General features: G+C 64.8%; 58 protein-coding genes (2 of these 58 cut by a window edge). 34 read left to right on the top strand and 24 right to left on the bottom strand.

All coding sequences use genetic code 11. The features are described 5' to 3' along the window. Positions 1-503, bottom strand: the 5' portion of a protein-coding gene (locus BKY27_RS05095) for a tetratricopeptide repeat protein (protein ID WP_146636176.1). 58 nt of this gene lie to the left of the window's left edge; 503 of the gene's 561 nt are visible here — the first part of the coding sequence; the start codon lies at positions 501-503; its stop codon lies off the left edge, out of view. 98 nt (positions 504-601) lie between these two features. Here BKY27_RS05095 and BKY27_RS05100 point away from each other — a divergent pair, with 98 nt between their 5' ends. Beyond that, on the top strand, positions 602-1,519 hold the full coding sequence (locus tag BKY27_RS05100) for a PHP domain-containing protein (protein WP_071673363.1): 918 nt from the start codon (positions 602-604) through the stop codon (positions 1,517-1,519). 68 nt (positions 1,520-1,587) lie between these two features. Here the strand turns inward: BKY27_RS05100 and BKY27_RS05105 are convergent, their stop codons facing one another. The 3 genes from BKY27_RS05105 to BKY27_RS05115 form a co-directional block, all read right to left on the bottom strand. After that, positions 1,588-2,085 carry a MarR family winged helix-turn-helix transcriptional regulator gene (locus BKY27_RS05105; protein ID WP_071673364.1) on the bottom strand — a complete coding sequence of 166 codons (498 nt, stop codon included), beginning with the start codon at positions 2,083-2,085 and terminating at the stop codon, positions 1,588-1,590. A 90-nt stretch (positions 2,086-2,175) separates the two neighbouring features. Continuing rightward, positions 2,176-2,448 carry a succinate dehydrogenase assembly factor 2 gene (locus BKY27_RS05110; RefSeq protein WP_071673365.1) on the bottom strand — a complete coding sequence of 91 codons (273 nt, stop codon included), beginning with the start codon at positions 2,446-2,448 and terminating at the stop codon, positions 2,176-2,178. Next, positions 2,445-2,870 (bottom strand): helix-turn-helix domain-containing protein, encoded by a 426-nt coding sequence (locus BKY27_RS05115; RefSeq protein WP_071673465.1) that lies wholly within the window; start codon positions 2,868-2,870, stop codon positions 2,445-2,447. The genes BKY27_RS05110 and BKY27_RS05115 overlap by 4 nt, the downstream gene beginning before the upstream one ends. Positions 2,871-2,988: 118 nt before the next feature. Here BKY27_RS05115 and BKY27_RS05120 point away from each other — a divergent pair, with 118 nt between their 5' ends. Then, entirely contained in the window at positions 2,989-4,191 is a 1,203-nt protein-coding gene (locus BKY27_RS05120) for a pyridoxal phosphate-dependent aminotransferase (RefSeq protein WP_071673366.1), read from the top strand. A 166-nt stretch (positions 4,192-4,357) separates the two neighbouring features. On the opposite strand, the gene BKY27_RS05125 is transcribed toward BKY27_RS05120, so the two are convergent. After that, positions 4,358-5,731: a divergent polysaccharide deacetylase family protein gene (locus BKY27_RS05125; protein WP_071673367.1), complete on the bottom strand. Its 1,374-nt coding sequence runs from the start codon at positions 5,729-5,731 to the stop codon at positions 4,358-4,360. Positions 5,732-5,911: 180 nt separating this feature from the next. On the opposite strand from BKY27_RS05125, the gene BKY27_RS05130 reads away from it, so the two are divergent. The 9 genes from BKY27_RS05130 (at position 5,912) to lexA (ending at position 12,980) form a co-directional block, all read left to right on the top strand. After that, complete coding sequence (locus tag BKY27_RS05130) at positions 5,912-6,508, top strand: aminodeoxychorismate/anthranilate synthase component II (RefSeq protein WP_071673368.1); 597 nt, start codon at positions 5,912-5,914, stop codon at positions 6,506-6,508. Next, positions 6,505-7,527, top strand: coding sequence for an anthranilate phosphoribosyltransferase (trpD, locus tag BKY27_RS05135; protein WP_071673369.1), 1,023 nt, complete (start codon positions 6,505-6,507; stop codon positions 7,525-7,527). Before BKY27_RS05130 ends, trpD begins: the two co-directional genes overlap by 4 nt. Beyond that, positions 7,524-8,039 carry a hypothetical protein gene (locus BKY27_RS05140; protein ID WP_071673370.1) on the top strand — a complete coding sequence of 172 codons (516 nt, stop codon included), beginning with the start codon at positions 7,524-7,526 and terminating at the stop codon, positions 8,037-8,039. The genes trpD and BKY27_RS05140 overlap by 4 nt, the downstream gene beginning before the upstream one ends. A gap of 156 nt (positions 8,040-8,195) precedes the next feature. After that, positions 8,196-8,861, top strand: coding sequence for a uracil-DNA glycosylase (locus BKY27_RS05145; RefSeq protein ID WP_233491777.1), 666 nt, complete (start codon positions 8,196-8,198; stop codon positions 8,859-8,861). After that, a complete protein-coding gene (gene trpC, locus BKY27_RS05150) occupies positions 8,858-9,667 on the top strand; it encodes an indole-3-glycerol phosphate synthase TrpC (protein WP_071673371.1) in 810 nt (269 codons plus the stop codon). The genes BKY27_RS05145 and trpC overlap by 4 nt, the downstream gene beginning before the upstream one ends. Continuing rightward, positions 9,667-10,140 carry a cyclic pyranopterin monophosphate synthase MoaC gene (gene moaC, locus BKY27_RS05155; protein ID WP_071673372.1) on the top strand — a complete coding sequence of 158 codons (474 nt, stop codon included), beginning with the start codon at positions 9,667-9,669 and terminating at the stop codon, positions 10,138-10,140. The genes trpC and moaC overlap by 1 nt, the downstream gene beginning before the upstream one ends. Next, positions 10,137-11,033 carry a GIY-YIG nuclease family protein gene (locus tag BKY27_RS05160; protein WP_071673373.1) on the top strand — a complete coding sequence of 299 codons (897 nt, stop codon included), beginning with the start codon at positions 10,137-10,139 and terminating at the stop codon, positions 11,031-11,033. Before moaC ends, BKY27_RS05160 begins: the two co-directional genes overlap by 4 nt. Next, the gene (locus BKY27_RS05165) at positions 11,030-12,214 is read left to right on the top strand and encodes a molybdopterin molybdotransferase MoeA (RefSeq protein ID WP_071673374.1); all 1,185 of its coding nucleotides are present in this window, start codon (positions 11,030-11,032) and stop codon (positions 12,212-12,214) included. Before BKY27_RS05160 ends, BKY27_RS05165 begins: the two co-directional genes overlap by 4 nt. A 79-nt stretch (positions 12,215-12,293) precedes the next feature. After that, positions 12,294-12,980, top strand: coding sequence for a transcriptional repressor LexA (gene lexA / locus BKY27_RS05170; RefSeq protein ID WP_071673375.1), 687 nt, complete (start codon positions 12,294-12,296; stop codon positions 12,978-12,980). 2 nt (positions 12,981-12,982) lie between these two features. Here the strand turns inward: lexA and BKY27_RS05175 are convergent, their stop codons facing one another. Beyond that, complete coding sequence (locus BKY27_RS05175) at positions 12,983-15,085, bottom strand: ComEC/Rec2 family competence protein (RefSeq protein ID WP_071673376.1); 2,103 nt, start codon at positions 15,083-15,085, stop codon at positions 12,983-12,985. Positions 15,086-15,204: 119 nt separating this feature from the next. Here BKY27_RS05175 and gltX point away from each other — a divergent pair, with 119 nt between their 5' ends. The 4 genes from gltX (at position 15,205) to BKY27_RS05195 (ending at position 20,643) form a co-directional block, all read left to right on the top strand. Beyond that, complete coding sequence (gene gltX / locus BKY27_RS05180) at positions 15,205-16,608, top strand: glutamate--tRNA ligase (RefSeq protein WP_071673377.1); 1,404 nt, start codon at positions 15,205-15,207, stop codon at positions 16,606-16,608. Positions 16,609-16,713: 105 nt separating this feature from the next. Then, entirely contained in the window at positions 16,714-18,006 is a 1,293-nt protein-coding gene (gene gltA / locus BKY27_RS05185; RefSeq protein ID WP_071673378.1) for a citrate synthase, read from the top strand. Positions 18,007-18,193: 187 nt separating this feature from the next. Then, positions 18,194-19,132, top strand: coding sequence for a nucleoside hydrolase (locus BKY27_RS05190; RefSeq protein ID WP_071673379.1), 939 nt, complete (start codon positions 18,194-18,196; stop codon positions 19,130-19,132). 68 nt (positions 19,133-19,200) lie between these two features. Beyond that, positions 19,201-20,643 carry a protein adenylyltransferase SelO gene (locus BKY27_RS05195; protein ID WP_071673380.1) on the top strand — a complete coding sequence of 481 codons (1,443 nt, stop codon included), beginning with the start codon at positions 19,201-19,203 and terminating at the stop codon, positions 20,641-20,643. Here the strand turns inward: BKY27_RS05195 and BKY27_RS05200 are convergent, their stop codons facing one another. Then, positions 20,644-21,291, bottom strand: coding sequence for a hypothetical protein (locus BKY27_RS05200; RefSeq protein WP_071673381.1), 648 nt, complete (start codon positions 21,289-21,291; stop codon positions 20,644-20,646). A 99-nt stretch (positions 21,292-21,390) separates the two neighbouring features. On the opposite strand from BKY27_RS05200, the gene BKY27_RS05205 reads away from it, so the two are divergent. After that, positions 21,391-22,113, top strand: a complete 723-nt coding sequence (locus BKY27_RS05205) for an endonuclease/exonuclease/phosphatase family protein (protein WP_071673382.1) — start codon at positions 21,391-21,393, stop codon at positions 22,111-22,113. Here BKY27_RS05205 and BKY27_RS05210 read toward each other — a convergent pair. Further along, entirely contained in the window at positions 22,082-22,978 is an 897-nt protein-coding gene (locus BKY27_RS05210; protein ID WP_071673383.1) for a DMT family transporter, read from the bottom strand. The genes BKY27_RS05205 and BKY27_RS05210 overlap by 32 nt on opposite strands. 110 nt (positions 22,979-23,088) lie before the next feature. On the opposite strand from BKY27_RS05210, the gene BKY27_RS05215 reads away from it, so the two are divergent. The 6 genes from BKY27_RS05215 (at position 23,089) to BKY27_RS05240 (ending at position 29,417) form a co-directional block, all read left to right on the top strand. Then, the gene (locus BKY27_RS05215; RefSeq protein ID WP_071673384.1) at positions 23,089-24,357 is read left to right on the top strand and encodes a cation:proton antiporter; all 1,269 of its coding nucleotides are present in this window, start codon (positions 23,089-23,091) and stop codon (positions 24,355-24,357) included. Between the two features lie 38 nt (positions 24,358-24,395). After that, a complete protein-coding gene (locus BKY27_RS05220; RefSeq protein WP_071673385.1) occupies positions 24,396-25,256 on the top strand; it encodes a DMT family transporter in 861 nt (286 codons plus the stop codon). A gap of 126 nt (positions 25,257-25,382) precedes the next feature. Further along, positions 25,383-26,267, top strand: a complete 885-nt coding sequence (locus BKY27_RS05225) for a DMT family transporter (protein WP_071673386.1) — start codon at positions 25,383-25,385, stop codon at positions 26,265-26,267. A gap of 155 nt (positions 26,268-26,422) precedes the next feature. Further along, positions 26,423-27,697, top strand: coding sequence for a phosphopyruvate hydratase (eno, locus tag BKY27_RS05230; protein WP_071673387.1), 1,275 nt, complete (start codon positions 26,423-26,425; stop codon positions 27,695-27,697). Positions 27,698-28,101: 404 nt separating this feature from the next. Further along, entirely contained in the window at positions 28,102-28,494 is a 393-nt protein-coding gene (locus BKY27_RS05235; RefSeq protein ID WP_071673388.1) for a hypothetical protein, read from the top strand. Continuing rightward, positions 28,491-29,417, top strand: coding sequence for a sterol desaturase family protein (locus tag BKY27_RS05240; RefSeq protein ID WP_071673389.1), 927 nt, complete (start codon positions 28,491-28,493; stop codon positions 29,415-29,417). The genes BKY27_RS05235 and BKY27_RS05240 overlap by 4 nt, the downstream gene beginning before the upstream one ends. A gap of 33 nt (positions 29,418-29,450) precedes the next feature. Here BKY27_RS05240 and BKY27_RS05245 read toward each other — a convergent pair whose 3' ends face one another. Then, positions 29,451-30,524, bottom strand: coding sequence for an NAD(P)/FAD-dependent oxidoreductase (locus BKY27_RS05245; RefSeq protein ID WP_071673390.1), 1,074 nt, complete (start codon positions 30,522-30,524; stop codon positions 29,451-29,453). Positions 30,525-30,588: 64 nt separating this feature from the next. On the opposite strand from BKY27_RS05245, the gene BKY27_RS05250 reads away from it, so the two are divergent. Next, entirely contained in the window at positions 30,589-31,008 is a 420-nt protein-coding gene (locus BKY27_RS05250) for a cupin domain-containing protein (RefSeq protein ID WP_071673391.1), read from the top strand. Between the two features lies 1 nt (position 31,009). Beyond that, positions 31,010-31,900, top strand: coding sequence for a fatty acid desaturase (locus tag BKY27_RS05255; protein WP_071673392.1), 891 nt, complete (start codon positions 31,010-31,012; stop codon positions 31,898-31,900). A 47-nt stretch (positions 31,901-31,947) separates the two neighbouring features. Here BKY27_RS05255 and BKY27_RS05260 read toward each other — a convergent pair whose 3' ends face one another. Next, the gene (locus BKY27_RS05260) at positions 31,948-33,042 is read right to left on the bottom strand and encodes an anhydro-N-acetylmuramic acid kinase (RefSeq protein WP_071673393.1); all 1,095 of its coding nucleotides are present in this window, start codon (positions 33,040-33,042) and stop codon (positions 31,948-31,950) included. A 53-nt stretch (positions 33,043-33,095) separates the two neighbouring features. Here BKY27_RS05260 and tyrS point away from each other — a divergent pair, with 53 nt between their 5' ends. Continuing rightward, complete coding sequence (gene tyrS / locus BKY27_RS05265) at positions 33,096-34,349, top strand: tyrosine--tRNA ligase (protein ID WP_071673394.1); 1,254 nt, start codon at positions 33,096-33,098, stop codon at positions 34,347-34,349. 139 nt (positions 34,350-34,488) lie between these two features. On the opposite strand, the gene BKY27_RS05270 is transcribed toward tyrS, so the two are convergent. Continuing rightward, positions 34,489-34,752 carry a DUF2312 domain-containing protein gene (locus BKY27_RS05270; RefSeq protein WP_071673395.1) on the bottom strand — a complete coding sequence of 88 codons (264 nt, stop codon included), beginning with the start codon at positions 34,750-34,752 and terminating at the stop codon, positions 34,489-34,491. 132 nt (positions 34,753-34,884) lie between these two features. Here BKY27_RS05270 and BKY27_RS05275 point away from each other — a divergent pair, with 132 nt between their 5' ends. Next, positions 34,885-35,100 carry a hypothetical protein gene (locus tag BKY27_RS05275; protein ID WP_071673396.1) on the top strand — a complete coding sequence of 72 codons (216 nt, stop codon included), beginning with the start codon at positions 34,885-34,887 and terminating at the stop codon, positions 35,098-35,100. Positions 35,101-35,117: 17 nt separating this feature from the next. Here the strand turns inward: BKY27_RS05275 and BKY27_RS05280 are convergent, their stop codons facing one another. The 5 genes from BKY27_RS05280 to acnA all read right to left on the bottom strand — a co-directional run bounded on the left by BKY27_RS05280 (position 35,118) and on the right by acnA (position 40,400). Further along, positions 35,118-35,825 (bottom strand): DUF1223 domain-containing protein, encoded by a 708-nt coding sequence (locus BKY27_RS05280; RefSeq protein ID WP_071673397.1) that lies wholly within the window; start codon positions 35,823-35,825, stop codon positions 35,118-35,120. 83 nt (positions 35,826-35,908) lie between these two features. Further along, positions 35,909-36,358 carry a methyltransferase family protein gene (locus BKY27_RS05285; RefSeq protein WP_071673398.1) on the bottom strand — a complete coding sequence of 150 codons (450 nt, stop codon included), beginning with the start codon at positions 36,356-36,358 and terminating at the stop codon, positions 35,909-35,911. Between the two features lie 6 nt (positions 36,359-36,364). Then, entirely contained in the window at positions 36,365-36,721 is a 357-nt protein-coding gene (locus tag BKY27_RS05290; protein WP_071673399.1) for a DOPA 4,5-dioxygenase family protein, read from the bottom strand. Positions 36,722-36,938: 217 nt separating this feature from the next. Further along, positions 36,939-37,403, bottom strand: coding sequence for a DUF2231 domain-containing protein (locus BKY27_RS05295; protein ID WP_146636177.1), 465 nt, complete (start codon positions 37,401-37,403; stop codon positions 36,939-36,941). Between the two features lie 252 nt (positions 37,404-37,655). Then, complete coding sequence (acnA, locus tag BKY27_RS05300; RefSeq protein WP_071673401.1) at positions 37,656-40,400, bottom strand: aconitate hydratase AcnA; 2,745 nt, start codon at positions 40,398-40,400, stop codon at positions 37,656-37,658. Between the two features lie 228 nt (positions 40,401-40,628). Here acnA and ccmA point away from each other — a divergent pair, with 228 nt between their 5' ends. The 6 genes from ccmA (at position 40,629) to BKY27_RS05330 (ending at position 44,942) form a co-directional block, all read left to right on the top strand. After that, complete coding sequence (ccmA, locus tag BKY27_RS05305) at positions 40,629-41,264, top strand: heme ABC exporter ATP-binding protein CcmA (RefSeq protein WP_071673402.1); 636 nt, start codon at positions 40,629-40,631, stop codon at positions 41,262-41,264. Next, a complete protein-coding gene (ccmB, locus tag BKY27_RS05310) occupies positions 41,261-41,917 on the top strand; it encodes a heme exporter protein CcmB (protein WP_071673403.1) in 657 nt (218 codons plus the stop codon). Before ccmA ends, ccmB begins: the two co-directional genes overlap by 4 nt. A 55-nt stretch (positions 41,918-41,972) precedes the next feature. Further along, positions 41,973-42,701 (top strand): heme ABC transporter permease, encoded by a 729-nt coding sequence (locus BKY27_RS05315; protein ID WP_071673404.1) that lies wholly within the window; start codon positions 41,973-41,975, stop codon positions 42,699-42,701. After that, entirely contained in the window at positions 42,701-42,856 is a 156-nt protein-coding gene (gene ccmD, locus BKY27_RS05320) for a heme exporter protein CcmD (RefSeq protein WP_071673405.1), read from the top strand. Before BKY27_RS05315 ends, ccmD begins: the two co-directional genes overlap by 1 nt. Continuing rightward, positions 42,853-43,443, top strand: coding sequence for a DsbE family thiol:disulfide interchange protein (locus BKY27_RS05325; RefSeq protein ID WP_084667858.1), 591 nt, complete (start codon positions 42,853-42,855; stop codon positions 43,441-43,443). The genes ccmD and BKY27_RS05325 overlap by 4 nt, the downstream gene beginning before the upstream one ends. 206 nt (positions 43,444-43,649) lie before the next feature. Next, a complete protein-coding gene (locus tag BKY27_RS05330) occupies positions 43,650-44,942 on the top strand; it encodes an O-acetylhomoserine aminocarboxypropyltransferase/cysteine synthase family protein (RefSeq protein ID WP_071673406.1) in 1,293 nt (430 codons plus the stop codon). A gap of 70 nt (positions 44,943-45,012) precedes the next feature. Here the strand turns inward: BKY27_RS05330 and BKY27_RS05335 are convergent, their stop codons facing one another. The 6 genes from BKY27_RS05335 to BKY27_RS05360 all read right to left on the bottom strand — a co-directional run bounded on the left by BKY27_RS05335 (position 45,013) and on the right by BKY27_RS05360 (position 50,967). Beyond that, positions 45,013-45,435, bottom strand: a complete 423-nt coding sequence (locus BKY27_RS05335; RefSeq protein WP_071673407.1) for a GlcG/HbpS family heme-binding protein — start codon at positions 45,433-45,435, stop codon at positions 45,013-45,015. A 110-nt stretch (positions 45,436-45,545) separates the two neighbouring features. Beyond that, positions 45,546-47,639 (bottom strand): malate synthase G, encoded by a 2,094-nt coding sequence (locus tag BKY27_RS05340; protein ID WP_071673408.1) that lies wholly within the window; start codon positions 47,637-47,639, stop codon positions 45,546-45,548. A gap of 91 nt (positions 47,640-47,730) precedes the next feature. Then, positions 47,731-49,218 carry an FAD-binding domain-containing protein gene (locus BKY27_RS05345; protein ID WP_071673409.1) on the bottom strand — a complete coding sequence of 496 codons (1,488 nt, stop codon included), beginning with the start codon at positions 49,216-49,218 and terminating at the stop codon, positions 47,731-47,733. Between the two features lie 39 nt (positions 49,219-49,257). Further along, positions 49,258-49,950 (bottom strand): helix-turn-helix transcriptional regulator, encoded by a 693-nt coding sequence (locus tag BKY27_RS05350; RefSeq protein WP_071673410.1) that lies wholly within the window; start codon positions 49,948-49,950, stop codon positions 49,258-49,260. A gap of 3 nt (positions 49,951-49,953) precedes the next feature. Continuing rightward, positions 49,954-50,331 (bottom strand): VOC family protein, encoded by a 378-nt coding sequence (locus BKY27_RS05355; RefSeq protein WP_071673411.1) that lies wholly within the window; start codon positions 50,329-50,331, stop codon positions 49,954-49,956. Positions 50,332-50,418: 87 nt separating this feature from the next. After that, positions 50,419-50,967, bottom strand: coding sequence for a hypothetical protein (locus BKY27_RS05360; protein WP_071673412.1), 549 nt, complete (start codon positions 50,965-50,967; stop codon positions 50,419-50,421). A 155-nt stretch (positions 50,968-51,122) separates the two neighbouring features. Here BKY27_RS05360 and pepN point away from each other — a divergent pair, with 155 nt between their 5' ends. Both pepN and BKY27_RS05370 read left to right on the top strand, forming a co-directional pair. Then, positions 51,123-53,705, top strand: a complete 2,583-nt coding sequence (gene pepN / locus BKY27_RS05365) for an aminopeptidase N (protein ID WP_071673413.1) — start codon at positions 51,123-51,125, stop codon at positions 53,703-53,705. A gap of 115 nt (positions 53,706-53,820) precedes the next feature. Then, positions 53,821-54,219, top strand: coding sequence for a hypothetical protein (locus BKY27_RS05370; RefSeq protein WP_146636178.1), 399 nt, complete (start codon positions 53,821-53,823; stop codon positions 54,217-54,219). 4 nt (positions 54,220-54,223) lie between these two features. Here the strand turns inward: BKY27_RS05370 and BKY27_RS19725 are convergent, their stop codons facing one another. Further along, positions 54,224-54,889 carry a transglycosylase SLT domain-containing protein gene (locus tag BKY27_RS19725; RefSeq protein ID WP_071673415.1) on the bottom strand — a complete coding sequence of 222 codons (666 nt, stop codon included), beginning with the start codon at positions 54,887-54,889 and terminating at the stop codon, positions 54,224-54,226. 57 nt (positions 54,890-54,946) lie between these two features. Continuing rightward, a protein-coding gene (locus tag BKY27_RS05380) for a transglycosylase SLT domain-containing protein (RefSeq protein WP_071673416.1) crosses the window boundary here: on the bottom strand, positions 54,947-55,510 show its 3' portion. It continues 18 nt past the right edge of the window; the window shows 564 of its 582 coding nt (coding positions 19-582); its start codon lies beyond the right edge, outside the window — the gene reads right to left on this strand; its stop codon occupies positions 54,947-54,949.

The following is a 55,510-nucleotide window of genomic DNA, read 5'->3' on the forward strand; positions in this document are numbered from 1 at the left end:
TTGAGCGCTGCGGGTCGCAGGGTCGGGTCGGCCAGCATCCGGGCGCGCAGTTCCTTGGCATCCTCGCCGCGTTCGCAAGCCACGCGATAGGACATCGGCAGGGTCTCGCGATCCTCTGGCAGATGGGCCAGCGCCGCGGCGCAACCCCGCCAATCCGCCATGCGCAGACGCAGGCGCGCAAGGTTGCGCCACGCATCGGCATCGTCGGCACCGAGGGCCACCACTTTGGCAAAAGCGGCCTCCGCGCCGGGCAGATCCTCGACCACATCCATGCGCAGCCGCCCCAGTTCGAACCACGCATTGACGTGGCGCGGATCGGCGGCCACCGCCTTTTCCAGCCATGGGGCCATCTCGCGCCCCTTGCCCTGCATTTCCAACACTTTGGCAAGGTTGTAGAAGACCGGCGCCGACGCGCCTTTGACAGCGGCCTTGCGCAACAGGGCCTCGGCCCCTGTCCAATCCTGACGGGCCAAAAGACGGGGAAGCTGGGCGAGCATGGTCATCCCGCAGCTCATAACGCAGCTTTGTGACAGGCGCACGTCATGAAACTGTGAAATTCCCGTGCCATGAGGGCACGATAACCCCTTCGGAGTCCCCGTCCATGACCGACCTCTTCTCGGCCCCCGGCCGTTTTTATCGCGGCAACCTGCACACCCATTCCAACCGCTCCGACGGGGCGTTGACGCCGGAAGAGGTCTGCCGCCGCTACAAGGCGGAGGGCTATGATTTCATCGCGCTCACCGACCATTTCATCGGGGCCTATGACTACCCCATCGTGGACACAGCCGGATTTCGGGACGCGACGTTCACCACCATTCTCGGGGCCGAGGTCCATTCCGGCGCGATGCGCAACGGCGAGCTGTGGCACATCCTTGCCGTTGGGCTGCCCGCCGATTTCGAGCCCCCCCACGCGCCGGGCTTTCGTCCCGTCGACGGGCAGGAAACCGGGCCGGAACTGGCCGCGCGCTGCCGCGAGGCCGGGGCCTTTGTTGCCGTGGCGCATCCGCAATGGTCGGGCCTGACGCTGGACGACGCGCGCAGCATCGAAGCCGCCCATGCGGTCGAGGTCTACAACCACGGCTGCGCCACCGGCTGTGACCGGCCCGATGGCTGGCACACCGCCGACCTGCTGTTGTCCGAAGGCCGCCGCCTGACCGCGATCGCCACCGATGACGCCCATTTCACCGAGCCGGACCATTTCGGCGGATGGGTCATGGTGAAAGCCGAGGAAAACGACCCCGAGGCGCTGCTGGAGGCCTTGAAGGCGGGGCGGTTCTATTCCTCGCAAGGGCCGGACATCCGCTCGGTCGCTGTCGAAAACGACAAGGTGGTGGTGGAATGCACCAGCGCCGCAGCCGTAATCGTGCAGGGCCATGGTTCGGCTGCGACGGCGACCCATGGACGCTCCATGACGCGGGCCGAGGTGCCGATGGCACGGCTCGCAGGCTCGCCCTGGCTGCGGGTGACGGTGGTGGACGCCGCCGGAAAACGCGGCTGGACCAACCCGATCTGGCGTTAGACGTCCCCGGCCCCGGCCTCGCCCCGCTGGCGGGGCCATCCCTTTCGCGGGACACGGGCAGAAAGCGCTCAGTAGATATACCGGATCTGGTCGGACCAGAAGCGTTCCATCCGCTTGAGGGAATGGGTCACCTGATCGATTCCGTCCGGACCAAGCACGCCGCGGTCCTCGATTCCTTCGGCGTGGCGCGCGAAAAGGTCGGTCACGACCTGCCGCACCTCGCGGCCCTTGTCCGTCAGCCGCACCCGCACCGAGCGGCGGTCAATCTCGCAGCGTTGATGGTGCATGTAGCCCATCTCGACCAGCTTCTTGAGATTGTAGGACACGTTCGACCCTTGGTAATAGCCGCGCGATTTCAATTCGCCCGCCGTCACCTCATGGTCGCCGATATTGAACAGCAGCAGCGCCTGCACGGCATTGATGTCCAGCGTGCCAACCCGCTCGAATTCATCCTTGATGACATCCAGCAAGAGCCTGTGCAGCCGTTCCACCAGTGCCAGCGTTTCAAGATAGCCCGGCAGGACACCATGCCGGGACGATTCCGCTAGGGGGCTGTGCACACTCATCTTGGTCTCCGCAACTCTGCTTGCCGGGCAGAGTTGCCGATAAGTCCAAAGAATGCGTTAAGCGCCGCGCGGTTTTTCCCGGTGCGCGCCCTAGCCGATCAGTTTCGCAGCCGCGCCATCGGCCAGATCGCGGGCGAAGGCCGCCATGTAGGCAGGGGCTGGTTGCTGCCCGCTGACCCATTGATAGAGATCCTGATCCTCTTCGTTCAGAACCCGCTCGAAAAGGTCCAGCGCCGCATCATCGGCGCCGTCCAGATGGGCGTCGGCCCACCCCCCCAACAGCAGGTCCATTTCCTTGGTGCCCCGATGCCACGCGCGCATCCGCAGGCGCTTGATCCGAATCTCTCGGGTCTCGCCACTCATGGGCGATCCTCTTCCTTTTTCAGGGTCAGGCGCAGCCGCTTTTCCAGACGGCCCATGCGTTCGCCCATGCGGGCATGTTCTTGCCGCATCTGGCGCAGATCCAGCAGCACCTGCTTCAGGTCGCCTTCCACATCGGTAAAGTCGGCCTCGTCCGGGCCAGTGCCCTCGCCGGTCAGCAGCCAGCGGATCGAGACGTTGAGCAGCCCCGCCACCATTTGCAGCTTGTTGGCGCGCGGCTCGCTCCAGTCGTTTTCCCACGCCACGATGGTCTTGAGCTTGACACCGAGACGGCGGGCCATGTCCTCTTGGGTCAGCCCAAGCGCATCGCGCGCGCCAGCCAGACGATCGCCGAAAGTGGCGGTGTCATCGGAGAACCAGTCGTGGCTGCCCGGGTCGCCGGTTTCTTGCGTGGTATCCGTCATCATCGCTCCTCTTCCGGGACGTCTAGCCCCTTGATCGTCAGGCGAGGCGACCCTAAGCATGGGTTCGCCCGATGTAAACCGGACGATCTGTCCGGCCTGAAACTCTGGAGAACAGAAAATGAGCTTCCTGTCCGATACGCTGGCCCGTGTGAAACCGTCTCCGACCATCGCGGTCTCGACCCTCGCAGCCGAGCTGAAGGCGGCAGGCAAGGACGTGATCGGCCTCGGGGCTGGCGAGCCTGATTTCAACACCCCCGAGAACATCTGCGCCGCTGCGAAAGCGGCCATTGATGCGGGAAAAACGAAATACACCGCGCCCGATGGTATTGCCGAGCTGAAACAGGCGATCTGCGACAAGCTCAAGCGCGACAACGGGCTGGATTATACCCCAAAGCAGGTTTCGGTCGGGACCGGCGGCAAGCAGATTCTCTACAACGCCCTGATGGCCACGCTGAACCCCGGCGACGAGGTGGTGATCCCCGCCCCCTATTGGGTCAGCTACCCCGACATGGTGCTGCTGGCGGGCGGCGAGCCGGTGATTGCCGAAGCGTCGGCCGACAATGCCTACAAGCTGACCGCCGACCAGCTGGAGGCCGCGATCACGCCGAACACCAAGTGGTTCATCTTCAACTCGCCGTCGAACCCGACCGGCGCGGGCTATACCCATGATGAACTGAAGGCGCTGACCGACGTGCTGATGCGTCACCCCCATGTCTGGGTGATGACCGACGACATGTATGAATATCTGGTCTACGACGATTTCGAATTCGTGACGCCGGCCCAGGTGGAACCGGGGCTTTACGACCGCACGCTGACCGTCAACGGCGTGTCCAAGGCCTATGCGATGACCGGCTGGCGCATCGGTTATGCCGCGGGGCCTGAACAACTCATCGGCGCGATGCGCAAGATCCAGTCGCAGTCCACGTCCAACCCCTGTTCGATCAGCCAGTGGGCCGCGGTCGAGGCCCTCAACGGCCCGCAGGACTACATCGCCATGAATAACGAGATCTTCAAACGCCGCCGCGACATGGTGGTCGATATGCTGAACGCGGCCAAGGGCATCACCTGCCCGACGCCCGAAGGCGCGTTCTACGTCTACCCCTCGATCGCGGGCTGCATGGGCAAGACCACGCCGGGCGGCAAACTGATTGAAACCGACGAGGATTTCGCCACGGCGCTGTTGGAAGAAAACGGGGTGGCCGTGGTCTTCGGCGGGGCCTTTGGCCTTAGCCCCAATTTTCGGGTGTCCTACGCGACGTCGGACGAGAACCTGAAAACCGCCTGCGAGCGCATTCAGGCGTTCTGCGCGGCGCTGACCTGACCAAGAAACGCTCCGGCCCTGCGGCCGGGGCGTTTCTTCTTGGCCCCCTGGCTCTTCTTCTTGGCAAAAATACTCCCGCCGGAGGCCCTGCGCCGAGGAAGGCTCCAGCGGAGCCTGACGAGGCGCATCCCCGGTCGACGTGCCCGACCGGGCGCGGCGATCCTGCCTACCGCGTCAGCACCGCCGACAGGGGCGCCAGCGCCACCTCGCTCGACCGGGTGCCCAAGGCCCAGGAAAACAACGCCGTGACGGTGTCGGAATAGGTGTGACCGACCACGATGGCCGTCCCCTCCTGCGCGGCTGCGAACGCCGCCCGGTCAAGGTAACGTGTAATAACGGTTGCCCGCTCGCGGTCGCCGTCGATCTCGCGAAAGAGGGTCGCCGCCGGAACACCGGCGCGCCCGGCGGCCTGTTCGGCCATGTTCAGCCCGCGCGGATAAGCCACCAGCCCGTGGCCGCTGCTGGCCAGATCCTCGACGACCGTTTCAAGCACGTCGCGCCGACCCTGGATCGCCTGCGCGGGCGTGTCCAGAACCGCCACGGCCTCCGGCACCATGTCAAAGCCGCCATGCAGCAAATCCGGCACCTCGTCGGGCGTGGTTTCTTCAAGCAGCACATCCGCCATCATCACCACCTCGAACCCCGCGGCGCGATAGGCCTGTGCGGCTTCGGCTGCGTCGGGGCGGCGTGGGTCGATGGCGAAGGTGACCGGAAAATCGAACCGGGTCAGCACATCGCGGCCAAGCGGAAAGCTCTCGTCGTCGATCAGGATCACCGCCATCAGGGGCCGGGTTTCCGCCGCATCGAAGGGCGCGGCGTAAAGGTCGATGGCGCGCGCCGGGCCTTCTGGATCGGCTTCGGTCAGGGGATCGGTGATCGGTTGCAAGGGCCGTCCCTGCGGGGCCGAGGCTGTTTCGGCGGCGGGGTCGGCCTCGATCTGCGGCAGGCCGAGAGGCGTGGGTTGGTCTTCCGCCAGCGGCGGCAGCGGGGCGGAGTTGCCCGGCCCCGTCACGGTGTCGTCGGTCTCGGGGGATGGCATCGCCTGTGGCGCCTCGACCGCGGCCGTCGCCGTCGGTTGCGGGGCTGACGAGGTGTTGGGCATCGGGGACGCAACCGGCGAGGGCACCTGTGTCACCACCTGCGGAGGCGCGGCCGGGGCCGTGTCGATACCGGGCAGCGCGGGGTCGCGCTCTTCCGGCGGACGATTGAATTCAGAGCCTGCGGGCAGCGGTATTTCCGAGGCCGGACCGGTCGCGGTGCGTTCGGGTTCGGACGGCGTGCTGGCACCCTGCGCAGTCTCGGTGGGGGATGCGGCCTCGGTGGGGGGGGGGGCCTGCGTCACCGCACCGGTTGCCCCGGTCATGCTGCCGTCATCGGTGTTTGCCGACGGGGGCGGCGGCGCTGTTTCGGGGGCGGCGGTGACCACGGGCGTCGCTGGCGACGGGCGGTCGGGCAACGGGGCGCCAAGCGACAACAGCGCGACCGCCACGATGGCCAGCAAAGCACCCCAGATGAGACCGGAAATCAGACCTCTGCCCATGATCTTTCTCTCTTTCTGCCCCTGCCGCGCCCCGCGTGGCGCGACCATTCGTCCAAGTTCGCCCTTTTCCGGGCAGGCCGTTCTCTTGTCGCATGGCTTGACCATGCCGGGCGGCCCTGTGCATGTATAGCGCGGCGTGCGGCCCGGCTGCACCCCTTTTTGCGACGAGGACCCCGGCCGATGCTGCTGCTGATCGATAATTACGACAGTTTCACCTACAATCTTGTTCACTATCTGGGCGAATTGGGAACAGTGCCACATGTGGTGCGCAATGACGCACTGGATGTGCAGCAGGCCATGGCGCTGAACCCTGCGGGAATCGTGTTGTCGCCCGGTCCCTGCGATCCGGCGCAAGCAGGGATTTGCCTGTCGCTGACCGCGGCGGCGGCGGAAACCCGCACACCTTTGCTGGGTGTCTGCCTTGGCCACCAGACAATCGGCGCGGCATTCGGCGGCAAGGTCGTGCGCTGCCATGAAATCGTGCATGGCAAGATGGGCGAGATTCACCACGCGGGCCAAGGCGTGTTCGAGGGTCTTCCTTCTCCGTTGCTGGGGACGCGCTACCATTCCCTGATCGTCGATCGCGACAGCCTGCCGGACTGTCTGGAGGTGACGGCCTGGCTGGATGACGGCACCATCATGGGCCTGCGGCACAAGACGCTTCCCATCGAGGGCGTGCAATTCCACCCTGAAAGCATCCGCTCGGAACATGGCCACGCGATGCTGAAGAATTTTCTGCGTGACGTGCCCGGCGCTGTTCAGGAGGAACCGGCATGAGCGACCAGATGAAGCCGCTGATCGCCGCCGTCGCCGAGCGCAGCCTGACTTGGGACGAGGCAGAGCGGGCCTTTGGTCTGCTCTTCGACGGTGAAGCGACCGATGCGCAGATCGGCGGTATGCTGATGGCGATGCGGGTGCGCGGCGAGACCGTGGACGAAATCGCCGCCGCAACAAAGGTCATGCGGTCGAAATGCGTGCCGGTGAAGGCACCCAAGGGCGCCATGGACATCGTCGGCACTGGCGGCGACGGCAAGGGCACGCTCAACATCTCGACCGCCACGGCCTTTGTCGTGGCGGGCGCGGGCGTGCCGGTGGCCAAGCACGGCAACCGCAATCTCAGCTCCAAATCCGGGGCGGCGGATGCGCTGACCCAGATGGGCATCAAGGTCATGGTCGGCGCGCCGGTGGTGGAGCAATCGCTGCGCGAGGCCGGGATCGGCTTCATGATGGCGCCGATGCATCACCCGGCGATTGCCCATGTGATGCCGACCCGCCAGCAGCTTGGCACCCGGACGCTCTTTAACGTGCTGGGACCGCTGACCAACCCCGCAGGCGTCAAACGTCAACTGACCGGCGCCTTTGCGCCGTGGCTTATCCGGCCAATGGCCGAGGTTCTGGGGGCGCTCGGGTCCGAGGCGGCATGGCTGGTGCACGGCTCGGATGGCACTGATGAGCTGTCCATCGCCGGGTCATCCGCCGTGGCGGCACTGAAAGACGGCGCGGTCAGCGAGTTCGAGGTCACGCCCGCCGACGCGGGCCTGCCGACGCACCCGTTCGAGGCCATTGTGGGCGGCACACCCGAAGAAAACGGCGCCGCGTTCCGGGCGCTTTTGCAGGGCACGGGCGGGGCCTATCGCGACGCGGTGCTGCTGAATGCGGCGGCGGCTTTGCTGGTGGCCGATGCGGTCGGCACCCTGCCTGACGGCGTTGAGAAAGCCGCGCAGAGCATCGATTCCGGCGCTGCGCTGCGCGCCGTCGAGACGGTGGCGCGGGTGACGTCCGCCGCTGCAGGATGACTGCCCCCGCTGGCGGCCGCCCGTTTCTGCGCTGGTTCGTCGTGATTGTCGGCTCAGTCGCCATTGTGATAGGCGTGTTCAACCTCTCGCACCTGCCCGAGACCCGCCGCATTGCCCGCGCCCTTGCCCAGCACGGCACCGAGGTGGAGGCGCGGATTCTTTCGGCGCGGGTCACAACCAGCCGTCTGCCCAGTCAGGTCGCCGCCCGCAGCGCCGAAAGCGTTTTTTACAGCGCCACCATCGGTTTGGGCACCGGATCCGGCGAGGTCGAGACAGAGATTTATCTGACCCCCGATGAATACACCGCCTTCCAAAACGGATCGCTTGACCGCGTCACGGTGATTTCGCTGCCCGATGACCCGGCGCAGGTCGAGCGCAATCGTGGAGATCGCCTTGCAGCGGGCCCGACCGACCTGATGCTGTCGCTTGTGTTGATCCTTATGGGGGCGGTTCCGGCGATTGGCGCCGGGCTTGGGCCGGTCCTGCTGCGGCGTTTTGGCGGCGCGCGGTAGCCTCGGCTGACAGGGGTCGTTCCGTTGGCCCGGGGGCTGGCCCGGTTGCAAGGCATTCGACCTTTGCAACACCGGCCCACGGACCGCCCCTGCGGCCTGTCGAACGGCCGCACCCTTCCCTTCCCGCACGGCCCACGCTACCCCTGCGCCATGCACTTGGACCTAACCCGCCTTGGCCCGTGGGCCAACCTGCCCGTCTTCGCCGAGACCCTGCCCGGGATCGAAGCGGCCCTGAACGCCGAACCGCGCCCATGGCTGCCTGCGCGCGACAGGGTTTTCGCCGCGTTGGAGGCCTGCCCGCCCGAGGCCACCCGCGTGATAATCCTGGGCCAAGACCCCTACCCCACACCCGGCCACGCCCACGGCCTGGCCTTCTCGGTCGAGCCGGGAGTGCGCCCGCTGCCGAAATCGCTGGCCAATATTTTTCGCGAGATGACGGATGACCTCGGCGCCTGCCCGCCAAACGGCGACCTGCGGTTCTGGGCGCGGCAGGGGGTCTTGCTGCTCAATACCGTGCTGACCGTTCCGGCGGGCGATGCCAATGGCCACACCAAGCTTGGCTGGCAGCACCTGACGGGGCAGGTTCTGGACCTTCTGGCCAGAGATGCACAGCCGCGCGTCTATCTTCTCTGGGGGAAACCCGCGCAGAAAGCCGCCGCCGCCATCGCGGCGCCGCCGAACCTGAAACTGGAGGCCCCGCACCCTTCGCCTCTCTCCGCCTATCGCGGATTTTTCGGCGCGCGCCCCTTCTCTCGGGCGAATAACTGGTTACAAACACAAGGACTGGCCACCATCAACTGGACGGACCCGACAGCATCATGACCGACAGCATTCTCGACAAGATCAAGGCCTACAAGCTGGAAGACGTGGCCGCCCGCAAGGACGCCCGCCCGCTGGCCGAAATAGAGACCGCCGCCAATGCCGCGCCCCCGGTGCGACCCTTCGCCGATGCTTTGAAGACCGCCTCGACCGAAGGCTATGGCCTGATCGCCGAAATCAAGAAAGCGAGCCCGTCCAAGGGCTTGATCCGTCCCGATTTCGACCCGCCTGCGTTGGCGCGGGCATATCAGGCCGGGGGGGCGACCTGTCTTTCGGTGCTGACCGACACGCCGTCCTTTCAGGGCGCGGACGACTACCTTGTCGCAGCGCGCGCCGAAGTGGACCTGCCGGTGTTGCGCAAGGATTTCCTCTACGACCCCTACCAGGTGGTCGAGGCGCGCGCCCTTGGCGCCGACTGCATCCTGATCATCATGGCCACGGTCTCGGACGCACAGGCGCAAGAGCTGGAAGAGGCCGCGACCCACTGGGGTATGGACGCGTTGATCGAGGTGCACAACGCCGACGAGCTGGAGCGCGCCTTGCGCCTGACGTCGCGGATGATCGGCATCAACAACCGCGACCTCAACACCTTCGCCACCTCGCTTGACGTGACCAAGACGCTGGTGCGCCAGATCCCGCCCGACCGCCTGATCGTTTCGGAGTCCGGCCTGAACACGCCCGAGGATCTGGCCGAAATCGCCCGCTACGGCGCGCGCAGCTTTCTGATTGGCGAAAGCCTGATGCGCCAGGACGATGTGGAAAACGCGACCCGCACGCTGCTTGCCAACCCTTTGCAAGCGGGGCGCTGATGGCGGATCTGACCCATTTCGACAAGGACGGCCGCGCCCATATGGTGGACGTCTCCGACAAGCCCGTGACCGCCCGGATCGCGGTGGCCGAGGGCTACGTAAGAATGGCCCCAGAAACGCTGGAGGCGATCTCCTCCGGCGCGGCCAAGAAGGGCGACGTGATCGGCGTGGCGCGGCTGGCGGGCATCATGGGGGCCAAGAAGACATCTGATCTCATTCCATTGTGCCACCCTCTGCCGATCACCAAGGTGGCGCTGGAACTGGAAGCCGACCCCGCCCTGCCCGGCATCCGCATCGCGGCCACCGTCAAGACCGGTGGCCAGACCGGCGTGGAAATGGAGGCATTGACGGCCGTCTCTACCGCCGCGCTGACGGTCTATGACATGGTAAAAGCCGTGGACAAGGCCATGGAGATCGGTGGCATCCGGGTGTTGTTGAAGGATGGCGGCAAGTCCGGGCGGTACGAGGCATGACCAGCGGTCGGTCGTTGGAGTTGTATTTTGTCGATGGCAAACCGGACGGCATGTTGACGGCAGAGGTCTTCAATTGGACCGGCCATGTGCTGAGAATACCGCGCACCCGCCTTGCTGACGGGTTGCGTCGCCCGCAGGCCAACCAGACGGGCGTTTATCTGCTGCTGGGGCAGGACGGAGATGGACCGCTGGCATACATCGGCGAGGCAGAGGACATGGCCCGCCGCATCGGTCAACATGCCCGCGAAAAGGACTGGTGGGATGTGGCCGTCCTCGTCACGACGACGGGTGACGGATTGCACAAAGCGCATGTAAAATACCTAGAAAGCCGTCTCGTCGCAGCAGCACGTGAAGCGGCGGCAATGCGGATGGAAAACGGCAATCAGCCGACCGGGGCAAGTCTGAACGAGGCGGCTGTCGCCAACATGGAGAGCTTTCTCGATACGCTTTACATGGTGCTTCCCGCCATCCGGGTGGATTTGTTCCAGAGCGGTCGGCGCGCCGCACTAAAAGATCATGGCTCGACCTCCCTGCCAACCACCAAATCTGTGTTCCACCTTTTGGTGCCTCGACATGGCGTAGATGCAGTTGGCGAGCTCGCAGACGGTGAGTTGGTCGTGAAAGCCGGATCTCAAGTTCGGTCGGTTTGGGTCGGCAATCCAAAACACGCCGCGAACTATCGGGAATTGCATGAGTCACTTGTGGAAAAGGGAATTATTCAAAAGACAGACGGCACGGCAGTTATGACCGAGGACTACGCCTTTTCCAGCCCGTCCGCTGCGGCGGCCGTCGTCTCTGGTCGCTCGTCAAACGGGCGAACCGCATGGAAACTGCCTGACGGTCGCACCTACGCCGATTGGGAAACTGAACAGATCGCGAAGGACACCCCATGATATCGGTAGAAGAGGCCCTCGCCGCCTGTCTGGCGCTAACCAAGCCGTTGCCGCCCGAGGACGTGGCGCTTGCCGAAGCGGTCGGGCGTGTCTTGGTCAAGCCGGTCGAGGCGCGGCGGGATCAGCCGCCCTTCGCGTCATCTGCCATGGACGGCTACGCCCTGATCGGGGACGACGCCAAACCGGGGGCCCGTTTCACGGTGTTGGGAGAGGCCGCCGCCGGTCATGCTTGGGGCGGAACGGTCGAACCCGGTCAGACCGTGCGCATCTTTACCGGCGCGCCGGTGCCCGCCGGGGCCACACGCGTCGTGATCCAGGAAGACGTTGCACGGGACGGGGACCGTATCACCCTGACCGACAGTCTTGGCGACGGGGCCAATATCCGCGCCACGGGCGGAGATTTCCGCATCGGTGACCGTATCGACGCACCGCGCGTGCTGCGCCCCGCCGATATTGCCCTTGCCGCGTCGATGAACCTGCCCACCCTGCCGGTGGCCCGCAAACCCGTTGTGGCCCTGATTGCCACCGGTGACGAACTGGTCCAGCCCGGTGAAACGCCCCGCGCCGACCAGATCGTCGCGTCCAATTCCTATGGTCTCAAGGCGATGGCGGAACAGGCCGGGGCCGAGGCCCGGCTGCTGCCGATCGCCCGCGACACCGTGGCAAGCCTTGAAACCGTGCTGGGACTGGCCACTGATGCCGACCTGATCGTGACCATCGGTGGCGCGTCCGTCGGCGACCACGATCTGGTGGGTCAGGTTGCGCTTGGGCAAGGGTTGGAACGTAGCTTCTACAAGGTCGCCCTGCGTCCGGGCAAACCGCTGATGGCTGGCCGCATGGGCAGCGCGGCGCTGCTTGGGCTGCCCGGAAACCCGGTGTCTTCGATGGTTTGCGGCCACATTTTCATGATCCCGATGATCCGGGCCTTTCTCGGCCTCGGGGCGGCCCCGGTCCCGCGCGAACAGGCCGAATTGGTTGTCGATCTGCCCGCCAACGGACCACGCGAACACTATATGCGCGCCACCCTTGGCCAAGGCACGCGCCTGCCCGGCATCCGCCCCGCCGAGAGCCAGGACTCTGCCTTGCTGCGGGTTCTGGCAGGGTCCGACGCGCTCTTGATCCGCCCCGCCGGGCAAGGCCCGCTTTCTGCCGGAACGGTTGTGGATATCCTGCGTCTTTGAGCACCGGGATTGACACGAAGCAAGAACAGTGGCAGAACATACACTGAACAAAAGTGATTTTCGTGAGGGAGGCCAGCCGATGCTGACCAAGAAACAGCTGGACCTTTTGACCTTCATCCACCGCCGCGTGCAACGCGACGGCGTGCCACCCTCGTTCGACGAAATGAAAGAGGCGCTGGACCTGCGTTCGAAATCTGGAATCCACCGGCTGATTACGGCACTGGAAGAGCGCGGTTTCATCCGGCGTCTGGCCCACAGGGCGCGGGCCATCGAAATCGTGAAGCTGCCCGACAGTCTTGAAGGCGGCGGATTTACCCCCCGCGTGATCGAGGGCGACCGTGGCAGCCCGCCGCGCGACGCGCTGCCTGTTTCGGGCGCCGCCGCGATGGACCTGCCAGTGATGGGCCGCATCGCCGCCGGCACCCCGATCGAGGCGATCAGCGAGGTGGCCACCCATGTCGCGGTGCCGCAACAGATGCTGGGCACCGGGAAATCCCATTACGCGCTTGAGGTCAAAGGCGACTCGATGATCGAGGCCGGGATCAACGAGGGCGATATCGTGGTGATCGAAGAGGGGTCGACCGCCGATAATGGCGATATTGTCGTGGCCCTTGTCGAAGGCTACGAGGCGACGCTGAAGCGCTTTCGCAAGAAGGGCAACATGATCGCATTGGAGGCCGCCAACCCCGCCTACCAGACCCGGATGCTGCGACAAGACCAGGTCACTGTGCAAGGCCGTCTCGTGGGCCTGATCCGCACCTACTGAGGTTATCGCACCCAAGGGCGGTCCCCCTGCACCGCGCGCGCGGTGCTGATGACGCCCCCCCCGTCGCCCATGCGAACAGCCAGTGCGCCCGTGCGTGCCAGCAGGTCCGGACCAATCACCCAGCAAGACGCGATCGGCGCCTCGGCCATGGCCGCGCCGGACACCGGTGGGGCACCCACAGGCAACGGCTGCCCGACGCCCTGCGCCTCCTCCTCCGAGGTGATGACCAGATCGTGCAGCGCGCAGGCCCGTGCCAGATCACGCGCCGCACGGCGCCCGACGCCATGCCAGACACTCCAATCGCCAAGCAGCGCCACCTGCCCCGCCCCGTCCTGGGTCCACCCGTCGCGGGCCGCAGCCTCTGCCTGATCGGCGCTGTCACCATCGTTTTCCAGCCAAAGCCCGGCCACGAACCCATCGCCACGGGCACGGCTGAGGCTGCGGCCCGCCTCGGTCGCCGCCCCGGCAAGCCGCCCGGAGGACGAGATCAAAAGCTCTGGACGCTCTGCACCGATCCAGAGCCATAGCGCCACCATGCCCGGCAGCAGCCCAAGCCACCGCCCGCGCCCGTGCCAGAGGATCACCGCCAAGGCCCCGCCCGCCACCAGCGGCAACACGGCGGCAGGCGGCATCACCACATGCCGCAGCGCGCCGGGGGTCGCGGCAACATGGCGGGCCACGGACAGAATCCAGTCGATCCCCAGTTCCATGACGGCAAAACCAATCCCTTCGGCCCCGACCGGCCAAAGGAGCAGCGCCACAACTGCGGCGGGAATGACGAGGCTCCCCATGACCGGCACCGTCAGCAGGTTCGCCGCCAACCCGAACACCGCCAGCCGGTTGAACTGCGCCGCGGCGAACGGTGCAGTGGCAAGCCCCGCCACGACGGAGGACAGGACGACCCCGGTCACCGCCCGCATCCAGCGCGGGCGGTCCTGCAAACAGGCCACGCCCTTCAACCCGTTGAACACCGCAACCAATGCGGTCGTTGCGGCAAAGCTCATCTGGAAGCCGGGTCCAAGCAGCGACTCGGGCCGATGCGCCAACACGATCATCGCGGCAATCGCCACCGAGCGCAGGGTCACCGCGCGCCGGTCCAGCAGCACCGCAACGAACATCACCGCGATCTGGATGAAGGCGCGTTCGGTGGCGACGTTGCCCCCCGACAAGGCAAGGTAGAATGCCCCCGACGCCAGCGCCCCCACCGCCGCGATCTTCTTGGTCGGCACCCGCAGCGCCAGTGGCGCGATCAGGGCCATCCCGGCGCGCAGACACAAAAACACGAAGCCAGTCAGCAGCCCCATATGCAGCCCGGAAATGGCCAGAAGATGCGCTATATTGCTGTCGCGCAGCGCCTGCATCGTCGCCAGTGGCACGGCCGAGCGATCCCCGGTCAACACGGCCGCGGCAAAAGCGCCGGCTTCCCCCCCGATCCGCGCGCGTATGGCCTGCGACAGGTGCATCCGCAGATGCGCCAGCCGCATGTCACCTTCGGGCCGGGGCGCCATCAACAGGGCGGGGGTGCGGGTATAGCCCACGGCGCCGATTCCCAGAAACCACGCGTGGCGTTGAAAATCGAAACCGCCGGGTTCCCCCGGACCTTCCGGGGCGCTCAGGTGGCCGGTCATGGCCACGGTTGCCCCCGGCTCGGGGGTGAAAAACCCCTGGTCGCCATGCAATGACACCCGCACCCGCCGCGGCACGCGGTCTGGATCGGTCCGGGCCAGCACCACCCGATCAAGCGTCAGGCGCAGCCGGTCAGAGGCCGAGCGATCCACCGCCACGATCCTGCCCTCGATCGGGCCATAGTAGCGAAACTCCAGCACCGGACCCGCCACCATCTGGCTTCGCAGACCGGCAAGGCACAGCCCCACCACGACCAGAACAAGGGCAGTGGCCAGCGGCCCGGCCTGTTCCCGCCACTTTCGGCCAATGATGGCTGCCACAATAGCCGACGTGATGCCCCCGAGATAGTGCCACGGCGCAGGGTCACACGGCAGCGCGAAAAAGAGCGCGACGCCCAGAGCCAGGCAAACCGGCGACCACGGCAGCAAATACCCTCGTTGCGCCTGTTGGGCTGCATTGATCCTCTGCCACAGCCGCACCCTTGCCACCCTTTCCGGCCTTGCCTAAACACGCGCAAAGCCAAGTCTGCGACCGCATGGTTGCCAAACCGTTAACGCGCCCCGCCCGCCGCGCCGGACGCCACCGAAAGGACGCCCCCATGACCACCCAAGTCGTGACCCGCTTTGCCCCCTCGCCCACCGGCTTCCTGCATATCGGCGGCGCGCGCACGGCGTTGTTCAACTGGCTCTATGCCCGCGGGCGCGGTGGCCGGTTCCTATTGCGGATCGAGGATACCGACCGCGCCCGCTCAACCCCCGAGGCGACGCAAGCGATCCTGACCGGGCTGACATGGCTCGGCCTCGACTGGGATGGTGCGCCGACCAGCCAGTTCGAGCAGCGCGAACGCCATGCCGAGGTGGCGCGCGAGATGCTGGCAAACGGGCACGCCTACAAGTGCTTTTCGACGCAGGAAGAAATTGCCGCCTTCCGCGACGCCGCCAAGGCCGAGGGGCGCTCGACCCTGTTCCTCAGCCCGTGGCGCGACACGCCCGAGTCACAGCAGCCGGACCTGCCCCACGTCGTCCGCCTCAAGGCCCCGCGCGAGGGCATGACACTGGTCAAGGACGAGGTGCAGGGCGATGTCACGATCCGCAACGATCAACTGGATGACATGATCCTGTTACGCTCGGACGGCACACCTACCTACATGCTGGCGGTGGTGGTCGACGATCATGATATGGGCGTAACGCACGTCATCCGGGGGGACGATCACCTCAACAACGCCGCGCGCCAAGCGCAGATCTATGCCGCGATGGGGTGGCCGCAGCCGGTCTGGGCGCATATTCCACTGATCCACGGGCCCGATGGCAAGAAGCTGTCCAAGCGCCACGGGGCGCTCGGGGTCGAGGAATATGCCGCCATGGGGTATCCGCCCGCCGCGATGCGAAACTACCTTGCCCGCCTGGGCTGGAGCCACGGCGACGACGAGTTGTTCGACGACGCGCAGGCGAAAGACTGGTTCGACCTCAAGGGAATCGGCAAATCGCCCGCGCGGCTGGACTTCAAGAAGCTCGACCACGTGTCGAGCTATCACATTGGCCGGATGGCCGATGACGATCTGGTGAACGAGATCGAACGGTTCTTGGCGGCAACGCAGCAACCCACCCTTTCGCAGGTGCAGAAAGATGGGCTGTCCGCTGCGATGTATTGCCTCAAGGATCGGGCGAAATCTTTGCCGCAAATTATTGAAAAAGCGCATTTTGTCCTTATCAGTCGACCACTTGACCGGGATGAAAAATCGCGCAAGGCGCTGGATGATGTATCCCGTGGTATACTGACAGAATTGACGCCGCAGTTGCAAAATGCTAGCTGGACACGCGATACGCTGGAAGCGATTGTGTCCCAGGTGGCGGACGGCCACGGACTGAAACTGGGCAAGCTGGCCCCGGCGCTTCGCGCCGCTCTGGCCGGCCGCCCGGTCAGCCCAAGCGTTTTCGACATGATGCTCGTCATCGGCAGGGAAGAGACGATCGCCCGCCTGACGGAGGCCGCAGCCGACTGACGACAGATCTGACGTCGAGGCTGCCTGCGAATGAAGGGCCCGGGAAACCGGTCCCGGTGACCACCGCCAGCGGTTCAACGCCGGCGAATATTGAGAGGGACTCACATGGCAGACAGCAAGACCGCGACTCTGACATTCGACAACAAGACCTTCGAGTTGCCGATGCACTCGCCCAGTGCCGGACCCGACGTGATCGACATCACCAAGCTCTATGGCCAGGCCGGCGTGTTCACCCACGATCCCGGCTTTACCTCGACCTCGGCTTGCGAATCCACCATCACCTATATTGATGGCGACGCGGGCGTTCTGCTGCATCGCGGCTATCCGATCGATCAGTTGGCCGGAAAATCCCACTATCTCGAAGTGTGCTACCTGCTGCTCTACGGGGAACTGCCGACCGCCGCGCAGCTGGAAGATTTCGAAGCGCGTGTGACCAATCACACGATGGTGCACGAGCAGATGCACAACTTCTTCCGCGGGTTCCGGCGCGATGCACACCCGATGGCAACCATGGTCGGCGTTGTCGGCGCAATGTCGGCCTTCTATCACGACTCGACCGATATTTCGGACCCGTGGCAGCGCGAAGTCGCGTCCATCCGCCTGATCGCCAAACTGCCGACCATCGCCGCGATGGCCTACAAGTATTCGATCGGCCAGCCCTTCGTGTATCCGCGCAACGACCTCGACTACGCGTCGAACTTCCTGCGCATGTGCTTTGCCGTCCCGGCCGAGGAATATCAGCCCGACCCGATCCTGAGCCGGGCGATGGACCGGATCTTTACCCTGCATGCGGATCACGAACAGAACGCCTCGACCTCGACCGTGCGCCTGGCGGGGTCTTCCGGGGCCAACCCATTTGCCTGTATCGCCGCCGGCATCGCCTGCCTCTGGGGCCCCGCCCATGGCGGCGCCAACCAGGCTTGCCTTGAAATGCTCAAGGAAATCGGCTCGGTCGACCGCATTCCCGAATTCATCGCACGCGCCAAGGACAAGGAAGATCCGTTCCGCCTGATGGGATTCGGTCACCGGGTCTACAAGAACTTCGACCCGCGCGCGAAGGTGATGAAGCAATCGGCGGACGAGGTGCTGGACCTGCTCGGCGTGGAAAACAACCCGCTGCTGCAAGTCGCCAAGGAACTGGAACGCATCGCGCTGGAAGACGCGTATTTCGCCGAGAAAAAGCTCTTCCCGAATGTCGATTTCTATTCCGGCATCATCCTGGAGGCCATGGGCTTCCCGACGTCGATGTTCACGCCGATCTTCGCGCTGTCGCGCACCGTCGGCTGGATTTCGCAGTGGAAGGAAATGATCGCCGACCCCAAAGGCAAGATCGGCCGCCCGCGCCAGCTTTATACCGGTGCAACCTACCGCGATTACGTGGATATCGAGAACCGCTGAGCGGATCTGGTCCGACAAACAAAGGCCGCCCCCCAGCCGGGCGGCCTTTTTCCTTGCCGGGATGTTACCGGACCGCCGTTAACCTTAACGCGCGCGTCCCCCTTCTTCTTGGCAAAAATACTCACGGCGAACCGTTGCAACTGCGCGCGCCGCGACTACGCTGCCCGGGCGTGACAAAGGACCAGCCATGCCCCGGAAAATCATCATCGACACCGACCCCGGACAGGATGACGCGGTCGCCATCCTGCTGGCGCTGGCCAGCCCGGAAGAGATTGACCTGCTCGGCATCACCGCGGTTGCGGGCAACGTGCCCCTCGCGTTGACGCAGGAAAATGCCCGCAAGACCTGCGAAGTGGCGGGTCGGCCGGAGGTCAGGGTTTTCGCAGGTTGCGACCGCCCGCTTGCCCACAGCCTTGTCACGGCAGAGCACGTCCACGGCAAGACCGGCCTCGATGGCCCCGACCTGCCCGCACCGACCATGCCCTTGCAACAGGCGCATGGCGTGGATTTCCTGATCCGCACCCTGCGCGACAATCCCGCTGGCACGGTCACGTTGTGCCCCTTGGGGCCGCTGACCAATATCGCCACGGCGCTGCAACAGGCGCCCGACATCGCGCCGCGCATCAAGGAGATCGTGCTGATGGGCGGGGCCTATTTCGAGGTAGGCAACATCACCCCGGCGGCGGAGTTCAACATTTACGTAGACCCGGAAGCCGCTGAAATCGTGTTTAAATCAGGCGTACCTCTGACCGTGATGCCATTGGACGTGACGCATAAGGTGCTCGTCACCCCGGCGCGCAGCGCCGCGTTCCGCGCGCTCGGGACGGAACCGGGGCGGATCGTGGCGGACTGGACGGATTTCTTCGAGCGTTTCGACAAGGAAAAATACGGCTCCGATGGCGCACCACTACATGACCCGACCGTGATCGCCTACCTGATCCGGCCCGAGCTGTTCACCGGACGGCACATCAATGTCGAGATCGAAACCCGCTCTGACCTGACCCGAGGCATGACCGTCGCAGACTGGTGGCGCGTGACCGACCGCGCGCCCAATGCGATGTTCATGGGCGATGTGGATGCCGACGGATTCTTTTCGCTGCTGACCGAGCGCATCGGTCGCCTGTGATCCGATCCAATACCCCCTCTGGCATCCTGACCGCGAAACCCTAGGTCTAGGGGGAAAGGACATTTCCCATGCAGATCGCGTTCGACAATTCCTATGCCCGCCTGCCGTCGCGCTTCTTTGCGCCCTTGGCTCCGACTCCCGTGGCCGATCCTGCCATGATCGCGTTGAACGCGCCCCTTGCCGAGGCTCTTGGCCTCGATCCCGAGGCGCTTCGCCGCCCCGACGGTGTGGCGATGCTGGCCGGAAACAGGGTGCCCGACGGCGCGACACCGCTGGCGCAGGCCTATGCCGGGCACCAATTCGGCGGGTGGGTGCCGCAACTAGGCGACGGGCGGGCGATCTTGCTGGGCGAAATCCTCGACCGGACCGGGCAGCGGCGGGATATCCAGCTCAAGGGCTCGGGCCCGACGCCGTTTTCGCGGCGGGGCGACGGGCGCGCAGCGCTTGGGCCGGTGCTGCGGGAATATATCGTGTCCGAAGCCATGCATGCCTTTGGCATCCCAACCACGCGGGCACTGGCGGCGGTCTTGACGGGTGAACCGGTGCAGCGGGAGCGGGCGCTTCCCGGGGCGGTGCTGACCCGTGTCGCCAGTTCGCACATCCGCGTCGGCACGTTCCAGTTCTTCGCGGCACGCGGCGACGAGGAGGCGCTCAAGGCGCTTGCAGGTCATGTCATTGCACGGCACTACCCAGAGGCGGACACCCCCCTGGACCTGCTGACGGCAGTCGTGGCGCGGCAGGCGCGGCTGATCGCGCAGTGGATGGGCGTGGGGTTCATCCACGGCGTGATGAATACCGATAACATGTCCGTCGCGGGGGAAACCATCGACTATGGCCCTTGCGCCTTCATGGACGGCTATCACCCGGACACGGTGTTTTCCTCGATCGACCGGATGGGTCGCTATGCCTATCGAAAGCAGCCCGAAATCGCGGTCTGGAACCTTGCGCAATTTGCCACCGCGCTGTTGCCGATCATGGGGATGAGCCACAAGGATGCCGTCGCTGTCGCCACCCGCGCGGTCGAGGGCTTCGCCGACCTGTTCGGCACCGCGTGGGAAGCGGTCTTCGCTGCCAAGCTCGGGTTGGCGGATCTGGATGAGGATGACGGCGGGCTGGCCTATGACCTGCTGATGCGCATGGCCAAGGGGCGGGCGGACTTTACCCGCACATTCCGGGCGCTGTCAGGGGCCGATCCGACAGCCGCGCGCGAGGAATTCGTCGACCCGGCCACCTTGGACGCATGGCTGCCCCGCTGGCAGGCGCGTCTGACAGCAAAGGGCGCGGACGCATCCGTGCGGCGCGCCCGCATGAGCGCCGCGAACCCCGCCTTCATTCCCCGCAATCACCGCGTGGAAGAGGCCATCGCCGCCGGGCTGACAGGTGATTTCGCCCCGTTCCACCGATTGACAGAGGTGCTGTCGCGCCCCTTCGACGATCAGCCCGAAGCCGCAGACCTGACCCTTGCCCCAACCCCGGATCAGGAGGTGCGCCAGACCTTTTGCGGCACCTGATTACTCCTTGCGGCGGAACCTGCGAAAAAGGCGGCGGTTGAGCGTCACGAACTCATCCACCATCGCCCCGACCGAGCCGAGCGCACGACCCTTGAGGTAGAGCGCCCCCAAGCCGCCACCAAAGCCCGCGCCGATCACATCGACGATCAGGTCGCCCATGGTGTCGGGCAAGCCCGATTTCTGCATGTTGAGTCCGAAGGCCTGGTCCATGGAAAATTCGAAAATCTCCCACAAGACACCGAACGTGATACCGATCGTCGCCGCCAATAGCCCCATGGCCCATGCCGGCGCGGCGTAGGCGTCGCCCTCGAACAGGATGAACACGACCAAAAAGCCTGCCAGCCCGAACCCAATGGCGGACAGCCCGTGCAGCGCTATGTCCCACCACCAGACCCGCTCGTAGAAATCGAACGCCTCTCCAAGGAAGATCGACGCGAAGACGAAGATCACCACCAGCGCGACCAGGCTGCGCGGCAGACGAATATGCAGGCGCGAGGCCATGAAAAGCGGCCCCATCGACAGCATCAGGGTGGACGCCGCAACAAAGGCGGCCGTCCAGCGTCCGGTCAGCAGTGCCGCAAGGATCTCGATGCTCAGACCGGTCCAGATCAGGTAGGTGATCCGGCTTTGGTTTTTCAGCGTTTGCATGGTGTGGCCCGTCGGCTTTCGGCCCCGTGACGATAACGCACGGGCCGCCACGCGCAAGGAGGGGCTTGCCACGGCGCAGGGGCGCGGCACACTGGAGCCATGCCCTACCCCGCCCCGCCAGATCCGGCCCATATCCGCGTCGCCAGCTACAACATCCGCAAATGCATCGGGCTGGACCGCCGTCGCAACCCGCATCGCATCGCCCGGGTGGTTGCGGCGCTTGGCGCGGACGTGGTGGCCCTGCAAGAGGCCGACAAACGCTTGCCGCCCCGCCCCGCTGCGCTGTCTGCAACCGTGATCAGGGACGAGGCCGGGATGACGCCTGTCGATGTGGCTGAAACCCGTGTCAGTCTTGGCTGGCACGGCAATGCACTGCTGCTTGGGGCGGGCTGGACGCTGACGCATCTCGATCGCCTTGCCCTGCCGGGGTTGGAGCGGCGCGGTGCGCTTGTGGCCGAATTGGACGGCCCCAAGGGCACGCTACGGGTGGTGGCCACGCATCTGGGCCTGCGGCGGCGAGACCGGCAACGGCAAATGACCCTGATCATGGCTGCCCTGAACGCGCGATCCGGGCCACCGACAGTCTTGATCGGCGATCTCAACGAATGGTCGCCACAGGCCGGGTTTGCCCCGCTTGATCCGTTTTTCACCCTGCACCGCCCCGGCCGCAGCTTTCCTGCGCGCCGCCCTTTGGCGGCGCTTGATCGGGTGGCCACCGGGCCGGGGCTGTCCTTGGTGCAAGCCGGTGCCTGCCGCTGGGGCGAGGCCGGGCGCGGCTCAGATCACCTGCCTATCTGGGCGGACCTTTCACGGGACGGTTGATCAGCAACAGCCCCGCACAGACCAGCGCCAGCGCGATCAGGATGCCGGGCCCGACCTGCTCGCCCAGCACCAGCCAGCCAAGCGCCACCCCGAGGATCGGTGTCAGAAAGCTGAAGGACGCCACAGACGAGGCGGGATAGATCGTCAGCAGCCAGAACCAGAACAGGAAGCCGAGCGAGGCCACCGCCACCACCTGGAACAGCAGCAAACCGAAGTGATAGGGCTGCAAGTCGCGGATCAGCGGCCCGAAAAGCGGCGAAATCAGCAGCAGGATTGGGGCAGAAACCATGAGTTGCCACAAAAGCTGCATCTCGGGCCGGGTCTGCCGCACCGCGCCAAGCCGCGCCACCAGTGCGATCCCGCCCCAGCAGAACGCCGCCCCCAAAGCCAGCGCATCACCCAGCAACGAGGCCTCGCCCGCCCCACCCCGATTGAACACCGCGATAGCGACGCCCACCACGGCCAGCCCCTGCCCTGCCAGTTTCATCGGCGACATTTTCTCGCCATCCAGCAACCAGTGGGCGGCGAACCCCAGCCAGACCGGCATGGTGTAGAACAGGATCGACGTCCGCGCGACGGTGGTCCAGTCAAGCGCAAAGAAGAGACAACAGAATTCCAGCGAGAAAAGCAGCCCCAGCAACAGGCCTGAAGGCCAGGTTCCGGGGCGGATTCGGATCGGCACGCCGCGCAGCTTCATCCACAACACCATGACGATCAGCGCCCCGAGCGAACGCAACCCCGCCATGAACACCGGCTGAAAGCCCGTATTGCCAAGCTTGATGGCCACCTGATTGACGCCAAGCACGATGGCAAACAGCGTCAGCGACACCGCCCCAAAAAGGTCGATTGATGATTTCCGCTCCATGCCGAGCCCTCCTGCCTGTGGTGCCCACAAGCCCCGGACAATCGGCGCTGTCAAGCCGGGGACCCGCATGGTAAACCGGGCCAAGTCTTTCTTTGGCGTGGATTTCCTAGATGAATCTTCTGCAAATCACCTCGCTTCTGATCGTGCTGGCGGGGGCCTTCGGCGCGGTGAATTACCTGTTCCTTAAGCTGCCCGCAGCAATCGGAATCCTCGCGGTCGCACTGGCCGCGTCGCTGGCCACGATGGCGCTTGATGCGGTCGTGCCGGGATTCGCGATCGACGATCAGCTCCGGCTGCTGGTGTCCGAAATCGACTTTTCCCAAGCACTTCTGGAAGGCATGCTCGGCCTGCTTCTCTTCGCCGGGGCGCTGCATGTGAAGCTGGAGGATCTGGCCGGGCAGTGGCGGGTGGTGGCGCTTATGGCCACGATCGGCGTCGGGCTGTCCACGGTGATCATCGGCACCGGGTTTTCCTGGCTGACCGGGATGCCGTTCCTCGTTGCCCTCGTGTTTGGTGTCATCGTGACCCCCACCGATCCGGTGGCGGTGCTTGGGGTGCTGCGCGCGGCGCGTCTGTCGAGATCGCTGGAAACCAAGATCGCGGGCGAAAGCCTGTTCAACGATGGTGTGGGCTATGTCGTGTTTCTTGTCCTTGTCGGGCTCGCCTTCGCGCAAGGCGGCGGCCATGGCGGCGGCGCCGAGGCTGATCTGGCCGACGCGGCGCTGCTTTTCGCACAAGAGGCGCTTGGCGGTGCAGTCCTTGGCACCGCGCTTGGCTGGCTCACCTTCCGGGTGATGCGGCGGATCGACGACCCATCGCTGGAAGTGCTCCTGACCCTCGGCCTGGCCTTTGGCGGCTATGAACTGGCCATCGCGCTGCATGTGTCGGCCCCGATCATGGCGGTCGTGGCCGGTCTGCTGATCGGGCACACCGGCCCCAAGGGCGGTATGAGTGTTGCAACCCGCGCCCATGTAGACAGTTTCTGGTCCCTGATCGACGAAATCCTGAACGCGGTCTTGTTCTTGCTTATCGGGATCGAGGTGTTCGCGGTCGTCTTTTCAGAGGGCATCCTGCTGGCGGGGGCGGCAGCCATCGTTCTGGCCCTCGTTGCCCGTTTCGTGGCGGTGGCCCTGCCGATCTATGCGCTGAGCCCGTTCCGGGGCTTTTCGCCCGGCGTGATCCCGATCATGACATGGGGCGGGCTGAAGGGCGGGATTTCTGTCGCACTGGCGTTGTCCCTGCCCGATAGCGAGTGGAAGCCCCTGATCCTCGGCGCGACCTACATGATCGTGGTTTTCTCGATCATCGTACAGGGCCTGACGGTTGGAAACCTCGCCCGCCATCTGGGCCGCGAACCGGAGCTTGACCTCGATCCATGAGGGGCGCAAAGCCACGGTCCGCCAACGGAGCCTTTCCCATGCACGACAACCTGCGCGGCATCTTGTTGATGACCCTGTCGATGGCCGCCTTCGCGCTTGGAGATGTCGGGGTCAAGAGCCTGTCCGGCATCGTGCCGCCGGGGCAGATCATGGGCACGATGGGGGCCGTGGGGACGCTGATCTTCGCCCTCTGGACACGGGCGCGCGGCTTGCCGCTGTTCCCGCGAGAGGTTTTCCACCCCGCCGTGGGCCTGCGTTTTCTGGCTGAAATCGTGGCGGGGACCGGCATGGTTCTGGCGATCACGCTCAACCCGCTATCGCTGGCCACCGCCATCTTGCAAGCCGCACCGCTGGTGGTGACGATGGGGGCCGCCCTGATCTTTGGCGAACGCGTCGGCCTGCATCGCTGGAGCGCGATCCTGACCGGGTTGGTGGGCGTGCTGGTGATCCTGCGGCCCGGATTGGCCGGCTTCAACCCTGACACGATCTGGGTGATTGTCGCCATGCTCGGCCTCGCGTTCCGCGATCTGGCGACCCGCGCCGCGCCCAAGGGATTGAACAATCTGCAACTGGCGACCGTGGGGTTCTTTGCACTGGTGCCGACCGGCCTGCTGGTCACCTCGTTCACCGAGCCGCCGCTCTGGCCGGGCGTGGTCGGCTGGGGCTGGCTTGGGTTCACTATCCTGGCCACCGTCGCGGGCTATTACACCATCACCGCCGCCATGCGCGTAGGAGAGATCGGTGCCGTAACCCCGTTTCGCTATTCGCGGCTGATCTTCGGGATGATCCTTGGCATGACGCTGTTCGGGGAACGGCCCGATGGACTCGCCTATCTGGGGGCGGCAATGATCCTGTGTGCGGGGCTTTATTCCGCGTGGCGAGAGCGGTTGCGCCGCTAGTGCTCATTCAAGGCGCATATAACGCCCATCACGCAAATTCATGACGGCTGCTGCAATCGCGCTTGCGCCACGGCGCGCTTTGCGGTTGGCATGTCCGCACCCCCTTCCACAACCGCCAAGGCCCAGATGAACAACCTCAACGGCATCCTGCTGGTCGTCGCAGCCATGGCCGCCTTTACGGCGGAAGACGCGATGATCAAGATCCTGTCGGGGTGGTTTCCGACCGGGCAGATCCTGATCTTTCTGGGGATCGGCGCGAGCATCGTCTTTGCCCTGCTGGCGACCCTGCGCCGCCAATCGCTGCTGGCCCGTGCCGCGTGGCGCCCGGCCCCGCTGATCCGCGCTGCGTCGGAAGCGGTGGCAGCGACGGCCTTCGTCACCTCGTTGTCGCTGGTCGATATCTCGGTGGTCGCCGCCGTGTTTCAGGCCACTCCACTGGCCATCACCATGGGTGCTGCGCTGTTTTTCGGCGAACAGGTCGGCTGGCGCAGGTGGACGGCGATCGGCCTTGGCTTTACCGGCGTCCTGCTGATCATTCGACCGGGGCTGGCGGGGTTCGAACCGGCAGCGCTGTTCGTGCTGGTCAGCGTAGGCGCTGTCGCTGTGCGCGACCTGACCACACGGCTGGTGACAAGGGATGTCAGCTCGCTCGTGGTATCGTTTCAGGGTTTTGCGGCGGTGATTGTTGCGGGCGCCCTGCTGTTGCCCTTGCAGGGCGCAAGCCTGATCGCGCCCGAGCCGCAGCAGCTATGGCTGGTGGCGGGGACGCTGATCTTTTCGGTCACGGGCTACTACGCCATCGTGCAGGCGATGCGGGTGGCCGATGCGTCGGCGGTTCAGCCGTTCCGCTACACGCGCCTGATCTTTTCGATGATCGCGGGCATCCTCGTATTCGGCGAACGGCCCGACGCCCTGACGCTTCTCGGCGCGGCGCTGATCATCGGCACCGGGCTATATACCTTCTTGCGCGAACGCGCCCTTGTGCGGGCCGCGCGGCGGGCTGCGGCGTAAAGTCTCAAGCTGCCGCTGTTGGCGCAAACAGTCGGCCACCGGCGCGCAGTAGCCCATGAAACAAAGGCCGTTAGCGCTACCATTGACCGTTTACTTTCGGCTGGTCCCTGCTATAGCTCTGCGCGACCCCTTCTCTATTTCAAGGATCCGATCCTATGAGCATCATCATCGACATCATCGGCCGCGAAATTCTCGACAGCCGGGGCAACCCGACGGTCGAAGTCGACGTAATCCTGGAAGACGGCACCATGGGCCGCGCCGCCGTGCCGTCGGGTGCGTCGACCGGTGTGCATGAGGCCGTCGAAAAGCGGGACGGCGACAAGGCGCGCTACATGGGCAAAGGTGTGCTGGAAGCCGTGGCCGCCGTGAACGGTGAACTGGCCGAAGCTCTGGTCGGCTTTGACGCCACCGAACAGGCCGCCATCGACGCCGCGATGTGTGAGCTGGACGGAACCGAGAACAAGGGCCGCCTTGGCGCCAACGCCATCCTTGGCGTGTCGCTGGCGGTGTCCAAGGCCGCCGCCGATTATACCGGCCAGCCGCTTTATCGCTATGTCGGCGGCACCTCGGCCCGTGTTCTGCCCGTTCCGATGATGAACATCATCAACGGCGGCGAGCACGCGGACAACCCGATCGACATTCAGGAATTCATGATCATGCCGGTCAGCGCGGACAATATCCGCGACGCGGTGCGCATGGGGTCGGAAGTCTTCCACACCCTGAAGAAAGAGCTGACGGCCGCAGGCCTGTCCACCGGGCTTGGCGACGAAGGCGGCTTTGCCCCCAATCTGGGCTCGACCCGCGAGGCGCTCGATTTCATCCTGAAATCCATCGAAAAGGCGGGCTACAAGCCGGGCGAAGACATCTTCCTGGCCCTCGACTGCGCCGCGACCGAGTATTTCAAGGACGGCAAATACGAGATGGCCGGGGAAGGCATCTCGCTGACCGCCGCAGAAAACGTCGGCTACCTCAAGGCGCTGGTGAACGATTACCCGATCATCTCGATCGAGGATGGCTGCGCCGAAGATGACTGGGACGGCTGGACCCTGCTGACCCGCGAACTTGGCGACAAGATCCAGCTTGTGGGTGACGACCTCTTCGTGACCAACCCGGCCCGTCTGGCCATGGGGATCGAGCGGGACGCGGCCAACTCGCTGCTGGTCAAGGTCAACCAGATCGGCACCCTGACCGAGACGCTTGCCGCTGTCGAACTGGCACACCGCAACCGCATGACCTGCGTGATGAGCCACCGCTCGGGCGAGACCGAGGACGCCACCATCGCCGACCTCGCCGTGGCCACCAACTGCGGCCAGATCAAGACCGGCTCGCTGGCGCGGTCCGACCGGCTGGCGAAATACAACCAGCTGATCCGGATCGAGGAAATGCTGGGCGAGACCGCTGAATACGCAGGCCGCTCGATCCTGCGCTAAGCCACCCGAAATCCCGGAATGGGCCGGCCCGCACGGGGCTGGCCTTTTCATCTGGGCCATGGCCGCAAGCCATCTGCGATCAGCCCTGGGAACACCGTGATAGCCAGCCGTGCGGCGGTGTTGAGCCCGTCACCCGCCTGCCCCTTGCGCCGATTGCGCATCCAACCATTCCTCTCACCGTCAGCGGCACGGCCCCAAAGAGCACCGCAGGGTCCAGATTGGCTAGGGGGCGACCTGCCGACCAGCCCGCAATGGTGCCGATCGCAACAAGGCCGGTCCGAGCGTGATCTTGGACCCGCCATGTCCAGCCCTTTCCAAACGCGCTGGCCAGTTTCGTTGACGCCACGCCCCGTTTGACAGCCCCTGCCCCACCCGCTTTCATTCAGGCTGGGAGGACTCGGGCCATGCCCCTGCATATTCTGATCATTCTCGTGGTCGGCGGCATCGCGGGCATCGCGATGTTGACTCATGTCTTTGGCCTGTCCAAGCCGTTGCGGTTCGAAACAGACGAGCAGGCCCGCGCCGCTTGGCTGCGCAGTTGGCCCGAGGACCGGATCACCGACATTCATCTGGCCCCCGATGGCACCGCCGCCCTGATCGAAACGGACCATGGCCCCGGCGTGGTCTTCCCGATGGGCGCCGACAGCAGCGGCCACCGCATGACCGGGGCCGAGGCGCGAGAGACCGCCAGTGGCCTTCGCCTTACGTTCCACGATTTCGGCACGCCGCGTCTGGACGTATGCCTGCCCCCCGAGGCCCGCAACCATTGGCGCCAGATCATAACGGAGGCCACATGACCGCAGATCTGACCTATCCCGACGTGGTGCAATGGGCGGTGCCCTTCTTCATCGCCGCGATCCTGATCGAGCTTCTGTGGATCGTTACCAAGGGCCGTGGCGGACGCTACGAAACCCGCGACGCCGTCACATCGCTGATCCTTGGGGCGGGCAACGTGGCCAGTGGCATCGCGCTCGGCTTCATCGCCTGGGGCTTCTTCATGGTGCTGTGGGACATCACGCCGCTCGACCTTGGCACAAGCTGGTGGGTCGTGGCGCTTTGCTTCGTGCTGGATGACCTGCGCTATTACTGGGTACACCGCTTCGGCCATCGTATCAGGTGGGTCTGGGCCAGCCATGTGAACCACCATTCCAGCCAGCACTACAACCTGACCACGGCGCTGCGCCAGACGTGGACCTATACCTTTACCTTCATGATGGTGGTGCGCGCGCCCCTGATCCTGCTGGGCTTTCACCCGGCCATGGTGCTGTTCGTGGGCGGGCTGAACCTGATCTACCAGTTCTGGATTCATACCGAGGCGATCGGAAAGCTGCCCCGATGGATCGAGGCGGTGATGAATACCCCCAGCCACCATCGCGCCCATCACGGCCGCAACCCGCGCTATCTGGATTGCAACTATGCCGGTGTGTTCATTATCTGGGACAGGATGTTCGGCACCTTTGTGCCAGAGATGGCGGAGGACCGCGTCGATTACGGCCTCGTCCACAACCTGGGCACGTTCAACCCATTGCGCGTGGCGTTCCACGAATGGGTTGGCCTTTTCAGGGACGTGACCCGGAAGGGCCTGACATGGCGCGAACGACTGATGTATGCCGTTGCACCACCGGGCTGGAGCCATGATGGCAGCCGCCAGACCTCGGACGGGATCAAGGAAAGCCACCTGATGCGCCACCCGGAGGACCGGGGGACGCCGGGGTTCTAGCCACAGCAGGCAGGGCCTTGGACCTGGGCGGGATCAAGCGCCCCGAAACCGCCCCTGCCGGTAGGGGGCCAACAGCCCGGCGAACCGATCCCCGCCCATGACGTCATCGGCCACCGCCTCTCCGGTCACGGCGGCGAGCGTGACGCCGGAATGCATCACCGCAAGGGTCAGCCCCTCGGGGCCGGCCGCCCCGATCACCGGCAGACCGTCCCCCGGCACCGGACGGTTTGCGACCAACACCTGTTGCCAGCGCAAATCCACGCCCGGCAGCAACGCACGGGCCGATGCCAACGCCTCTTCCGCCAGGGCCTCGGGCGCTTTCGCCAAAACCTCGCTGCTGTCGGATTGATGCGAAACCGATGTGGGCGCCAGAATACGTCCCTGCCCGTCTTGCCGCAATTCCCGCTCGGGCGTCACGACGATGCGGTCGAGAACCGGTGCAACCGGTTGGCTGACCATCAACGCGCCCGGCCGACGCAGCATCGGCAGGGGTGCGCCGAACGGCGCGACAAGGTCCGGGCTGCGATTGGCTGCAGCGACGATGATATGGTCGGCAGGGATATCGCCCCATTGCGTCCGTAGCCCCGTCACCCGGTCAGCCCGCGTGGTGATCGCCTCGGCCCGCACACCGTAAGACACCCGCGCGCCAAGGTCTTGAGCGCGCGACAGCAAAGCGGCTGCAACGCGTGCGGCATCCGCCGCGCCCTCTGCGGGAAAGGCCAGCGCCTCTGTCGCGGTGCAGGCCACATGCGGCAGGCAGGCGCGGATCTGATCGCGTGTCAGCCGGGTCAGGCGATAGCCAAGCCCGACCAGATCGGCCTCTTGACGGGCCAGTGCATCGCCCTGCGCTTCCCACGTCACCGATCCCGGCCAGCTCAGCCCGTCGAGCGCGCCCAAACGATGCCATGCGGCAATGCCTTCGGCGCGCAGGCGGAAGTGATCGGCGTCGTGATAGAAGCTCGCGTTGATCCAGCCAAAGGAACATCCGGTGGCCGCCGAGGCCGGGCCAGCGGCAGCCTCGACCACCTGCACCTCGGCCCCGGCCCCGGCCAGACGGTTGGCAATTGCGGCGCCCAAAATGCCTGCCCCGATCACGATGGTTTTCATGGCGCGTCCTCCAGCCTAAGGTTTCGCCAGAAGCTTATCCGCAGACACGGCAGGAGCAACCCGCATGACCGCAGACGAGATCATCGCCACGCTTCAACTGGCCCCGCACCCCGAGGGCGGCCACTACCGCCAGACATGGGTGGCAGAAAACGACGGGCGCCCCACGGGGACTTGCATCTATTTCCTGCTGAAAGCGGGCGAGGCGAGCCATTGGCACCGTGTCGATGCAGCGGAAATCTGGCTCTACCATGCTGGCGCGCCCTTGGCCCTGTCGATCAGCGAAACGGATGAAGGACCGGCGCGATATCACCTGTTGTCCCCGGATCTGACGAAGGGGCGCCCGCAAATCCTCGTACCGCCGCATCACTGGCAAGCAGCGCGCAGCACCGGCGACTGGACCCTCGTGTCCTGCACGGTCAGTCCCGGCTTTCGGTTCGAGGGGTTCGAGCTGGCCGCGCCCGGGTTCGACATTCCGAGGGCCTAGGATGGATCACAAGACCGCCCTCGCTGCTCTCTCGCCCGCCCGCAAGGCGGCTTTGACGCAACGTTCCGACCGAGAGGGTCTGCGCCATCTCGCCGGGCATGTCGGGGCGATGTTCCTCTGTGCTCTGCCGATCCTGATGGGCTGGCCGGGTTGGCCCCTGGCGCTTCTGCCACTCGGCATCCTGACGGTGTTCCTGTTCACGCTCAGCCATGAATGCACACACTACACCCCGTTCCGCAGTCGCTGGCTGAATGACGTCGTCGGCCACGTCGTCAGCCTGCCGCTGGTGCTGCCTTTCACATGGTTTCGCTACTACCACCTCGCCCACCACAAGTTCACCAATGACCCTGAGCGCGATCCGGAGCTGGAGGGCGGTCCGCGCCCCGAAACATGGACGCAGTTCCTGATCCACCTCAGCGGCTGGGGCTATTGGCGTGGGATGGTCCGAACCCTGTTGGCCAATGCCGTTGGCCGCATCGACGCGCCCTATTTGCCTGTCCGCCGACATGGTGCGATGCGGCGCGAGGCGCGGATACTGCTGGCCCTGTATGCAGGGAGTCTTGCCAGCCTGATCTGGTCGCCGCTGGCACTGTGGCTCTGGATCTTGCCGTCGCTGATCGGGCAGCCGTTCCTGCGGCTCTACCTGCTGGCCGAACATGGCCGCTGCCCGCCTGTCGCCAATATGCTGGAAAACTCCCGCACCACCTATGCTGGCTGGCCGGTGCGCTCTATCGCCTGGAACATGCCGTTTCATGCCGAGCATCACAGCTTCCCCAACGTGCCCTTTCACAAGCTGCCCGAGCTGAACCGCGATCTTGCACCGCTGCTGAAAAGCACGTCAGACAGCTACCCGGCCTTCGCGCGGGAATATGTGCACACCCTTGGACCGTGAGGGGTAGCGGTGGACCGCGAGGGCGGTCCGTCCAAAATGAGACGCGCCTACCCCTTTGGCCGACTGATCCGCCCGCCGCCCACCTGCGCGGCCACGCCCGTGGTCATCGGCCCCGAGGTCGACATCTTTCGCGCGACCCGCACCGCGAGGAAGGCAAAGGCCTGCGCTTCCAGCATGTCGCCATCAAGGCCCACGTCCTCGACCGGGATCACCGGACAGGGCAGCGCCTTGGCCAGCCCCCGCATCATCGCCGCATTGTGCCGCCCGCCGCCACAGACCAGCACGCGGGCAGGGGGCGCGGGGAACAGCGTCATCCCATCGGCCACGCAAGCCACGCTCACCGCCACAAGGGTTGCCGCCGCGTCGGCATCGTTTAACCCGCTCACTTTCGCTGACAGGTCCGCAAAATCATTCCGATCCAGGGACTTGGGAGGCATTCTTGACAGGAAGGGCCGCGCCAAGGCCGCTGCCACCACTGCGTGATCCACCTGCCCCGACAGCGCAAGCGTGCCGCCCTCGTCCCGCGCCATGCCGCGACGGCTGCGCAGAAGGTCATCCAGCGGCGCATTCCCCGGCCCGGTATCAAAGGCCAGAACCGCGCCATCCTGCTCTGGTCCCGCATAGCGGGGATCGACCCATGTCAGGTTGCCGACCCCGCCTAGATTGAGGAACACGAGCGGCGCACTCGCCCCGATCCACTGCGCACAGGCAAAATGATAATAGGGCGCCAGGGGCGCGCCCTCGCCGCCCAACTGCACATCTGACGACCGGAAATCCCAGACCACCGGCAGACCCAGCACATCGGCCAGCACTTGCCCGTCGCCCGCCTGATGGGTGCCACGCCCCTTGGGATCATGGGCCAGCGTCTGGCCGTGAAACCCGACCATCTTGGCCCCGGACAGGCGCGACAGCACGGCGGCATGGGCCGTCTCCACGACCTCTGCCGCCTGATCCACCCCATCCTCTCCCGGCCACCGCCCAAGCGCGGCGCGGATCGCCTCTCTCTCCGCGTCGCGGTAGGCGCGATAGTGCGTTTCACCGAAGGCGACGATGCGTCGCCCATCCGTCAGGAGCATTGCTGCATCGACGCCGTCCAAAGAGGTGCCCGACATCGCCCCTGCAACCCATATCGGCCCTTCCATCGCTCGTCCCTTCCCGGTATCACCGCGCCACCGATAGAATGGACGGACGTGACATGACCTACCACCCCAAATCCGAGTTCCTGCGCGTGATGATCGAACGTGGCTTTCTGGCCGACTGCACCGATTATCAGGGCCTTGACGAAACTCTGATCACGGGCGTGGTGCCGGCCTATATCGGCTTTGACGCGACGGCCAAGTCGCTGCATGTCGGGTCGCTGATCCAGATCATGATGTTGCGCTGGCTGCAAAAGACGGGGCACAAGCCGATCACGCTGATGGGCGGCGGCACCACCAAGGTGGGCGATCCCAGCTTTCGCGCCGATGAACGCCCGCTTCTCAGCCCCGCGCAGATCGACGACAACATCGCCGGGATCGGCAAGGTCTTTGCCCAATACGTGACCTATGGTGACGGCCCGACAGATGCGCTGATGCTGAACAATGATGAATGGCTGGCGGACCTCAACTACCTCGATTTCCTGCGCGACATCGGGCGGCATTTCTCCGTCAACCGGATGCTGAGTTTTGAAAGCGTCAAGTCGCGCCTCGACCGGGAGCAATCGCTCAGCTTCCTCGAATTCAACTACATGATCTTGCAGGCCTACGATTTCCTGGAATTGAACCGCCGTTACGGCTGTCGGCTGCAAATGGGCGGCTCGGACCAGTGGGGCAACATCGTCAACGGCATCGACCTGACGCGCAGGGTGCTGGACAATGAGATTTTCGGCCTGACCTCTCCGCTTTTGACCACCTCGGACGGCAAGAAGATGGGAAAGAGCGCGGATGGCGCGGTGTGGCTCAACGCCGAAATGCGCTCGCCCTATGAATTCTGGCAGTTCTGGCGCAACACGACCGACGCCGATGTGGGCCGGTTCCTCAAGCTCTATACCGAATTGCCGATCGAAGACTGCGACCGCCTCGGTGCCTTGGGCGGGTCCGAGATCAACGAAGCCAAGATTGTATTGGCCAACGAGGTCACGGCGCTGCTGCACGGGGCCGAGGCGGCGGCAGCGGCAGAAGCGACCGCGCGCGAGGTGTTTGAAAAGGGCGGCATGGGCGACGATCTGCCAACGCTGTCTTTGACCGCCGCAGAGATCGGCGAGGGAATTTCCATCGTCCAGCTCATCACCCGCTCGGGCCTGTCAAAATCGGGCAAAGAGGCGAAACGGCTGATTTCCGACAATGGCGCCCGCCTGAATGACGCACCTCTGACCGACTCGGGCCTGATGATCACCGCCGCTGATCTGGCCGAGCCGTTAAAGCTCTCGGCTGGCAAGAAGCGTCACGCCCTGGTGGTGTTGCAAGGCTGAAGGACGGCACACGCCCGCGCGCGGCGCAGGACCGGACTGGATCGGGCCCGCCATGGCCCGGCGATTTTGTGATAACGCCGCCAGGCGGGCACTGGCACACCGATCAAGGGAGCCATGTGCCCGCCCGAGGGCGGCCTCGTCAGCGCATTCCGAGCGCTTCTTTATACATTTCCAGAACTGCCTCTTCCTCGGCGATGTCATCGGGTTCGCGCTTGCGCAGCGCGATCACCTTGCGCATGACCTTGGTGTCATAGCCCCGGCCCTTGGCCTCGGCCATCACCTCTTTCTGCTGGTCTGCAATGTCTTTCTTTTCCATTTCCAGCCGTTCGTAGCGCTCGATGAACTGACGCAGTTCATCTGCGGTCACGCGGTAGCTGTCGGGGGGGGACGTCATTTCATCCATCGGCCTGCCTCATTTGACGGATTTCACCAGTCTGTTGATCTATCCGCCCTGCCCGCCCCCCGCAAGCCTTGCAGCCCCCCCGTCAACCGGCTAGGCCATTCCCCGCATGATCAACGCGGAGGAAGCGGGCGGATGGAATGGCTTGTCTGGCTTGGAGCGGGGCTGACGGCGGCAGGGCTTATCCTGATCGGCTGGTGTATTCGCACCGCGTTTCGCGTGCGCAAGGCGAACCTGCCCGATGAAGAGATGCGCGCGCGGCTGCAACGGGTCGTCGTGCTGAACATGGTGGCGCTTCTGGTCTCTGCGCTCGGCCTCATGTCGGTGGTGATCGGGGTCTTTCTCGCCTGAGGCGGATGCGCGCCCCTTCAGGGCTGCAATCGCGCAGCCCCAAGAATCAGGCCCGGCCCCGCCATCTGCACGAGGACCACGACCGGACCGGACCGATCGTCGTCCAGTTCCATCTCGAAGGGCGACTGCCCCGACCAATGGTCAAGCTGCATCCAGTCAGTGACCACGTTGCTATATTCCACCGTCCGTCCGGCATTCTCGCCGCGCCGGATTTCGACCGTTTCTTCCGGGTGGTAACGCACCAGTTGCACCAGCATCCGCGGATCGTCAAAGGCCATGCTGGCGCGCGCGGCAATACGCAGCGCACCAGTGCGGGTCCGGGTCAGGCGCACCTCGACGGGATACTCGACCTCGCGCAATTCCATGATGTGTTCGGCCACGTCCATCGGTTCATAGCCGACCACACGCTCGACCCCGCCGACGATCATCTGCGGCGTGTAGACCATTCGCTGGCCAGCCGCACGGGCGTAGGATTGCTGGCGATAGGTGAACTGGGACGAGGCGAAGGTATCCGCCCACCCGATATAATCCCAGTAATCGACATGCAGCGACAGCGCGATCACATCCGGTCGCGTGGCCAGTTCCGCCAGCAGCGCATCGGCGGGTGGACACGCCGAACAGCCCTGCGAGGTGAAAAGCTCAACCACGACCGGGCTGTCGGCACGGGCCACAGGTGGCAACAGCGTTGCCAGCCCGACGGCAATACAGGCGATGAAATAGCGCATGGCGGTCTGAGTATTATCCCTAGTGTCCCTAAGAGGTAGTGAACCCGGCTTGGTTGCGCCAATCAAGCCTTTGCGAGTTTGCGTTACAGCCAACGCCGCGTCTGTTGAAGATAGCGCCGGGCCTCCAGCCCGAATGCCTCGATCAGCCGCTCTTCCTCGGGGGCGATGAAGCGCAGGGTCAGGACCGAAATGAACAGCCCCGGCAGCAACACCGGGCTCAGCACCCCAAGCCACAGCACATAGCCGACAAGCATCGCCACGAGGCCCAGATAGATCGGGTTGCGAGTGTAGCGATAGGGGCCTTCCGTGATCAGTGCCGAGGGGGCGTGATGCGGCTCGATCGTCGTCTTCTTGCGCCAAAACCACAGCGCCGACCATAAGATCAGCCCAAGCCCGGCCAAGATGCCCACGATACCAAGGCCCCAGAACAGCGGCCCGAAGGCTGTGACCAGCGGCATGTAGGTTCCCAGCAGCCACGCCGCGCCGCAAAAGCCCGCAAACCAGATCGGTGGCAGGTCGGGAAAGCCCTTCATCCTCGCCTACTCCTCGTCGAAGATCGACAGATCCAGCGGCAGGCCGGTGCCCAGCCAGATACCGTGATCGCGATGATCGGCCAATTGATCCTGGAGGGTCTCGCCGGTGATGGGATGCGCGAACACCACAAGACCGTCACGATTGAGGGCCAGCCACGGCAGCAGCACCGCAAATTCCTGTGGCGTTGCTGCCAATTGGCACGATCCGCAGGGATGCGGCCCGACCGGTTTGTCATGCATCCGGCCCATCGAGACACCGAACCGGTCCTTGGCGGCCTCGCAGATGTCGCGGGCGCGGGCATGGGATTTCGGATCGAAATAGACGTGGGCGTGAAAGCCCGTGATCGCGGCGGGATCAGTCATCGGGAATCCTCCTTTGACGGGGTGTGGCGCGGGGTTTGGCCGGGCATCCGACATGACGCCGCGCGTTTCCTGCCCAATCGAGTTCACCACGCCCGTCGGGCGGCGTCCAGCCCCGGACTGTTTGACGACCGGCGCATTTGGCTATGCCCCGGCTTCTTGAAGCACAGGGGCAGGAAATGCCCGCCCCTGTCCAGGCCATCCGTGACGCCCAACCGCGTCAGTTGGCCGAGGCAATCACGTTGACGCCGTGATCATAGACCAGTTGCCCACCGAAATAGGCCACCGACACCACGAACAGCACGAGCGCCACATCAACGGCGCCGACCCCCCATTTACGCCCACCTTCCAGCGGGATCTGCCGCCACCAAATGCCAGCGCGGATCAGCGCCCAGATGCCGAACGCAATCGCGGTGTTCCAACCCAATGCTTCGTGCGTCTCGAACAATCCCGGGGCAAAGCCGCGCGTCAGGGCAATCTCCAGGGCCATATCCCCCAGCATCGCTGTCAGCGCCGCGGCAATCCCGGTGGCAACCGCCAGAACGGTGGCTATCGAGGCATAGGTATCCCTGCCCCCAAGCGGAATGCCGCGAAACAGCGCGACAAGATCAAAGGCGGCCAGCACCATGATCAGGACAATCGGAAAGTGAAGTATCATCGGGTGGAATTGCTCGAGAGCAGGCATGTCTTGGTCCTCAGGTTTTTTCACGCCCTGGACGGTCGCGTCTTGCAGGCCCGCCATGGCCCCCTTGCCGTCTGCTCCAAAGCTTACCGGAGGCTGAAGACGGAAAGCGGCCACGTAAATGTGATCACCGTCGCCCAAACAGGCGCCTGCCTTGGGCCCGAAAAAGAAGAACGAGCCCCGACCGGGGCTCGTTCACAGTGGTATCTTGACCCGACCGGACCAGAACCATGGCGCCGATGACGCCAGGGCGCCTTACGACTTCGCAAGGTTGCGCAGCACGTAATGCAGCACGCCGCCATGTTCGATGTATTCGATCTCGATCGCGGTATCGATCCGACATTTTAGCGTGACGGTCTTGACCGTGCCATCCGCGAAGGTGATCTCGCAGGGCACTTCTTGGAGCGGTTGGATCGTGTCCAGACCCTTGATCGACACGGTTTCTTCCCCGGTCAGGCCAAGCGTCTTGCGGGTGTCGCCGCCGGTAAACTCGAACGGAATCACGCCCATGCCCACAAGGTTCGAGCGGTGGATACGCTCGAAGCTTTCGGCGATCACGGCCTTGACACCCAGAAGCGCGGTGCCCTTGGCGGCCCAGTCACGGGACGAGCCCGCGCCATACTGTTCACCGCCGAAGATCACCAGCGGGGTGCCCTGCTCCTGATAGGCCATCGAGGCGTCATAGATCGAGGTCTGCGCGCCATCGGGGCCCTTGGTATAGCCGCCTTCGACGCCGTCCAGCATCTCGTTCTTGATGCGGATGTTGGCGAAGGTGCCGCGCATCATCACTTCGTGGTTGCCACGACGAGAGCCGTAGGAGTTGAACTCGCGTACCGGAACCTGCCGTTCGATCAGGTACTGACCGGCGGGGGTGGTTTCCTTGAAAGACCCGGCCGGGCTGATGTGGTCGGTGGTGATCATGTCGCCCAGAACCGCCAGAATCTTGGCACCGTCGATATTGCTGATGGTGCCCGGATCCTTCGACATGCCCTGGAAATAGGGCGGGTTCTGAATATAGGTCGAGTTGGCTGGCCAGTCATAAGTTTCGGCTTCGGTGATTTCGACGCCCTGCCACATCTCATCGCCTTTGAAGACATCGGCGTATTTCGACTGGAAGGCTTCGCGTGTCACGGTCTGCTCGACCAGATCGGCGATCTCTTTCTGGGTCGGCCAGATGTCTTTCATGTAGACATCTTTGCCATCCTTGTCCTGTCCGATTGGCTCGGAGGTCAGGTCGATATTCATGTCCCCGGCAAGGGCATAGACCACGACCAGCGGCGGCGAGGCGAGGTAGTTGGCGCGCACGTCGGGGCTGATCCGGCCTTCGAAATTGCGGTTGCCCGACAGCACCGAGGTGGCGACCAGATCGCCATCGGCAATGGCCTTGCTCAGTTCCGGCTGGATCGGACCAGAGTTGCCGATACAGGTGGTGCAGCCGTAGCCGACGAGGTTGAACCCAACCTTGTCGAGGTCATCCTGAAGGCCCGCGGCCTCCAGATAGGCCGACACGACCTGAGAGCCGGGCGCGAGTGAGGTCTTGACCCAAGGCTTGCGGGTCAGGCCCAGGGCGGCGGCCTTGCGCGCCACCAGGCCCGCGCCGATCATGACATAGGGGTTCGAGGTGTTGGTGCAGGAGGTGATCGAGGCGATCACGACCGACCCGTCCCGCAATTCGTACTCCTCGCCCTCGACCTTGACCGACTTGCGAGGGTCGCCGTTAGGGTCGGCTGCGGGGCCTTCCGCGGCCATGTCGTGGGCTGCGCTGCTTTCGTCCGCACCGCGATAATCGGCCACGACCTTGTAGAAGCCTTCGGCGGCGTGATCGAGCGCAACGTAATCCTGCGGACGTTTGGGGCCGGAGATGGCGGGCACGATGGTGCCCATGTCGAGATGCAGCGTGTCGGTGTAAACCGGCGCGTAGTCCGCGCCACGCCAGAAGCCGTTTTCCTTGGCATAGGCTTCGACCAGCGCGATCCGGTCTTCGTCGCGGCCGGTGTTGCGCAGGTAGCGGATGGTTTCTTCGTCAATCGGGAAGAAGCCACAGGTCGCACCGTATTCGGGCGCCATGTTGGCGATGGTGGCCCGGTCCGCCAGCGGCAGGTGATCCAGACCCGCGCCGTAGAATTCGACGAATTTGCCCACCACGCCCTTAGCGCGCAGCAGTTCGACTACCTTCAGCACAAGGTCGGTGCCGGTGGTGCCTTCGACCATCTGGCCGGTCAACTCAAAGCCGATGACTTCGGGGATCAGCATGGAAATCGGCTGGCCCAGCATCGCGGCCTCGGCCTCGATGCCACCCACGCCCCAGCCAAGAACGGCAGCGCCGTTGACCATGGTGGTGTGGCTGTCAGTGCCGACCAGCGTATCGGGGTAGGCAACCGTTTCGCCATTCTGGTCCTCGTCGGTCCAAACGGTCTGGGCGAGGTATTCGAGGTTCACCTGGTGGCAAATGCCGGTGCCCGGCGGCACAACGCGGAAGTTGTTGAACGCGTTCTGGCCCCATTTGAGGAAGGTGTAGCGCTCCATGTTGCGCTCATACTCGCGGTCGACGTTCATCTGGAACGCCCGCGGGTTGCCGAAATAGTCGATCATCACCGAGTGGTCGATGACCAGATCGACGGGGTTCAGCGGGTTGATCTTCTGGGCGTCGCCGCCAAGCGCCTTGATGCCATCGCGCATCGCAGCCAGATCGACCACGGCGGGAACACCGGTAAAGTCCTGCATCAGCACGCGGGCCGGGCGATAGGCCAGCTCGCGGTTGCCCTTGCCGCCATTCTCGGCCCACGCAGAGAACGCCTTGATGTCGTCCACGGTAACGGTCTTGCCGTCTTCGAAGCGGAGCATGTTTTCAAGCACCACCTTCAGCGCGGCGGGCAACTTGGAGAAATCGCCAAGCCCGGCGGCCTCGGCTGCGGGAATGGAGTAATAGGCAATGGACGTCCCGTTGACGCTCAGCGATTTGCGCGTCTTTGCGGTGTCCTGACCGACTGTAATGGGCATGGAGAAGCCTCCCTCGTGTCAAACGATGTGGGTACGTGCTGGCGCGGCTATGCCAGTATAACCGGAGTCGTTCAAGGGGGGTGTGGCGTTTTTGTATGCCGTTGCATACACATTTTGCGGAAAATTAGCACCCGCCCGCGCGCCCTGCCTTGCACCCCGGCAGGATGCGCCGTTTTGGTCCATCCGCGACGCTTCCCCCGGCCCCGAGATTCGGCTAGGGCTGGGCGGATGAGTTTGCGTGTTGACACAATCACCTGCACCCGCGGCGGCCTGACGGTGCTGTCCGGCGTCAGCTTTTCCGTCGCGCCCGGCGAGGCGCTGATCCTGCGCGGTCCCAACGGCGCGGGCAAGACCACCTTGTTGCGCACGCTGGCAGGGCTGACGCCCCCCGCAGAGGGCCGTGTGGACGCCGCCCCCGACTCGATTGCCTATGCCGGTCATGCCGACGGGCTGAAAGCGCAACTGACCGTTGCCGAGAATCTGACATTCTGGACCGGCGTCTTTGCGGCGGACGGGATCGCGCGGGCTGTGGAGGCGTTCGATTTGACCGACCTGTTGGACCGGCGGGCGGGCAACCTGTCGGCCGGGCAGAAACGACGACTGTCACTGGCGCGCCTGCTGGTCACAGGTCGGCCGATCTGGTGCCTTGATGAACCGACCGTGTCGCTCGACACCGAAAACGTCGCCCGTTTTGCCCGCGCGGTCGAGGCACATCTGGCCGGGGGCGGTCTGGCGGTCATCGCCACCCATATCGACCTTGGCCTGCCAACGGCCCGCAGTCTGGATGTCACGCCCTTTACCCGCCGCGCCCGTCCGGCCTCCGGGGCCAGCGACGATCCCTTCCTGTCGGAGGGCGCACTGTGATCGAACTTCTTGTACGAGATCTTCGCCTCGCCATTCGGGCGGGCGGCGGCTTCGGCCTTGGCCTTGCCTTCTTCCTGATCGCAACCATCCTGATGCCCTTCGGCATCGGCCCCGAGACCGGCATGATCACCATCATCGCCCCCGGCATCCTGTGGATCGGTGCGTTGCTGGCCTGCCTGCTGTCGCTCGACCGGATCTTCGCCCTCGACTGGGAGGACGGATCGCTCGAACTGCTGGCCACCTCGCCCCTGCCGCTAGAGGCCGTGGCGGGCGTCAAGGCACTGGCCCATTGGCTGACAACCGGCCTGCCGCTGGTCGCCGCCGCCCCGGTTCTGGCGGTATTGTTGAACCTGCCGCCGCAAGGGTTCCCGTGGCTGTTGGCCTCGCTCGCAGTGGGCACCCCGGCCCTGTCGGCCATCGGCACCTTCGGGGCAGCACTGACCGTGGGCCTGAAACGGGGCGGACTTCTTCTATCTCTTCTTGTAGTGCCGCTCTACGTCCCCACCCTGCTGTTCGGGGCCGAGGCCGCCCGGCGCGGGGCCGAGGGTCTGGATGCCGCGACACCGCTCGTCCTGCTTGCCGGGATCACCTTCGCCACCGCCGCCACCATGCCCTTCGCCGCCGCCGCCGCCCTCCGCGTCAATCTGCGCTAATGGCGCGGCCATCCACCCCATTGTGAGGGCGCGCAGACGCGCATAAGTTGCCGCCATGTCGATCTGGGAATATGCAAATCCGCGCAAATTCATGACCACGTCTCAGGCTGTTCTGCCATGGGTCGCGGGCCTTGCCGCCGTGCTTGTCATCACCGGGTTGATCTGGGGCTTCTTCTTCACCCCCGATGATTTTCGCATGGGCTCGACCGTCAAGGTCATCTACATCCACGTTCCCGCCGCGATCATGGGCAGCGGCACATGGTTCATGATGCTCATCACCTCGCTCGTCTGGCTGATCCGCCGCCACCATGTCAGCGCGCTCGCTGCCAAGGCGGCCGCGCCCGTGGGGATGGTCTTTACCCTGATCGGCCTGATCACCGGCGCGATCTGGGGTCAGCCGATGTGGGGCACGTGGTGGGAATGGGATCCGCGCCTGACCGCCTTCCTGATCCTCTTCCTCTTCTACCTCGGCTATATGGCGCTTTGGGAAGCGGTGGAAAACCCCGATGCCGCGGCGGACCTGACCAGCGTGTTGTGCCTTGTCGGTACGGTCTTTGCCGTGATTTCCCGCTATGCGTTGATCTTCTGGAACCAGGGACTGCACCAAGGGGCGTCGCTGTCGATGGATGCCGAGCAAAACGTGGCCGATGTGTTTGCCTATCCGCTCTGGACCTGCATCATCGGATTCCTGTTCCTCTTCGTCGCGCTCGTGCTGTATCGCACCCGGACCGAAATTCGCGCACGCCGCTTGCGCGCCCTGATCCAGCGCGAAAGGATGGCCTGATGCCCGATCTTGGACGGTATGCAACCGAAGTGCTCTCGGCCTATGGCGTGACCCTTCTGCTTCTGGTCGGGCTCATCGCCGGGTCGATCTGGAAAGCCCGCCGCGTTCTGCGCCAGCTGCGCGATGCCGAAAACCGCAGGGACAAGCCCGTATGAAATTCAATTGGCTCATGGCCTTGCCGCTGATCATCGCGCTCGGCTTTTTCGGCGTGAACGCCTACAAGCTGACCACCACGGAACAGCAGCAGTCGGAAGGCGTTGACACGTCCTCCCTGCCCTCGACCCGCGAAGGCCACCCGGCCCCGGACCTCGACCTGTCGCCGCTGGCGAATTTCGAGGACCTCAGCCGGGCCGACCTTGAAGGCAATGGCCTGATCATCGTGAATTTCTGGGCGAGCTGGTGCCCCCCCTGCCGGGCCGAGCACCCAACCCTTGCCGCACTGGCCGAGGCGGGAAACCCGCTGTTCGGGATCAACTACCGCGACCGGCCCGCCGATGCGCTGCAATATCTAGGCGACCTCGGCAATCCCTATGACCGCCTGTCCGCCGACCCCGAGGCCCGCAATGGCCGCGACTGGGGCGTGATCGCCATGCCCGAAACCTTCTTCATCAACGACGAAGGTGTCGTGGTCCTGCATTTCCGTGGCCCCATCGTTCGGCGCAGCCTGCTGAACCAGGTCGTGCCCGCGCTGCAAGAGGCGGGATATTCGCTCAACCTGCCAACGGATATGGTCGACGGCTGATCCGCATTGGCCGGGGCGCCCCACCGTGGGCGCTATCCTTCCCGCAGATCTCGGCCTGACCGGCCGTTTGTCCGCCCGACGAACGGATCGGGCGAACGATGTCCCGATTTGCCCGCAGCCCCCCTGTCCGGCGCTGCAAGCCGTTGTGACCCCCCTGCATATCCAATATGAAAAAGGGGATTTCTGTTCTTTGGGAGGTTTCCACCATGTCCGACGCCCCGACTTTCGGCTTCGACACGCTACAGATCCACGCGGGCGCCCGGCCCGATCCGGCCACAGGCGCGCGCCAGACACCGATTTACCAGACCACGGCCTATGTCTTCCGCGACGCGGAACATGCCGCCGCGCTCTTCAACCTTCAGGAAGTGGGCTACATCTATTCGCGCCTGACCAACCCGACCGTGGCGGTTCTGCAAGAGCGCATCGCCACGCTGGAAGGCGGCGTTGGCGCGGTTTGCTGCTCCTCGGGCCATGCGGCGCAGATCATGGCGCTGTTCCCGCTGATGGGACCGGGCCGCAATGTGGTGGTCTCGACACGGCTTTATGGTGGCTCGATCACCCAGTTCAGCCAGACAATCAAGCGCTTCGGCTGGTCCGCGAAATTCGTCGATTTCGACGACATGGACGCCGTCGCCGCCGCTGTTGATGACGATACCCGCGCGATCTTTTGTGAATCCATCGCCAATCCCGGTGGCTATGTCACCGACCTCGACGCAGCCGCCAGCGTTGCCGATGCCGCCGGTATTCCGCTCATCGTCGACAACACCTCCGCGACACCCTATCTCTGCCGCCCGATCGACCATGGCGCGACCCTTGTCGTCCATTCCATGACCAAGTATCTCACCGGCAACGGCACCGTCACCGGCGGCGTCGTGGTCGACTCGGGCACGTTCGACTGGTCCGCCTCCGACAAGTTCCCCTCGCTCTCGGCGCCCGAGCCCGCCTATCACGGCCTCAAGTTCCACGAGACCTTCGGTGCACTGGCCTTCACCTTCCACGGCATCGCCATCGGGTTGCGCGACCTTGGCATGACGCTGAACCCGCAGGCGGCGCATTATACGCTGATGGGGATTGAAACCCTGTCCTTGCGGATGGAGCGCCACGTCCAGAACGCAGAGAAGATCGCGGCATGGCTGGAAACCCATCCGGGCGTTCAGGCCGTGACCTATGCGGGCCTGCCCTCTTCGCCCTCGCATGAAAAGATGACCCGCATCTGCCCCAAGGGCGCGGGCGGTCTTTTCACCGTGGCGCTGAAATCGGGCTACGAAGGCTGCGTGAAATTCGTTGATGCACTGGAGCTTTTCAGCCACGTCGCCAATCTGGGCGACACCCGCTCGCTGGTGATCCACTCCGCCTCGACCACGCACCGCCAGTTGACCGAAGAACAGCAGGTCGCCGCCGGCGCCGCACCGAACGTGGTGCGTATCTCGATCGGGATCGAAGACGCAGATGACCTGATCCGCGACCTCGATCAGGCGCTGGCCGCGGCCTCTGTCTGAACCGGCCTGACAAACAAGAGCGCCGCGCAAGGCCCCCTTGCGCGGCGCTTTTCTTTTCCTGACGGTCGATTCAGGCCAGCGCCGTGAACCCTGCCGCCTCGACGCCTGCCACCGCGGCAGCCGCATCATTGTCCGATGTATCGCCGGTTACACCAACCGCGCCAACGACCACACCCTGCGCATCCTTGATCAACACGCCCCCCGGCACCGGGATGACCTTGCCGCCATAGGCGCCATTCACCGCCGCCATGAAATAGGCCTGGTCCTCGGCCCGCCTCATCTGTGCGCTGCCCGGCATCCCCAGCATCACCGCGCCATAGGCCTTGCCGCGCGCAATCTCGAACCGGCCGGGACTCGCGCCATCCTCACGCTCATAGGCCAGCAAATGCCCGCCCGCGTCCAGCACCGCCACCGACAGCGGCTTCAGCCCCAATGCGCGGCCCTTTTCGCGGGCCACTTCGACCATGGTCTTGGCCTGATCCAGCGTAATCATCTTTCGCTCCCGTTAAGGTTAACGGCGCGCCCGGCCCCGTCAGGGACCACCGGATGCACCTTCTTCTTGGCAAAAATACTCAAATCCGACGCCGCCGCCGGGCACCACCCTCAGGCAGCCCCCTTCAGCTCCAGGCGGCGGCGATGCAACACCGGCTCCGTGTAGCCCGAAGGTTGCACACGGCCCTCGAACACCAGATCGCAGGCGGCCTTGAAGGCGATGGTGTCGAACCCCGGCGCCATCGGACGATAGAGCGGGTCTCCCGCGTTCTGGCGATCCACGACCTCCGCCATCTTCTGCATCGCCTCCATCACGCGGGCCTTGCTTACCACGCCATGATGCAGCCAATTGGCGAGCGCCTGGCTGGAAATCCGGCAGGTCGCGCGGTCTTCCATCAGGCCGACATCGTGGATATCGGGCACCTTGGAACACCCCACGCCCTGGTCGATCCAACGCACAACATAACCAAGAATGCCCTGCGCGTTGTTCTCGATCTCGCGGGTCAGCGCCTCGTCGCTCAGGTTCCGCCCGGCCATTACCGGGATGGTCAGCAGATCCTCCAGCGTGCCACGGGCCCCGCCTGCCTTGATCTCTTCCTGCCGGGCCAGAACGTCGACCTTGTGGTAATGGGTTGCGTGCAGCGTGGCCGCCGTCGGCGAGGGCACCCAGGCGCAGTTCGCGCCAGATTGCGGGTGGCCGATCTTGGCCTCCAGCATGTCATGCATCAGGTCGGGCATCGCCCACATCCCCTTGCCGATCTGCGCCTTGCCCTGCAACCCGCAGGCCAGCCCGATATCGACGTTGCGATCCTCGTAGGAGAGGATCCACGGCTGCGATTTCATCTCGCCCTTGGGCAGCATCGGCCCCGCTTCCATGCTGGTGTGAATCTCGTCGCCCGTCCGGTCGAGGAAGCCGGTGTTGATGAAGGCCACGCGGTGTTTCGCGGCGCGGATGCATTCCTTGAGGTTCACCGAGGTGCGGCGTTCTTCATCCATGATCCCCAGTTTCACGGTATAGCGCGGCAGGCCAAGCGCCGCCTCGACCCGCGTGAAGATCTCGTCTGCAAAGGCCACTTCTTCCGGCCCGTGCATCTTCGGCTTAACGACATAGACAGAGCCAGTGACAGAGTTGCCACTCTGGCGCGCAAGGTCATGCATGGCGATCAGCGTCGTCACCATCGCGTCCATCAGCCCCTCGCCGATTTCCAGCCCGTCGCGGTCAAGGATCGCCGGGTTGGTCATCAGGTGCCCGACGTTACGCACCAGCATCAGCGAGCGGCCCTTCAACGTCAGATCGCTGCCATCAGGGGCCACGAACTCCAGATCGGGGGACAGCGCGCGGGTAAAGGTCTTGCCGCCCTTGGTAACCTCTTCGACAAGGTCGCCCTTCATCAGCCCCAGCCAGTTGCCATAGGCCAGCACCTTGTCCTCGGCATCGACGGCGGCGACGGAATCTTCGCAATCCATGATCGTGGACATGGCCGATTCCAGGATCACATCCGCGATCCCAGCGGGGTCTGATTTGCCGATCTCGCTGTTCGCATCCAGTTTCACGCGGATATGCAGACCGTTGTTCCTGAACAGGTATTCCGACCCATCGGCAGATTTCCCGGCGTATTTCTCATGCCCTTTCAACGCCTCAACATCTGTGACGCCGGTCCAGCCGCCATCGACCGGAACGGCCTCGTCCAGAAACGCCTTGGCCCATGCGATCACCCGTGCGCCGCGCTCGGGGTCATAGCCCTTGCCGGTGGGCAAATCGCCAAGCGCATCGGTTCCGTAGAGGGCATCGTAAAGGCTGCCCCAGCGGGCATTCGCGGCATTCAACGCGAAACGCGCGTTCATGATCGGCACCACCAATTGCGGCCCCGGCACGCGGGCGATTTCGGGGTCGGTGGCCGTCGTCTGGATGCAGAAATCGGGGCCTTCCGGCACCAGGTAGCCGATCTCTTCCAGGAACGTCCGATAAGCCGCGGCATCATGGGGTTGGCCGCGCCGTTCCACATGCCACGCATCCACCTGCGCCTGAATCTCTTCGCGCTTGGCCAACAGCACCCGGTTCCTCGGGCCAAGATCATGCACAAGGTCCGAAAGACCTTGCCAGAACGCGTCTGTTGCAACCCCGGTGCCAACGATCGCCTGGTCTTCGACAAAGGCTGCCAGCCGGTCATCGACCTGCAATTGCGCGCGTTTCACGTGAGTCATCTGCGTCCCTCCAATCCGGTTCCCTCTCCAATTAGGAAAAAAGTTTCCTATAGGCAACAAGGGTGGTCAAAAAAACTGACCAAAAGCTCCTTCAAATTTCAAAAGAAAGTTGGGTGGGGATTTTTCGGGGTTTTCGAAGGGGTTTCGGTCTGCCCGCCGCGTGGCGCGCCAACAGGGCCTCGCGGTCCTCTCGGAATCCCGGCGCATCGCGCACGCCCCAGACCCTGGTTCGCGCCGCGCGGGCGGCCTTCATCGGGTCGACAATGGGCGCCGGATAGCCGTGGCCGAGCAGGCGCCCCGCCCCGCCCCAGTCCCATGGCGCATGAAGATGCGCGTTCGGCACCGGGCGTAGTTCCGGCACCCATTTGCGCACGAACGCCCCGTCCGGGTCCTGGTCCAACCCCTGCTTGACCGGGTTGTAGATGCGCGGCGTGTTCATTCCGGTCACACCCGACTGCATCTGCGCCTGCGGCCAGTGAATACCCGGTTCGTAATCGGTGAAGAGCCGGGCAAGGTGAAGCCCCGTCACCCGCCAGTCGAGCCAGAGGTGATAGCTGGCTACTGCCATCAGCATCGCGCGCATACGGAAATTGATCCAGCCGGTGTGGATCAACTGGCGCATGCAGGCATCGACGAAGGGCAGGCCAGTTTCCCCCTGTTTCCAAGCCTCCAACCGTTCGGCATCGGGCGCGCGGGGGCGCAGGGCCTCATAGGCTGGATGCAGGCAATGGGTTTCCATCTGCGGGGCGCTTTCGAGTTTTTGCATGAAGTGATCACGCCATGCGACGCGCGATGAAAAGGCCGACAGCGCCCGTTTCGGCGCACCCTCTTCCCGTCGACGGCAGTCCAGCGACTGCACTACCTCACGCGGGGAGAGCGTGCCAAAAGCCAGATGCGGCGACAGCCGCGAACAGGCGGCGGCCCCCGTCACGGGCGAGGACATGCCACGCAAATACCCGCTGGCACGCATTTCCAGAAAGCTCTGCATCAGGTCGAGCCCGCGCGTGCGTCCGCCTTTTTGCCGCTCGGGGCAAGGGTCAAAGCGCAGTCGCAGATCTTGCGCATCCGGGGTCTCGCCCGGCGCCACCCCATGCGGGGCCAGCGCCTTGGGCGCGTCCGCCTGCGCCATCCGCATCGCCTTGTCACGCCGCCCGGCCCAGCCACGCCGGTGGCTCAACCCGCGTGTGATCCCCGGTTGCGGCAGTTCCAGCCACTCCACCCCCTGCCCCCGCGCCCAGTCTGTCACCCGCCCGTCGCGGGCGAAGGTCCAAAGATTGCCGGTTTCCTCATGGCTGACCAGCCGCATCGCGCCGTGGGTGGTGCGCAGCCCCTCCAGCACCTCGACCGCATCGCCCATCCGCACCGCCAACGGTGCGCCCAAACGCGCCAGATCCTCGGCCAATCCCAGCAGGCTTTCAGCCACGAAACGCCATTGCCGCGCGGAACTGTCGGGCAGCGCCCAATACTCCGGCTCAACGATATAGAGCGGCAGAACAGGCCCTTCGCCCGCAGCGGCCGCCGCCAGCGCCGGGTTGTCCTCCACCCGCAAATCCCGCTTGAACCAGAGAATCGTGATCATGCCGCAACAAGAACATAAACAGAACATTTGCGGAAGGGGTCACCGCCGGATCTCGCTCCGCTCATCCATCCTGCGGTAGAAATCCTGCAACCGTTTTCCGCGCTCGGGTTTGAAGCTAGCGCCCTCGCCCAGCGCGTCCATGCGGTCGAGGCGAAAGGTGCGGAAGTTCTCGCGCAACTCGCACCAGCCGACCAGCGTCCAGACCGATCCCCAGAACCACAGGCCCAGCGGGCGCACCGTGCGCCGGGTCGCGGCCCCGGTCTGGTCGGTATAGTCGAAGGATAGCCGGACGGACCGGTCCACCGCACCCTCCAGCCGGTCGATCCGGTCGCGCAGATCGTCCGAGATCCGCCATCCCATGGCATGAACCTGCACCCGCGCCGCCCGTGCCTGGGCGTCTTCGGGCAACACCGCCCCGATCTTGACCAACGCTTCCTCGGCGGCCCGCGCCATACCGGCCCCGCCGAAGGCCCGGATCAGCCGCGCCCCAGCCACGAGGGCGGTGATTTCATCCTCGGTGAACATCAGCGGCGGCAGGTCATACCCCGCCTCCATGACATAGCCAACGCCCGCCTCGCCATCTATCGGCACGCCGGTGGACTGGAGGTCGGCGATATCGCGATAGATCGTCCGCGTGCTGACCTCCAGCGTCTCGGCCAGCGCCTGCGCCGTAACCAACCGCCCGCCCCTCAGGTATTGGACGATCTGGAACAGGCGGTCGGCGCGGCGCATGGGTCAGCTCACTTCAAACAGGCCAATGGAATTGCCGTCGGGGTCGGTCGCATAAAAGAACCTTCCGGCCGGAATGTCGAGGATGGGCGACACCACGGTGCCGCCCGCCTCGGTCACACGGGTGACGGTGTCTTCCAGCTTGCCCATCGCGGCCAGATGCACGGTGGGGCCGGTGCCGTCGCCACCGGGCTTGCCGGTGTAAAGGTGTCCGGCCACACCCTTGCCCGGATCGGCACTTTGGAAAACGGCGGTGACATCCGGGCCCATCTGCTGCTTTTTCAGGGTCAGGCCAGTAACCGCTGAATAAAAAGAAATCCCGGAATCCAGATCGCTGACGGGCAGTTCAATCCAGACGCACGTGTCTTTCGGGGCAAAGGTCATAGGGTCATCCTTTCCTATAGGCTATGGAATGACCCCCTGATGCCACACCCCTGCTGACAGCATTCTGTCAGCAGGGTGCAGTCGGTCTCAGCGGAACAGCGCGTTGATCTCCGCCGGGCTCAGGCTGGCGGTGTTATCGGCCATCCGGCAGTCGTCATTCTGCGGGTTGGCGTCGAGCCGGATATCGGGATCATAGGTGATCGCCACGCCGAACCCCTCAAGGAATTCAGAGGCCGGGTTCCAGCGACGCTCGGTTGCGAAGACAAAGCTCTCGCCCGGATCGAGGTTGACGAAGTCGCGCTGGCCGATCGGGGCTCCGCTTGCGGTGCGCATGGCAACGAACTGCTGCCCGCCATGCGAGCGGTAGGGCGCGCCGCCGACATTGGCAATCTCGGCCTCGATACGGACCATGCCGCCGCCAAGACGGCGTGCCGTAAAGGACCGGACGGCCGGGGCGGGGCATTGCACGGTCAGCAGGCCGGGCTGGACCCGGATACCATGCTGTGCAGCGATTCCAGACACGGCATTGGGCATAATTTGAACACCCTGCAACTGGATCACCGACTGCGCAGAGGCAGCGGCGGGGGACAGGGCGGCAAGGGCTAGCGCTGCGGCCTTGAGGGAAAAACGGGACATCGGAAGAACTCCTTTGGGAAGACGGGATTGGGAACGAATGGACATTCATGGGTCGAATGACCCAAGGGAAAGGTTCAATCCGTCTGTCCGGCGGCCTTGCACATGCGGGTGCATCGGCTACTCATTGGCGAGTCCCATACCCAAAGGATTTGCCCATGCCCTCCGACGGTCCCCAAACCATCCATCTGGCCGATTACACGCCGCCCAACTGGCTGATCGAGAGCGTGGAGCTGGATTTTGCCCTCGACCCCAAGGCGACGCGGGTCACATCCCGCATCCGTTTCACCCGCAATCCGGCGGCCAGGGACGGCGACCTGCATCTGGATGGTGAGCAACTGACCCTGCTTTCGGCGGCCATCGACGGGACGCCCCTGTCGGAAAACGAATATCAAAAGACCGACACCGCCCTGACCGTCCCCGCCCAGCGCCTGCGGGACGATGCCTTCACATGGGAGGCCGAGGTTCAGATCGCCCCGGCCGAGAACACCGCGCTTGAAGGGCTCTACATGTCGGGTGGCATGTTCTGCACCCAGTGCGAGGCCGAGGGCTTTCGCAAGATCACCTATTACCCCGACCGCCCCGACGTGATGGCCCCTTTCACCGTGCGCATAGACTCCCCCATGCCGGTGCTGCTGTCGAACGGCAACCCGGTCGAGCGGCACGGCCATATCGCCGAATGGCACGATCCGTGGCCCAAACCCTCCTATCTCTTCGCGCTCGTCGCGGGCGACCTCGTGGCCTATTCCGACCATTTCGTCACGCGCGCTGGCCGCAACGTGGCGCTCAACATCTGGGTCCGGCGCGGCGATGAAGACAAGTCGCACTACGCCATGGGAGCGCTCAAACGCGCAATGACATGGGACGAGCAGGTCTATGGCCGCGAATACGATCTCGACGTGTTCAACATCGTCGCCGTGGACGATTTCAACATGGGCGCGATGGAGAACAAGGGCCTCAACGTCTTCAACTCCAAATATGTTCTGGCCAGCCCCGAAACCGCGACCGACCGCGATTTCGAGTTCATCGAGAGCATCATTGCGCATGAATATTTCCACAACTGGACCGGCAACCGCATCACCTGCCGCGACTGGTTTCAGCTTTGCCTGAAAGAGGGACTGACCGTCTTCCGCGATCAGCAGTTCTCCGAGGATATGCGCGGTCACGCGGTGCAGCGCATCGACAACGTGCTGATGCTGCGCGCCCAGCAGTTCCGCGAGGATGCCGGCCCGCTTGCCCACCCGGTGCGCCCCGAAAGCTATCAGGAGATCAACAACTTCTACAGCGCCACCGTTTACAAGAAGGGCGCCGAGGTGATTGGAATGCTCAAGCGGCTGGTGGGCGATGCTGGCTATGCCAAGGCGCTGGATCTCTATTTCTGCCGCCATGACGGCGAGGCCGCAACCATCGAGGATTGGCTAACGGTGTTCGAGGATGCGACGGACCGCGACCTCGGCCAATTCAAGCGCTGGTATACCCAAGCGGGCACCCCCCGTCTGACGGTCAGCGACAGTTTCTCGGGCGACACCTATCGCATCGAGTTCACCCAGACCACCAAGCCCACCCCCGGCCAGCCGGACAAGGCCCCACAGGTGATCCCCGTCGCGATCGGCCTGCTGGACGAGACAGGGGCCGAGGTCGAACCCACCCGTGTGTTGGAGTTGACGGAAGAACGACAGGCCTTCCACTTCCATGGGCTGACCGCACGCCCCGTCCCCTCGATCCTGCGCGGTTTCTCCGCGCCGGTGATCCTCGATCACAGCCCCAGCTTCGCTGACCGCGCGCTGCTGTTGGCCCATGACACCGATCCGTTCAACATGTGGGAGGCGGGACGCTCGCTCAGCCGCGAAACGCTTATCGGGATGCTGGCCGACGACACGCCGCCTGCCACGGCCTATCTTCAGGCGCTGTCCACCGTTGCAGGCAATGACACGCTTGACCCGGCGTTCCGCGCGCTGGTGCTGTCGCTGCCGTCCGAGGACGACATCGCCCAAGGCGCGGTGGATACGGGGCTGGTCCCCGACCCGGTGCAGATCCACGCCACCCGCAAGGCGTTGTCGAAAGCGATTGCCGAGGCCGCGACAGACACCCTCATCACGCTATACGATGCGATGGAAACGCCCGGCACCTACAGCTCCGACGCCACCTCTGCGGGCAAACGCGCCCTGCGCAACACCGCGCTGCGCCTGCTGATGCCGTTGGGCGGCCAGCCCCGCGCGCAGGCACAGTATGACGGCGCGACCAACATGACCGACCAGCTTGCCGCCTTCGCCTGCTTGCTGGAAACCGGCGACGACAGTGTCGCCGGGCGCTTTTACCAGCAATGGCACGACGACCGTCTGGTGATGGACAAGTGGTTCATGCTTCAGGTCGCCCACGCCGCCCCCGAGCGCGCGGTCTCGGTCGCACGATCCCTCACCGAGCATCCGTATTTCGACTGGAAGAACCCCAACCGCTTTCGCTCGGTCATCGGCGGGTTGACGATGGCCAACCCGGCGGGTTTCCACGATCCTTCCGGTGCGGGCTATGCCTTTTTGACCGACTGGATTCTGCGGCTCGACAAGGCAAACCCGCAGACCGCCGCCCGCATGTCCTCGGCCTTCGAGACATGGACCCGCTACGATGCCGACCGACAGGGCATGATACGCGATCAACTGGAGCGCATTGCCGGAACCGAAGGGCTGAGCCGCGACCTGTCGGAAATGGCGGGCCGGATGCTGAAGGCCGGTCAATCGGATTAGGGTCAGAATCCCTTATCGCCCTTTTGGGTCGCCATTGGCGGCCCAAGGGCTGAAATCACCGCATTTTCCTGCCCGTGCCACATAAACACCCCAATGGCTGCGCAAACTCCTGGCCATGTCACGGGATTACACATACCGGGTGCGCCAACGCAGCGCCGTTGCATGGGCAGGCCTTGCCTCGGGGCTGGTCATGCTTGCCTATGCGATCGAACAAACCGCGCCGCTCTGGGCGTGGGGTCTGCTGGCCCCCTGCATCTTTGTCTGCGTGCTGCAAATCGCCCTGCGTCCCAGCTATGGCCTGTCGTTGACCGCGCGGGCCTTGTGCATCTTCGACGGCTACCGCGAACACACCCTGCCCTTGTCCGGGGTGGATCACCTGCGCCTTGATGAAAACGGTGCCTGCCTGGTGCTGCGCTCGGGCGATGAGGTGCCCCTGCCCCGCCACGTTCTGCGCAACACGCTGGCCTTGATCCGCGAAATCACCGAACGCGGCATCCCGGTGCGCGCCGCCTGACCCGTCACTCGACCGTGCAGTAGTCTTGCGAAGAGACCCAGTCGCGCATGTCCTCGCGCTTGCGGCGCGTGTGGAACGGGCCCCATTCGGCGGCCACCCCCTGCATTCCGGCGCTCACTACCCCGTCACGCTCGACGTTCTGCGACAGGATCCGCACCGCGCAGCGCAGGTTGGCCGCACCGTTTGTCAGCGCCTCGCCAGTCCCAACGGCACAGCCGCGCGCGCGGGCCGTGGCCGGGGCGATCTGAACCAGTCCGAACCAGCGCCCGCCGCCACCGACAGCCGACGCGCTATGTGTGCTCTCGTGCCAGCTCAGCGCCGAAACCAGCCCCGCCCAGAACGCCGCGCGCTGCGCCGGGTCGGCGTCGGGATAGGCCGGGCACCAGCGGGCGATGTCTTCGGGCACCACCCGCAACAGCCCCTCCTGAGCCAGAACCGCGCGATAGAGCGTCGGCCCCCAGCCGGGGCGTGCGGGGGCATCCATTCCCGGCCGCAACTCATCCCAATGCAGGGTGGGCACGGCGATCTCGGGGCGCGGGGTCGGCAATGGCGAGTCCTCGGGGGCCAGTCCGGGGCGCAGGTCGGGCGCCGGGCTGGTCGCAGGGGCCAACGCCTCCTGCGCGTGCAAGGGCATTGCCAGCAATGCCAAGCTCAGTAACAGACCGCGCATGACGACCCCTCCCAATTTTCGGGTTATGCTGCCTGTCCGGGCGCGATCCGGCAAGGCTCAGCCCTGACAGTAGCTTTGCCGATGCAGCCAGTCGCGCATTTCGGCGGTCATCTCGGGGTTGCGCATCGGCCCCCAGTCGGCGGCCACGCCGCGTGTGCCCTGGCTGACCACACCATCCCGTGGCACCGTTACCGCCATGATCCTGAGGGCGCATCGCAGGTTCGCCGCGCCATCTGTCAGCGCCGCCCCGGACCCCGCCTCGCAGCCGCGATAGCGCGCCGTCGCGGGGGCGATCTGCAACAGACCATACCAGCGCCCGCCGCCACCCACCGCCTGCGGATTCCAAGTGCTTTCATAGCGCGCCAACGCTGACATGAACCCGACCCAAAAGGCCGCGCGTTGCGCCTCGTCCGCCTCGGAATAGCCCGGGCACCAATACTCGGCATCCTGCGGCACGACCTGCGTCAGCACCGCGGCATCGCTTTCAAGCATGTCCATCGACGCGCGCGTCCACATCTCGGCTTCGGGTCGATGATCCCAGCGTGTGGTGAGGACAACCTCTGGCTCTGGACGCATCGCAGCACAAGCAGAGAGGACCGGAAGGGCCACAAGGCCAATCAA

This window comes from Nioella nitratireducens (assembly GCF_001879715.1).
Lineage (GTDB): Bacteria > Pseudomonadota > Alphaproteobacteria > Rhodobacterales > Rhodobacteraceae > Nioella > Nioella nitratireducens.

Bases quoted from the DNA above. Each gene is read 5' to 3' on its own strand.
- BKY27_RS05100 (WP_071673363.1), top strand. From the start codon at position 602: ATGACCGACCTCTTCTCGGCCCCCGGCCGTTTTTATCGCGGCAACCTG.
- BKY27_RS05105 (WP_071673364.1), bottom strand. From the start codon at position 2,085: ATGAGTGTGCACAGCCCCCTAGCGGAATCGTCCCGGCATGGTGTCCTG.
- BKY27_RS05110 (WP_071673365.1), bottom strand. From the start codon at position 2,448: ATGAGTGGCGAGACCCGAGAGATTCGGATCAAGCGCCTGCGGATGCGC.
- BKY27_RS05115 (WP_071673465.1), bottom strand. From the start codon at position 2,870: ATGACGGATACCACGCAAGAAACCGGCGACCCGGGCAGCCACGACTGG.
- BKY27_RS05120 (WP_071673366.1), top strand. From the start codon at position 2,989: ATGAGCTTCCTGTCCGATACGCTGGCCCGTGTGAAACCGTCTCCGACC.
- BKY27_RS05125 (WP_071673367.1), bottom strand. From the start codon at position 5,731: ATGGGCAGAGGTCTGATTTCCGGTCTCATCTGGGGTGCTTTGCTGGCC.
- BKY27_RS05130 (WP_071673368.1), top strand. From the start codon at position 5,912: ATGCTGCTGCTGATCGATAATTACGACAGTTTCACCTACAATCTTGTT.
- trpD (WP_071673369.1), top strand. From the start codon at position 6,505: ATGAGCGACCAGATGAAGCCGCTGATCGCCGCCGTCGCCGAGCGCAGC.
- BKY27_RS05140 (WP_071673370.1), top strand. From the start codon at position 7,524: ATGACTGCCCCCGCTGGCGGCCGCCCGTTTCTGCGCTGGTTCGTCGTG.
- trpC (WP_071673371.1), top strand. From the start codon at position 8,858: ATGACCGACAGCATTCTCGACAAGATCAAGGCCTACAAGCTGGAAGAC.
- moaC (WP_071673372.1), top strand. From the start codon at position 9,667: ATGGCGGATCTGACCCATTTCGACAAGGACGGCCGCGCCCATATGGTG.
- BKY27_RS05160 (WP_071673373.1), top strand. From the start codon at position 10,137: ATGACCAGCGGTCGGTCGTTGGAGTTGTATTTTGTCGATGGCAAACCG.
- BKY27_RS05165 (WP_071673374.1), top strand. From the start codon at position 11,030: ATGATATCGGTAGAAGAGGCCCTCGCCGCCTGTCTGGCGCTAACCAAG.
- lexA (WP_071673375.1), top strand. From the start codon at position 12,294: ATGCTGACCAAGAAACAGCTGGACCTTTTGACCTTCATCCACCGCCGC.
- gltX (WP_071673377.1), top strand. From the start codon at position 15,205: ATGACCACCCAAGTCGTGACCCGCTTTGCCCCCTCGCCCACCGGCTTC.
- gltA (WP_071673378.1), top strand. From the start codon at position 16,714: ATGGCAGACAGCAAGACCGCGACTCTGACATTCGACAACAAGACCTTC.
- BKY27_RS05190 (WP_071673379.1), top strand. From the start codon at position 18,194: ATGCCCCGGAAAATCATCATCGACACCGACCCCGGACAGGATGACGCG.
- BKY27_RS05195 (WP_071673380.1), top strand. From the start codon at position 19,201: ATGCAGATCGCGTTCGACAATTCCTATGCCCGCCTGCCGTCGCGCTTC.
- BKY27_RS05200 (WP_071673381.1), bottom strand. From the start codon at position 21,291: ATGCAAACGCTGAAAAACCAAAGCCGGATCACCTACCTGATCTGGACC.
- BKY27_RS05205 (WP_071673382.1), top strand. From the start codon at position 21,391: ATGCCCTACCCCGCCCCGCCAGATCCGGCCCATATCCGCGTCGCCAGC.
- BKY27_RS05210 (WP_071673383.1), bottom strand. From the start codon at position 22,978: ATGGAGCGGAAATCATCAATCGACCTTTTTGGGGCGGTGTCGCTGACG.
- BKY27_RS05215 (WP_071673384.1), top strand. From the start codon at position 23,089: ATGAATCTTCTGCAAATCACCTCGCTTCTGATCGTGCTGGCGGGGGCC.
- BKY27_RS05220 (WP_071673385.1), top strand. From the start codon at position 24,396: ATGCACGACAACCTGCGCGGCATCTTGTTGATGACCCTGTCGATGGCC.
- BKY27_RS05225 (WP_071673386.1), top strand. From the start codon at position 25,383: ATGAACAACCTCAACGGCATCCTGCTGGTCGTCGCAGCCATGGCCGCC.
- eno (WP_071673387.1), top strand. From the start codon at position 26,423: ATGAGCATCATCATCGACATCATCGGCCGCGAAATTCTCGACAGCCGG.
- BKY27_RS05235 (WP_071673388.1), top strand. From the start codon at position 28,102: ATGCCCCTGCATATTCTGATCATTCTCGTGGTCGGCGGCATCGCGGGC.
- BKY27_RS05240 (WP_071673389.1), top strand. From the start codon at position 28,491: ATGACCGCAGATCTGACCTATCCCGACGTGGTGCAATGGGCGGTGCCC.
- BKY27_RS05245 (WP_071673390.1), bottom strand. From the start codon at position 30,524: ATGAAAACCATCGTGATCGGGGCAGGCATTTTGGGCGCCGCAATTGCC.
- BKY27_RS05250 (WP_071673391.1), top strand. From the start codon at position 30,589: ATGACCGCAGACGAGATCATCGCCACGCTTCAACTGGCCCCGCACCCC.
- BKY27_RS05255 (WP_071673392.1), top strand. From the start codon at position 31,010: ATGGATCACAAGACCGCCCTCGCTGCTCTCTCGCCCGCCCGCAAGGCG.
- BKY27_RS05260 (WP_071673393.1), bottom strand. From the start codon at position 33,042: ATGGAAGGGCCGATATGGGTTGCAGGGGCGATGTCGGGCACCTCTTTG.
- tyrS (WP_071673394.1), top strand. From the start codon at position 33,096: ATGACCTACCACCCCAAATCCGAGTTCCTGCGCGTGATGATCGAACGT.
- BKY27_RS05270 (WP_071673395.1), bottom strand. From the start codon at position 34,752: ATGGATGAAATGACGTCCCCCCCCGACAGCTACCGCGTGACCGCAGAT.
- BKY27_RS05275 (WP_071673396.1), top strand. From the start codon at position 34,885: ATGGAATGGCTTGTCTGGCTTGGAGCGGGGCTGACGGCGGCAGGGCTT.
- BKY27_RS05280 (WP_071673397.1), bottom strand. From the start codon at position 35,825: ATGCGCTATTTCATCGCCTGTATTGCCGTCGGGCTGGCAACGCTGTTG.
- BKY27_RS05285 (WP_071673398.1), bottom strand. From the start codon at position 36,358: ATGAAGGGCTTTCCCGACCTGCCACCGATCTGGTTTGCGGGCTTTTGC.
- BKY27_RS05290 (WP_071673399.1), bottom strand. From the start codon at position 36,721: ATGACTGATCCCGCCGCGATCACGGGCTTTCACGCCCACGTCTATTTC.
- BKY27_RS05295 (WP_146636177.1), bottom strand. From the start codon at position 37,403: ATGCCTGCTCTCGAGCAATTCCACCCGATGATACTTCACTTTCCGATT.
- acnA (WP_071673401.1), bottom strand. From the start codon at position 40,400: ATGCCCATTACAGTCGGTCAGGACACCGCAAAGACGCGCAAATCGCTG.
- ccmA (WP_071673402.1), top strand. From the start codon at position 40,629: ATGAGTTTGCGTGTTGACACAATCACCTGCACCCGCGGCGGCCTGACG.
- BKY27_RS05315 (WP_071673404.1), top strand. From the start codon at position 41,973: ATGTCGATCTGGGAATATGCAAATCCGCGCAAATTCATGACCACGTCT.
- ccmD (WP_071673405.1), top strand. From the start codon at position 42,701: ATGCCCGATCTTGGACGGTATGCAACCGAAGTGCTCTCGGCCTATGGC.
- BKY27_RS05325 (WP_084667858.1), top strand. From the start codon at position 42,853: ATGAAATTCAATTGGCTCATGGCCTTGCCGCTGATCATCGCGCTCGGC.
- BKY27_RS05330 (WP_071673406.1), top strand. From the start codon at position 43,650: ATGTCCGACGCCCCGACTTTCGGCTTCGACACGCTACAGATCCACGCG.
- BKY27_RS05335 (WP_071673407.1), bottom strand. From the start codon at position 45,435: ATGATTACGCTGGATCAGGCCAAGACCATGGTCGAAGTGGCCCGCGAA.
- BKY27_RS05340 (WP_071673408.1), bottom strand. From the start codon at position 47,639: ATGACTCACGTGAAACGCGCGCAATTGCAGGTCGATGACCGGCTGGCA.
- BKY27_RS05345 (WP_071673409.1), bottom strand. From the start codon at position 49,218: ATGATCACGATTCTCTGGTTCAAGCGGGATTTGCGGGTGGAGGACAAC.
- BKY27_RS05350 (WP_071673410.1), bottom strand. From the start codon at position 49,950: ATGCGCCGCGCCGACCGCCTGTTCCAGATCGTCCAATACCTGAGGGGC.
- BKY27_RS05355 (WP_071673411.1), bottom strand. From the start codon at position 50,331: ATGACCTTTGCCCCGAAAGACACGTGCGTCTGGATTGAACTGCCCGTC.
- BKY27_RS05360 (WP_071673412.1), bottom strand. From the start codon at position 50,967: ATGTCCCGTTTTTCCCTCAAGGCCGCAGCGCTAGCCCTTGCCGCCCTG.
- pepN (WP_071673413.1), top strand. From the start codon at position 51,123: ATGCCCTCCGACGGTCCCCAAACCATCCATCTGGCCGATTACACGCCG.
- BKY27_RS05370 (WP_146636178.1), top strand. From the start codon at position 53,821: ATGTCACGGGATTACACATACCGGGTGCGCCAACGCAGCGCCGTTGCA.
- BKY27_RS19725 (WP_071673415.1), bottom strand. From the start codon at position 54,889: ATGCGCGGTCTGTTACTGAGCTTGGCATTGCTGGCAATGCCCTTGCAC.